We start from the raw sequence: 57,083 nt of genomic DNA on the forward strand, positions 1-57,083 counted from the left end.
AATCACCATGAGCAGCATGTCCGGCTTTGCCCCACTCTGGAATCGCAGTGCATACAGTGCCAGCAAGCACGCACTACATGGACTGTTTGATTGCCTCAGGGTCGAACTCAGGGATAAGAATGTCCATGTGATGCTGGTGTGTCCGGGTTTTACTGCAACAGATATTTATAAAAATGCGCTGCAGGCTGATGGCTCCGTAACCAATCATCCACTGGAAATGACAGGTAAAGCCACCACTCCCGCCGATGTTGCTGATGAAATTTATCTTGCAGCAAGAAAGCGAAAGCGGCTTCTGGTTATGTCCAACGTGGATTGGCGTGCTCGCCTGTTTGCCAAATGTCTGCCCGGGATTTTTGAACGTTACCTTGCTCACAAGGTAACGGGGGTATCAAAGTCAGTGCGCCAGTAAAAGAACCGACAACCAGAATACACTGACCAGCTGAGCCAAACGCACCCAGACATGTTCAGGCTTCACAGTGAACGGATTTCGGTGCTCCAGAAGATCCCACAGAGTAAAACCCAACGCTCCCAGCAGTGTTCCGGCGATAACGTCGGCCGTCCAGTGCTCTCCAAGGTAAACCCGGCTAAGGCCTGTAAACAACGCAGCAATTAAACCAAGACTCCACATCCACGGCTTGTATCGCTCAGGCAGATAGCGGGAAAAATACCAGGCCACCCAGATGATCAGGAAGGTGCCATAAGTGGCATGCCCACTGGGATAAGAAAAACTGGTGGAAATAGCCGTTTCAGGACGGACATTGGAGAACACGGTTTTAAGCAGCTGAACAGCAGCTTCTATACCAAACGACATTCCCACAAAAATCAGTGAAGCTTTAAATCCGCTATCCCGGAGCAACCAGTAAGCACCAAGCAGAGCCACCGGATACACCACATTAAAACATCCCACCAGAGTGAAAGCGGAAAAGGCTTTATCCAGCAATAGCGTATGACGCAACTGTATCCAGCTCTGAACAGTGTTGTTTAGCAGATCAGCCTGAGGCGAAAGGTTCCAGAGAGAAACCAGAGCAAACGCGCTGAACAGAACCAGTGTCAGTTTTACTATCCACGATGTCTGGCTGGCTGCACGCTCACGCAGGTAACGGAGCCCATAAGAAAAGACAACAGCTGCAAAACTTAACGCAGCCAGAATGAAGATAATCTCCAACGGCAGGTGATGCTGCCAATGCAGGGACGCTCCAACAAAATAACCTGGCAACAGATAAGCCGGTGCCCAAAAAGCAGCCGAAATAATATTCACCAGATAAAAATACCGGGCTGGCATTCCCATCATTCCGGCAACAACAGGAATGACCGGACGAATCGGCCCAACAAATCGTCCCAGAGCGATACTGACACCGCCATGACGATCAAAAAACTGCTCTCCCTTCTCCAGCCATTGAGGGTGATTGCGGAAGGGCCACCAGCCGCGAATACGTTCGTGGAAGACCTGACCAACCACAAAGCTGACCCCATCCCCCAGAACGGCTCCCGCAAATCCTGCTAACAACATTGTCCATACATCAAGCGCACCGCCACCAGCCAGAGATGCTGCGGTAAACAACATCACCACGCCGGGCAGGAGTAACCCAACAACTACAAGAGACTCTAAAAATGCGATAACCGCTATGATCAGTGCCATCCAGTCTTGGTGAGCCTGTAGCCACTGTGCCATAGTGTTTAGATCTGCCACGCCATTCCCCGATTCATTCTGTCCTGCTATTCTCCGTGGTCTGACAGCAAAATAATAAAAAAAATCCTGCTAAAAAAGGACAACTATGTCATCGGTTACCCAAGCCTCCGACGAATCCAACACCAGCACAGATACCTCTCGCATCAGCATCAGCGCCCTTTATACCGGGCACGTCTGGTATCGTAATGGACTTTCCCTGCCAGCTCTTTATTCTCGACTCGGACAAGCTGGTTACTGGCTTCTGAAACCGATTAACAGTTTTATCAAACTGCTGACTGGCGCTGATATTGAAACCTTCCTGCTGGAACGCCATAAGGTTATTGACCATAAAGTCGCTTCCTTGATTGAGCGCCACCCTGATCTGCAAATCGTTGAAATCGCCTGTGGCCTTTCTCCCCGTGGAGCAAGAATCATGTCTTCCGGCAATGCCGGATTGGGCTATGTCGAAGCAGACCTGCCTGATATGGCAGCCAAAAAGAAGAACCTGCTTCAACAACTTGGCCTTTTAAACAATAACCACGCCGTTCTAGCCTGCAATATTCTGAATGCAAAAGGCAGCGACAGTCTTGAACATCTTCTGGATAGCCTTGATAAAAACCGCCCGGTTCTGATTATTACCGAAGGTCTGGTGAATTACTTTGACCTACCCGTTATAAGCGGCGTATGGCAGCGCATGGCTGAACAGCTAAAACAATTCCCCGCCGGATACTATGTCACTGAAGTCTATCCCGATCTACACAATCACCCCCACTACAAATGGATGAAGCGCGCCAAAAAGGTTGTTGCTCTACTCACTCAGGGAGATTATCCGCTTCACTACGATAGTGATGAAAGTATGAAGAGTGGGTTTGAAGAGTGTGGTTTTCACAAGGCAGTGGTCAGCAACCCTTCCGATTACTACCAGCAATTGAATATGCCAAAGCTAAAAACAGCCAGCGCTGTTCGTATTGTCAAGTGTACAGCTTAATAGAGAAGGAACAAATTGGTGGAGGCAATCAAACAGCTTCCACCAACTCTTCTTCTGGCACCAGAAACTGAGGGATGGACTCCTGGCTGATAAAGTAGCTGTCATCAATCAGGTAATTGCGGAATGTCTCAGCCTTGTTCAAGTCCATGTGAATAAACTGACAACGAATCTCTTCGTTATTCTGCTCGAGCACATGAATAGGCAGTGAGAGATTAATGGATTCTACGTGCAGCTGGAGGTTTCGGGTTGGCAACGTTTCCAGACTACGTTTATCCAAAGATAAACGACCACCGAAATAATTAATATCTTCAATACGACAAGCCAACCCTTCACCAGATTCCGTCTTGATAACACAGGCACTGTTGCGGATTGGAACAAGACGTGGGCTGATACGGCGCTCAAGAGTCATAGCTCCAGCACGGTCATAAATTCGGTAATCATCACAGGTTTTCAGCACCTTACCCCGGGCAAAGGCGAGGAATAGTGCACAAGTTCCTTCCCGACGGGCAAATATGCTCATGTGATCAGCATCTTTAATCAGGGCAAATGTTGCCTGGGCACAGTTCAGTGCAAAGCTGGCATTTTCGTGCGGCATGGTGAAGTGATCGAGTTCACCAGTTGCTACTAATGTTGGACAGGACGGATATTCTTCAAAACCTTCGAAATCCAGCAGCCGTTGAGTATTTTGTAAGAACCGTTCACGCTCAGCCTCGCTGAGGCGCAAAACCTGACGCAATAACAGCTTGCGGTGAACACCGCCCATACCAGTACGATCGATGTGATAACCATTGATCATGGTTGATACTGCACCGTGGGCAAAGTCTTCCATGCGTCCGCTTTCACAAAGATGGAAAGACTCTTCCAGCATCAACCGCAGAGCTGGTCGTCCTTTAGCTGTGGTACCGCTTAATAGAAGACGATGAATACGCGACGGATGTTTGAGGGCAAACATGCTGGCAACCAGAGAGCCGTAAGAAACACCGATAAGGCTTATCTTGGGAACATCAACCTGATCCAGAAATATCTGTACAAGATCGGCTAAACCGGCAATATCAAGTTCCGGGGCAAGCTGAAGATTATTACCCTGTGATGGCAGGTCCACAAGAATAATAGGGAAATGCTCAAGCATGGCTGCAACTTCAAAACGGAAGCTGCGGAAATTCTGGAATGCTCCGGACAAAAACACGATAGGTGTTTTATTTCTGTTTTCCGGAAGTGAATAAGCCTGATATTCGATACGCCATTGTCCGGCTTGCACAACACTGGGAGTGTCGTCCAACTTCCGGGCGGAGAAGTCCAGATCGTATTCCATTATTATTATCCAGGTGCCAGACCACTTTTCTCTTTAATCGTTTTGAGTTCCTGCAGACAAAACGTTTATTTGTGTGGTTCTTTTTGTTTATTTGAAGGTCTAAAACTAACTTGAATTCGATGGTATACACTTTTCAAAAAAATGTATACCTGTCAATTTCAGCCTTCTTGGTCACATTATCAAAGATAATAATTGCCTGTTCAGGGCATACGATCATTGGCCAGAAAATACCAGCCGGCGGCAACTCGGTAAATCAACCAGAGCTGGTTCAGCAGCAAAACAAAGTAGCCCACCAATACCCAAAGCAGGATCACACCGATAATTCCCACGATGATGTTTACCCAAAAGGTTCGAATCTGCCAGTCGTAATGGGCAATCAAAAGCGGATCTATCGCCCGCCTGCGATTCATCCAGGCCACGATAATCGCAATCAGCATCGGGAAGGCGGTAAACACGCTCACAGCCATCAGGGCATAGCCTATATGAACAGGAGTGCGATCTGACTGAGGGCGATAGTCTGGATGCATAAAATGCCGGTAAATTTGCTGACGGGGTACGACAGTCTATATTTCTGCGGTTTGCAAACCAAGTCGGGATAGTCCAGATGTCCGAAAATCAGCCGGTTATTGTTATTCTGTGCGGAGGCCCTTCTACTGAAGCTGCGGTTTCCCGCCTGTCTGCCGGCCGAATCCAGGGGCTTATGGCCCGCCAATACGATCATCTTCACGTGCTGGAACTTGACTGCCATGTGGCAAAAGAGCTGGACAGACTCAAGCCTGACGTTGTTTTCCCTCTCCTTCACGGCCCTTTTGGCGAAGATGGAACCATTCAGGGCCTGCTGGATATTATGGGCATTCCCTATATAGGCTCAGGTGTAAAATCCAGCGCCGTGGCTATGGATAAATACTTCACCAAACAGCTATTAGCTCCTTTAGGAATCAATTTGGCCCGAAGCCGTCTTCTGCATAAAAGCTCTGGAATAGAGAAATCCGCCGACAAAACCATTCAATCCCTCGGTCTCCCGGTTGTGGTGAAACCCCGTTCGCAGGGTTCGACTATCGCTATTAACGCGGCCAGTAACCGGGACGAACTGGTTTCGGCATTGAAAGAGTCCTTCGAGGTTGAAGAGTACGCTCTGGTTGAAGAGTTTATTGATGGTCGGGAAATCACTGTTTCCGTCCTGGATCGGCCAACACCAGAAGCCCTGCCGGTTTTGGAGGTTCGCACAGCGGGAAATGGCTGGTTTGACTACGACCACAAGTATACCCCCGGGCTTAGCGAACACCTTCTTCCAGCCCCTATTCCCGAAGATCAGTACCGTTATTGCCAGGAGTGGGCTGTGAGGGTTCACAAAGAGTTGGGGTTACTTGATCTCAGCCGGGCTGATTTTATTGTTCCGGAACAGGGGGACCCGGTATTTCTGGAAACTAACTCTATGCCGGGTATGACTCCCACGAGCATGTTGCCTGACGCTGCTGAACACGCCGGACTGTCTATGCTGGATGTGGTTGATACCATGATCAACAACGCCCTAAGTCGCGGTCCACGAAGCTAAGTCTGGGTATTGTCAGCACATACCGCCAGCTCTAGAATCCGGTGTTTACCCGGAATATCTGCCCCATGACACCGGAACGTTTCCAGAAACTGTGTGAAACACTCGCCCACCGCCAGCCTGATCTCACAGTTCTGGCAGATGAGGTTCATAAACCCCACAACCTGGCTGCAATTATCCGGACCTGTGATGCCGTGGGAATTCCCAAAGTCCACTTGTGTAATCCGGATATTCGTAATCGCCAGCTGCGTGGGCGCTCCATGGGCAGCAGCCGTTGGGTTGATGTTGAGCAGCACGAGAACACTATCGCGGCCGGTGAAGCCCTGAAGGAAAAGGGTTTTAAAATTGTTGCGGCACACTTTTCCAATCACGCCCGCCCTTACCATGAACTGGATTACACCCAGCCCTGCGCACTGCTTTTGGGATCAGAAAAACGTGGCGTAAGCCAAGCCGCTGCCGAACTGGCAGACGAGCATGTTATTATCCCCATGCAGGGGATGGTTCAGTCATTCAACGTGTCTGTTGCCGCAGCCATTATTCTGATGGAAGCCCAGCGTCAGCGTCAGGAGGCGGGGCTTTATAACATCAGCCGTATACCTGCCAGCGAGTACACGACCACTCTGTTTCGGTGGGGATATCCGGAACTGGCACGTTACTGCGATGACAGGCAACTTGATTACCCCCAGCTGGATGATGAAGGCCAGCTGATAGAACCCGAAGTCTGGTATGCCCGGGTAAAATCATAAGCATGACACCGGGTAAAAAATAAATATCAAGGGGACACTTGAGCGAGGGGATGTATGAGTAAGGTATTGGATGAACTCTTAAGCCTTCTGCAGTTGGAGAAGATAGAAGAAACCATTTTCCGTGGTCAGAGTCAGGATCTCGGTTTTGGTAATGTATTTGGTGGGCAAGTTATTGGGCAGGCGTTGTCTGCTGCCAAACAAACTGTTGAGGAAGATCGTGGACTGCACTCTTTCCATTGTTATTTCCTTCGCCCTGGCAATGCTCATAAGCCGATAGTTTATGAAGTGGACAAGTCCCGGGATGGCAGAAGTTTTTCAACCCGACGAGTCGTTGCCATCCAAAACGGCAAACCTATTTTTAATGTGGCTCTCTCTTTCCAGGAGCAGGAAGAAGGTTTCGACCACCAGCACCCGGATATGCCGCAAGTCACTCCGCCGGAGGAGCTGGAATCCGAGCTGGACAGGGTCAAGAAGATTGCTCACCTGATCCCTGAACAGGTGCGGGACAAATTGACCTGCGAACGCCCTATCGAGCTTCGGGCGGTAAAAATCCCAGACTTCCTCAAGCCTGAACCTATGGAGCCTGTTCGTCATATCTGGTTACGGGCAAATGGCAAACTGCCGGATGACCTGCGTATCCATAAATACCTTCTGGCTTACGCTTCTGACTTTAGCTTTGTCACCACATCACTCAACCCTCATGGTGTAAATTTCTGGCAGCCCAATATGCAGGTTGCCAGCATTGATCACGCCATGTGGTTTCACCGTGATTTCCGAATGGATGAATGGCTGCTATACAGCATGGACAGCCCAACAGCCGGTGGTGCCAGAGGTCTGGCCCGTGGGCAGATATTTAACCAGAAAGGACAACTGGTCGCTTCTACCATGCAGGAAGGCTTGATCCGTAAGAAGTTTTAACAGACAGCTTTCATAGTGTTGATTAATGAGCCCGGCCTGACTCCGGGCTCTTTATTTTGCAAAGGAACAGATTTTGATAACACGGTTTGCAGCACTGGCCATGACTTTTGTTTTGGCAATTCTCACCTCCCGCGCTCAAGCCGTGGTAATGCTTCAGTACCACCATATTGACGACGCAACTCCGGCATCAACCAGCACATCGCCCGCGTTGTTCGCCGAACACTTGGATTGGCTTAAGCAGAACGAGTTTGCCGTTGCACCTTTAACAGAAATAACTGACAAACTGCGCAACCAAGAACCACTGCCAGACAAAACCGTTGTTATCACCTTTGATGATGCTTACAGCTCAATTTATAAAAACGCGCTCCCTCTTCTGAAGAAACACAACTTCCCATTCACAATCTTTGTGAATACCAAGGCTGTAGACGAGCGACAAAGTCGCACTATGACATGGGAACAGTTAAAAGAAATCGGTGATCAGGGTACAACTCTGGCCAACCACACCGTACACCACAATCATCTGGTAGAACGCCTGCCCAGTGAAACTCAAGATGACTGGGTCAAACGTATTGAGCAGGACCTTAGAACAGCAGAAAAGCGTATTAAGGAAGAAACAGGCCAACACCATAAATTGTTAGCCTGGCCATTTGGTGAAACAGCCCCAGCTCTGGAAAGGATGATTATCAAAAATGGTTATCTGGGTTTTGGGCAGCAATCTGGTGCTGTAAGCCTTTTGTCTAATCCAGCCAAACTTCCCCGTTACCCTATGGGTGCCGGTTATGGTGCTATGAAAAGTTTTCCTTTGAAAATACGCAGCCTGCCTCTGCCTGTTATAGATATCGAGCCTGATTCAGGAATGGCTCCTCAGGACGGCCAAACCGGTCCACTGACATTACACCTTCAATCTGGAGAATGGTCAGCCTCACAGGTTGCCTGTTACGCCCTGGGCAAAACACTGGATACTTCCTGGCAGAATAAAGAAAAAACAGAACTGGAAGTGCAAATGCCAGATCAGCTGCCTCTGGGGCGTTCCCGGGTTAACTGCACAGCACCAGGCCCGGATGGCCGCTGGTTCTGGTTTTCCAAAGACTGGGTACGCTTAACAAAAGATGGCCGGGCTCTGGATTAGGGTACCCGCCCCATCTGCGACCTTGGTCTGTCACCACAAGGTTGAATAGAGGTTCTGCCAAACCCTGCATAGAATCCTCCTGTCAGTGATAAACAGGCCCATGGATATGTGGCCAGTTACCCATTACATGGAGGATTAACTATGGCTACACCACTTCAAAAGCAGAGTTCAGTGTCTTCAGGTTACGGCAATATAAGCCCTGATAACTCAATCTCCTCAACTGAGGGAACGAAAGGCGTAAAAACAGCCCCTGTAAGCCGTCAGGTCTCAACGGATAGCTCTGTAAGCACAGCACCCAAGAAAACTATTGAGTCCAGAAAGTCTAATAAGCTCATGAATGCACTGTCCTACCTGAAGACAGGCTTTGTAGGTTTCTGCTGTGGTGCCGTTCCGGGCAGCGCAATAGGTGGCGCTATTGGAGCACTGGTAGGTGTTGGTTTTGGCCTGCTAAGCGGTGGCATAACTATGCCATTCTCAATCCTTATGTTCACAACTGCCTTCTCTATTGCTGGCGGTTCCTTAGGCGGTGGGACATCTGCTGCTACCAACGTTGCGTGGATGTACACCAACAACCTTCGCGAACAGCTTCGTGCAGGGCAAGGTTCATAATCACCTGTTCTCACACATTCCATAGATACAACCGGCCGTCAGGGCCGGTTGTTTTTTCTGGCAAAAACCCTTCGAAATAAACCTTTCCGACAAGATTTCCACTCATATATCCCCGCTTCTTGCCGCCCCTTTTATAGCGACTAGGTTTAGAACAAAGTCACAGCTCATCAGGTGTACCATGGACGAGAACACTGTCAAAAAACTTGCGCTGATTATTACTGCGAACTGCCTGCGCAATACGCCTGTCGAGAAAATGAATACAACCGGCGCTATGAGCCAGGAAGACCTGAAGAACCTGCAAAAAGCTATGTCTGACAGGATGTATACCTTCCTTCTTTACCTGTTGAGCAAACCCGCCCAGGAATACAGCGCACTGATGGAAGAGCTTTCCCGTCACTACCCAGCAGACTGGCCTCTTCCTGAGCTGGACAGTTCCTTCACCCAGATTGTTGGAAATTCATCCAGAGACGCGGCCCACGGTATTCGTCTTTAAGACTGCTATATTCTGTTTCGGCTTACGTGCAGGAGCAGATAATGAAACCAGCCAACCTCTTTACTGAGACTCCATTTAATCCGGATAAAGAATTTCTAGAACTTCTCGTTGAACGCCCTGAGTTTAAGCTTGAGCGTATTGTTTCCCACGGACACAGAACGCCTGAAGGCCAATGGTATGAGCAACCGGAAGATGAATGGGTTGTACTTCTCTCTGGGCATGCAACGCTGGCTTTGGAAGGAAACAGCGAAGATATAGATATGACTCCCGGCACCCACATTCTGATACCCGCCCATACCAAACACCGGGTGGAATGGACGGAAGAAGCCTGTGAAACTGTATGGCTGGCTCTCCATTTAAAGTCCACAACAGCATGAGGCTAACGCTCAAAGCCTTAATATTGACAGGGATGTTCATTATGTTTCAGGAAGAAACATTTGCCAGTGAGATACCCGAGCCGTTGCTGAAACTGGCTTCCCTACTAGCCATGCCTCCAACCCAGGACTGGGATGAGTATCGCCACAGCTTTATACAACACTGGGGCAGGAAGCCCGACGTAGAGCGTTGGCAGATGAAAGAGGTCGGCCTTTCCGAAACCAAGAAAAATCAGGTTCTCGCAGTTCTGGATGAACTCGACCTGATCTCCCCCTGGTTTCCTAAAAGAAAAACCTATGATTACGCCATCCTGCCAGGCTCAACAGCACCATCCATGAAGGCGCGTCTTGACTGGCTGGCAGAACAGTGGGATTCGGGTATACGTTTTTCTCAACTCGTGGTGTTGGCCGGGCAGAGGCCATTAACTCCGGAGATTGATCGTTTCCCTGAAGTAATGGCAGGGCTCCTGCCTCCAAAATCATCACTTCCCGAATCGTTCCATAAAGAGAATGCTCCCCTGCACGAAACCGAAGCCGTGCGACTTATTCTTTACTATTACCCCTATCCGGCAGGGATGGAAAAAGTACCAGTAAAGGTTATCGACTCCCCACGACAATGGCAGGGTGGGCACTGGGGGCGTTGCCATACCGCAACAACAGTTAAGGACTGGCTCGAATATTCTCCCCAACCGGGTCCCATGCTGGTTATCTCCAGCCAACCCTCTGCTCACTATCAGGACGCTGTGTTTCGAAGGGAAATGCCGAAGTCATTTACTATTGAAACCAGCACTGCAGGACTGTCTCCCGGATACTCAATGGCTGTGTTACTGGATGCAGTGGCAACCTGGTTGCGTTCCAGCAATGAGCCGCCAGCACCCAAGCATCTCTAATAGCCATATTTCCAACTCTCATCTACTTTAATTCGTATGCACAGACCAGAAGCCAACAATGGAAATAACCCGCTTACACACAAATGCTGAGGGCAATTCGGTTTTAGAACCCGTGCCGCTGCCCATGGCTCCGGAAGACGAGCAAGGGCACCTTTCTGCCATGTTTCCATCTACCGAAATCGTATTTTGTGAAACAGACAGCGATTTTACTCAGGACTGGCATAACGCTCCTCGCAGGCAACTGGTTATCGTTCTGTCTGGGTCTATGGAAATTGAACTGCATGACGGCAGTAAGACAGTCTTTGAAGCTGGCAAGGTTTTACTTGCGGAAGATTTGAATGGATCAGGGCATATTACCCGAGCAGCAGGGGGCACTCCCCTGCGAACTGCTATTATCCCTCTGACCTGATTGCCCCATGAACAATGCCCCTGCACATCATTGATCCAGATCAAGATTAACGATGTCCAGGTGTGCCAATCTGAGGGTGGTTCTTGTAAAACACTGTCACTGGGGAGGGGCAGACAATGATACCAGAAAAGCACGATCTCGCTGATGAGTTCCCTAATCTTAGCACCCGCCTGAATTCTCTCGATCAAACCAACCCTGAATTTCACTCCGCCTACGCTCGCTACGAAGCAATAGATCAGGAAATCATCCATTACGAAACTGAAGCTGGTTGCTCGGATGAGCATCTGGAAAATCTGAAGAAGCACCGCCTGAAGTTAAAAGATCAGCTTTATTACCAGCTCACTCATCCCTGATTTCATAACGATAACACTGCAGCAGCCAGCCGGACATTGATAGTCGTCCGGCTAGTTCAAGCGCCCTTCACGGGACAACAGCCAGATCATCATCGTCTCGCCAATCTCGGCTAATTCCTTGCGAGTTAACTGGAGGTTTTCCATTAATTCCGCTGGATGATCAAGACTGACAAAGTTTTTCTGAAAAACCCATTCGTCTGGATCGCTGCCTTCACGTTTCTCGACAGTATCCATAACCATTCCCAGCATTCCTCCGGGGCGCTCTTCCAGAGAAACAAGAATGCCGTGTTTGGCTTTTCGGGCTTGATCCTTTTTCTTACCGGCCATAGGGAGCGTTCCTTACGCAGGTACCGCTCCAGGTAAAGTTACTCTCCCCAACGCGGCATTAGCGTCTGTTCTATGCCCAGCTGATTCAGGATACGGGCAACAACAAAGTCCACCATATCACTGACACTTTCCGGCTGCTGGTAGAAGCCGGGGCTGGCTGGCAGGATGACTGCTCCCATGCGAGTCAGCTTGAGCATATTTTCCAGATGTATCTCTGAGAATGGCGACTCTCTGGGAACCAGAATCAATTGTCGCCGTTCCTTTAAAGCTACATCGGCAGCACGCTCGATGAGATTATTACTGGCTCCCGTAGCAATGGAAGAAACAACCCCCATACTCGCCGGGCAGACCACCATTCGGCTGGGTGCACCACTGCCAGAAGCTACGGGAGACATCCACTGCTCTGAGCCAAAAACCCGAATCTGCCCTTCCTGAGCCCGGTAACGATCGGTCAGAAAGCTTTCCATCAATTGCGGTCGGGCAGGCAGGGAGATATCGGTTTCCGTTGCGGAAACCAGCTGAGCGGCCTTGCTGATCATAAAAAACACATTTCTATCAGCGGCAATCAGGCATTCCAGCAGCCTCCAGGCGTACTGAGCCCCGGAAGCCCCGGTCATGGCAAGTGTTACTGTTTCTCTGTTCTCAGCTTTCATCTTGATCCTTCAAGGCAGCAATCAATTTCTTATGGATGCCGCCAAATCCGCCATTACTCATAATCACAATATGCTCATTATCCCTGCGAGTTTCTACAAGATGGGCAACAAGAGCATCAATATCAGATTGGGACTGTGCAGGAACCGAGCTGGTTTCTATTTCTTCATCTAGAGACCAATCCATATTGGGTGGTTCAAACCACACAACATCTGTAGCGGAAGCTGTAGCCGCTGCCAACTGGCCTTTATGAATCCCCATTTTCATTGTGTTGGATCGGGGTTCAATAATAGCCCTGATAATACCTTTCTCACCAACCTGAGCCCGAAGCCCTTCAAGAGTCGTCGTAATCGCCGTTGGGTGATGGGCAAAGTCATCATAAACCCGAACACCATCCTGGCACTCGGCTAACAGCTCCATACGTCGCTTAACGCCCTGAAACTGACCGAGGGCTTCACAGGCAACTTGCGGAGTCACTCCAACATGCCGGGCGGCAAGAATAGCTGCCAAGGCATTATTACAATTATGCTCACCAGTCAGGCTCCAGTTTACGACTCCAGCTTCATCCCCCTCGGAGAAAATGCGAAAAGCGCTGTAATCTGCATTTATGGCTTCAGCTCGAAATTCTTCTGAACCACCAAATCGGCAAATATCACTCCAGCAGCCCATCTCCAGCACTTCATCAAGGTTCTTATCATTAGCCGGAGCAATTACCTGCCCGGAGGATGGAACGATACGTACCATGTGATGAAACTGCTTCTTGATATCAGCCAGTGAGCCAAAGATATCGGCGTGATCAAATTCCAGATTATTCAGAATGGTTGTACGCGGGTGGTAATGAACAAACTTGGAGCGTTTATCAAAGAATGCGGTGTCGTACTCATCTGCCTCGATAACAAAGAAAGGGGTTTCTCCCAGACGGGCAGAGATACCAAAGTTGCCGGGAATCCCGCCAATCAAAAACCCCGGCACCATTCCTGCGTATTCCAGGATCCAGGCCAACATGCTGGAGGTTGTGGTTTTACCGTGAGTTCCTGCAGCAGCCAGAACCCAGCGTTCAGGCAAGATATAATCCGATAAAAACTGTGGGCCTGATGTGTAAGAAAGCCCTTTATCCAGCAAATATTCTACCGCAGGGTTTCCACGACTCATGGCATTACCAACCACCACAAGATCCGGAGCAGGATCAAGTTGCTCAGGGTCATAACCCACATGCAGTTCAATTCCCTGTTCTTCCAACTGGGTGCTCATGGGTGGATAAACATTCTGGTCAGAACCTGTCACCTTGTAACCTGCCTCACGGGCCAGCAAAGCCAGGCTGCCCATAAACGTGCCGCAGATTCCTAAAATATGGATATGTTTGCTGATACCTTTCACCCTGATTCCGTTGCGCTGCTCCGGCAATATATAAATGACCAGAACTCTAAAAATCCCATCATAGTGCCATCTGCAGGAAACATTGAGAACAGCGGGCCCTCATTAAATAGTCAAAAACTATCAACCAAAGAAATTTAACTCATTTAAACTACAAAACATATATCCATATACTTCTCTCATCGGGCAAACATCAGCCCACCACATTAGCCAGTTGAGGGAATATTATGAGCAAGCAACACACTATCAATATCGGAATTTCTGATCAGGCCCGTGAAGAAATCGCCCATGGACTAAGCCGCCTGCTTGCTGACAGTTACACACTCTACCTGCAAACCCATAACTTTCACTGGAATGTAACCGGCCCACAATTCCGTGAATTACACCTGATGTTTGAAGAGCATTACACCGAACTGGCAACAGCTGTTGATGAAATTGCAGAACGCATTCGGACACTAGGCTTCACAGCTCCTGGAACATACAAAGCTTTTGCCAAACTCAGCTCTATTGAAGAAGTGGAAAATATTCCCGAAGCCCGAAACATGGTAGAGATATTAACCAAAGCTCATGAACGGGTAGTCATTACCTGCCGGGAAGTTTTGAAAACCGCTCAGGATGCCGACGATGAATCCAGTGCTTCATTGATTTCAGATCGAATGGTTATTCACGAAAAGACTGCCTGGATGCTGCGCAGCATGTTGTAAAACAGAAGTTCTTGGAAGATTCATAACCCGGCTACACAGCCGGGTTTCTATTTTCTGTAATCTTTACTTTTCAGGCATGCCAAACCTCTCGGTTTCACGTATGATTGCGCCACCCGGCGACCTGTTAATAACAAAGTTTGGAAAGATAACTACAGGAAGTATTACGCCGGAAATAGCTGAACCTTCAGGAGTTTGCTCGGGATGACCGTCAAAAACGCTTTTTACGCCCAGTCTGGTGGTGTAACAGCCGTTATTAATGCCTCTGCTTGCGGTGTTCTTGAAACCGCCCGTCGCCACCCGGACAAAATTGGCAAAGTTTATGCCGGCCATAACGGTATTCTTGGTGCATTGCGTGAAGAGTTGATTGATACCAGTAAGGAATCTGGTGAAACCATTGCTGCCCTGCGTCATACGCCTGGTGGAGCTTTTGGTTCATGTCGTTTCAAAATGTCTAGCATTGAAGCGAATGAAGCCCAATATCGTCGCCTGATAGAAGTTTTCAAAGCCCATAACATTGGCTACTTCTTCTATAACGGCGGTGGTGATTCCATGGATACCGCCCACAAAGTTTCTCTTTACAGTAAAAAGATGGGTTATCCCATTACCTGTATTGGTGTTCCTAAAACAGTTGATAATGACCTGCCTGCCACCGATACCTGCCCAGGTTTTGGTTCCGTAGCCAAATACGTTGCCACTTCTGTTAAGGAAGCTTCCCGGGATATTGAATCCATGCATGAAACTTCCACCAAGGTTTTCATTATGGAAGTTATGGGTCGTCACGCAGGCTGGATTACCGCAGCTGCCGCACTGGCGATGGAAGAAGAGAATGATCCACCCCACATGCTGCTATTCCCAGAAGTAGATTTCTGCCGTGAAACCTTCCTGGCCAAAGTTGAACGCATTGTTGAACAGCATGGTTACTGTGTAATTGTTGCCTCTGAAGGTACTCATTACGCTGATGGCACATTCCTCTCCGCATCACGTACAACTGACGCCTTCGGCCACGTACAGCTGGGTGGCACCGCACCAATTCTGGCTCGTATGGTGAAAGACTCCCTAGGATACAAGTATCACTGGGCCGTTGTTGACTATCTGCAGCGTGCCGCCCGTCACCTGGCTTCTGCTGTTGATGTTGAACAGGCTTACGCTGTTGGCCGTGCTGCTGTTGAGTTTGCACTGGAAGGCAAGAATGGCGTGATGGCAACCATCGTGAGAGAAGATTCTGACAGTGATGCTTATGTGTGGAGCATTGGTGAGGCGCCACTGGAAATGGTTGCCAACGTTGAAATGAAGATTCCTGATCACTTTATCGCGACTGATGGCCTGCACATTACCGAAGAATGCCGTGAGTACCTGAAGCCTCTGATTCAGGGTGAGGACTTCCCTCCCTTTAAAAATGGAGTGCCTGTCTTCGCCAAGCTCAAGAAAGAGTTTGTTGAAACAAGACTTGAAAAGTTTGATATCTGATTATTCAGAATTAAATAAACTTTCAAATCAGGCTCGCATATGCGGGCCTGTTTTATTAGAGACATGGATATTTAGCACTTCTTGTCGACAAAACTTTGCCAGCGTTGTGTGTAGAGCTTACGCTGCTCATTGTCGAAATAAACTCTCTTGCCGTCATCATTTACGAAAAAAACTGATCTGGCATGTTTAGCCCGATCCAGCCGATACCGGGCAATTTCACACTGTTTTGCCAGACTCTTTTTCTCTTTGCGTTCATTTGCGGCAGCTTCTTTTTGTGCCGCCCGGTCACCATCATAAATTTTAAAGAGCTTCTGCTGTTCCTGATAAATATCTGCACCGTTGTAACTATTTTGTACATCAACCTCCACAGACTCAGTTTGTACTTTCTGTTCAGGCTTTCGATCGGAAAAGTGAACATTTCCCTCAGCATCGACCCAGCGATATACCTGAGCATAGGATAAAGCAGTTAACAGCAAAGGAATCAGAAACAGATATCTGGTAGACATAAAGAAATCCTTTTTATTTTATTACTTCTTTATACAAAAACGGCAACCATCCCAGTTGCCGTTTGATTCTACCTGATTAACCTGAGAGAAATCACTTATTCAGTTTGACCCAGTTTTTATTGCCTTTCTCAATAAAGCCAGGAATATCTTTTTCCCACTTATTTTGAACAGACTTGTCATAATTCAAATAAAGTCGGCCATCAACAATGCGCCAGTATTTAGGATCACCCTTTACCAGATCATTTTTAGCAGCAACAGCCCAGGCACAGTGTCCACCGTACTGAGGGGCGTAGACTTCCGGTGCCTTTTTAAAGGTCTCTAAGTTTTCTTTCGAAGAGAAAAGCCATTCAGCACCGTTCCATTCATAAGAGAACCGGCTCTTACCCTCCACGGGTTTACCTTCCTTAAAGTAAGCCACAGTGTCGTATCCACCAACGGCTTCATTGCTGAAAAAACTGGTATAAACCTTATCTGCACTCACGGCCTGTTGAGCCATAAATAAGCTGGCGAAAAGCAGAAAAGGTGTAAAAAAGCGCTTTAACATACTGAGTCTCCGTTAGTGTTCTCCAAGCTTTCACGGAAAGATACGACCAATCACGTGATCAGGATTCACAAACTACAGAATAGCTATTCATTTCGCTCAGAAGACGAAGAGTTTTTACACACCTCAAGATTTATCCAGATATCAGCCTGCCCGGCTATCTTCTCCCAACCCGGCTCAGAGTGGAGTTCATGGGCATGGCCGGTAAACAGTTGAAAGCTTGCATCAAACCGGCAGGCAATTTTGTGGCAGATTTCAGCGGGAGTGATGCGGTCATCCTGACCAACCATAACCAGCATGGGGCAGTCCGGCTGATTCTCTACCTTTGTACTTTTGTGGCCATCCAGAAACCAGAAAGCGATCTCCGCTGCTGCCCGCCCCGATTCAAACACCATTCCCTGATAATGAGCAGCACGAACCTCATCCGGCTGTTTATTAAAAAGCCCAAAGTTTGCTGCGCTGGGAGAAAGCTTCATGGGCTTACGCCAGAATCCCCACCGACTCAAAATACTGGCAAAGATTTTGACCACACTGTATCGCAGAGCGAGCATGCCTGCTGGTGCTGCCGGAGCCAGCAAAACCGCGCCTCTTGCCAGCCCTTTACCAGCCAGAAGCAAAGTTAGAAGGCCACCCATAGAATGACCTATCAGAATTGGTTTTTCTGGGAGTTGCTTTATAAAAGCAGCCAGATCATCAACATAATTACGGGTACTGGTGGAGCCTAAAGCCTCCAAATCCTGATTATCCGGCTGATGATGTCTTAGAGAAGGAGTGTGTACTTCATAACCCTTCTCGAGAAAAAACTGTCGATAATAAGTCCAGACTGAGGGGGTTCCCCACATACCGTGTATAAAAACAATCGGTGGACGTTTATTCATATCCGGGCGTTCTGGTTTGTTATTCTAGCTATTTGATAGCACAGGTTAGTGAACACACACAACGTCCATAACAGCCAGCTTAAATAATTACTCCGTCATTCCTTCCCAGAATGCCTTGGCCTTATCCGTCAAATCACTGCTCGAGTCAGCAGCACTTTCTGCAGCCCCTTTCACTGTTTCCGCTCCACTGGCAACGGAACAGGAAACACGCTTACCCAGACATTTGGCTTTACAGGTATTCAGCCCCTTGTCATCACCAATATTGGTGACCTGACACTGGGTTTCACACAGGTTCTGTTGCTGATCACAACTCAGAATTTCCCCCTGTGCCAGAAGCGGGCTCAGGGAAAGACAAAAGATAAACCCACGAAGCAGATTACTCATAACAATACTCGCCTCAATCACATTATGGGAATGATAGATAACAGAACTCAGATATCTTCGGCAAGGGCTACACTCTCCCACCATGTATTCAGAACCAGTCACCTCCCATGTCTACTGAACCTGATAGCTTTCTCACTCCGGCTTATGGTGGCCGCTGGGTATCCGATGAAATTCCCAAACATCAACTGCCAGAAGAGGGGCTGCCTGCAGAAGCTGCCTCACAACTGGTATACGACGAACTTAATCTTGATGGAAATCCAGCGCTGAATCTCGCAACGTTTGTGACAACCTGGATGGAACCTCATGCAGATAAGTTGATGCTGGCAGGCTGCAGTCGAAACCTTGTGGATGAAGATGAATATCCACAACTCAAAGTTATCGAAAATCGCTTGATAAGAATGCAGGCCAGTCTTTTCAATTGTCCGAAAGACTGTACCACCACAGGAGTCTGCACAATTGGCTCATCGGAAGCGATCATGCTGGCCCTGTTAGCCCATAAATGGAAGTGGAAGGAAACTCGTACCGCAACTAATCAACCGACAGATAAACCCAACGTTATTTTCGGGGCCGATGTTCACACCTGCTGGAAGAAGTTTGCCCGTTACTTTGATGTAGAAATGCGCGAAATCCCCATGGCTGAGAATCGCTTCACCATTGGGCCGGACGATGTAGAACCGTTGATTGATGAAAACACTATCGCTGTCGGGGTTGTCGTCGGCACAACGTTTACCGGACAAATAGACGACATAGCAGGAATAAATCATCTTTTAGCAAAGCATAAAAACAGAACCGGACAGGAGATCCCCATTCATGTAGACGCTGCCAGTGGTGGCTTTGTAGTACCTTTTATCCAACCGGATTTACAGTGGGATTTCCGCCTCCAGCAAGTCCGCTCCATCAATGTGTCTAACCACAAGTACGGGTTGGTTTATGCCGGGCTTGGCTCTGTTGTGTTCCGTGATATCAGCGCAATCCCGAACCAGCTGAAGTTTGATATCAACTATCTGGGAGGAACCATGCAGAACTACGGGTTAAATTTCTCCCGAAGCAGTTCAGTAGTTCTTGCCCAATATTACATGTTCCTCAGGCTGGGCATGCAGGGCTACCGGCGCATCATGCAGCAAGTTATGAACAACGCACATTTTCTGGAACAAGCCCTTTTAGAGACCGGCCATGTACGACTGCTGACCGACAGCAACTGCCTGCCCGTGGTTGTAGTTACCATGACCGATAGCCGCTACAGCCCCTATGACATATCGGACAACCTGAGAAAGTATGGATGGATTGTGCCAGCCTACTCTCTACCCGCAAAAGCTCAGAACACCCATGTTTTACGCATGGTCATCAAAGAAAACTTCAACAGAGATCTTGCGGAAAAACTATTACGGGATTTTCAATCAGCAATGAAATCCTGTGAGAAACAAAGCGACTCAGCTCAACCCCAATCATCAGGAACACACGGAGTTTGCTGACTACCAAGCAACACCAACTACACTCCCTTTCATCATTTCTTGATGGTGGGAGCGGGCAGTGCCCTTCACTCTTGATAACTCTCATGGTTCAGCAGTACAGGAACAGGAGCTGCCGGAAGATGAATCGACATATCAGCTTCCGGCAAACGGAATGGATTCCGACGCCATTCTTGAACTCTTTCACCAAGAGGTTGGTGAACTAAAAACAGTCCCACCAGAAAGAAATCTCGGTTCCCTGCTCACTCACGAAATGGATGAGTATGCAGACCAGCTAATACTGGAAGGCTGCAAACAAAACGTGGTTGATGGCAACAGCAACCCTTACCCCAGAATTATTGAGAGCCGCCTGATACAAATGCAGGCACACCTGTTTCACTGCCCGGAAACAGCAACACCTACAGGGGTATGCACCGCGGGTTCGTCGGAAGCTATTTTCCTTGCCTTGCAGATGCACCGGTGGCGGTGGCATGAAGCGCACACAATGGTTCCCAGTTTTGGCGCTAACCTGAATATTATCTGCGGAGCAGATGTGCACACCTGCTGGAAGAAATTTTCTGATTTCTTCAATGTAGAATTACGGGTTATTCCGATCACTGATACCTGTTTCACTATTGGCCCAGAGTCGGTAAAGCCACTGATTGATGCCAACACTTTAGCTGTTGGTGTGATCGCCGGAAAAACCTACACAGGCCATATAGACGACATTGAAGGCATTAATAACCTTCTAGTCGAACATAAAAACAAAACCGGGAAAGATATTCCCATCCATGTGGATGCCGCAGGCGGAGGTTTTGTACTGCCATTTACAGAGCCAGAGCTGAGATGGGATTTTCGCCTTGAACAGGTACACTCCATCAGTGTCTCCAATCACAAATACGGCTTTGTTTACCCCGGCCTCGGCGCTGTTATTTTCAGGGACATCAAAACAACAGCTGAAAAGCTTCAATTCAATATCAATTTCCTGAACAACACCATGCAGAACTACAGCTTTGCTTACTCACGTAACAGCGCAATGCTCTATGCCCAGTATTATATGTTTTTGCATCTTGGCTTTAGCGGTTACAAAAAAAACATACTGGAGATTATGGAAAGCAAGAATCATCTGGAAAGAAAACTGCTTGATACCGGCACTGTGAGGCTGATTTCAGACGATAGCCCAATGCCTTATATCGTTATCACATTCCTGGATTCGCGCTACAGCCCCTACTCCATATCTGATAGTCTGAGGGAGTGTGGGTGGATTGTTCCGGCTTACTCCCTGCCCCCGGATGCTGACCAGATTCATGTTCTGCGCATGGTCATCCGAAAAGGTTTTACCAAAACTCTTGCAGAGCAATTTTTCAAGGATTTTACCCTTGCTATGGAAGCCTGCATTGAGGGCCATCAGGCCAGCATCGACTCTTTCGTTCTACCGTCACAGTACAGCGATTGCTGAGCTAAGACATCGATTACGAGACGCCAAGTGGAATACAAAACAGTCACAATGCCCGCTACCCGTAATATTGCATTGGTAGCACACGACAACATGAAGCAACCTCTTCTCGACTGGGTTGCCAAACATCGTTCTCAAATAGAAAAGCACTCACTCTTTGCCACCGGCACTACCGGCAGCATGATCAGCAACCGTCTTCGGCTGGAAATCAATAAACTGATCAGCGGTCCATTAGGTGGGGATCAACAGATCGGTTCCATGATCGCGGAAGGTAAAATCGATACTTTGATTTTCTTTTGGGACCCATTAGAAGCACAGCCCCATGATCCGGACATCAAAGCCCTACTTCGTCTGGCAGCCGTCTGGAATATTCCCGTAGCCTGTAACCAGGCATCTGCCGACCTGCTGGTTACCTCTGCACTGTTCAACACATCCTTTGAACGTGTAGCACCTGATTATGCGTCTTACGCTGCAGGTCGCCCTAATTAAGCATTGATGGAGAGCCAGTTCTTCTGGCTCCGCTCTTTCACCCGCTTTTTATTCTTTTCTTGGGGAAGGTGCGTCAGCCTCTCTTGCAGAACGGTTACGAACCCGAAAAAGCAAACTTTGTCTTACCTCAGCTGATTTCATCAAGCTTGAGGATATTAAAATGCAAAGTAAGCGTTTAGTACTAGTACTAGTACTTTTTTTATTGGCTGTAGCCAGCCTTGCCTGGCCACATGAGCCGAATGTTTTAAAACCGCTGACGCTATCCGGACCTCCTTGTTTAGCCATTTTGGATGATAACTCTTATGAATGGGGCACTTTGCAGGAGAGTCAGTGTTATGGCGTGAACCATCAGTCGTCGTTTTTCCCCCTTGAACGACAGGATCTGTATAACCAGATTATCTGGATACACCGTGATGACGAAACAGGAAACAATATTCAGTGCCTGAAAGCACAAGGCTCTTTGGAGCATCTTCCGGAAACAGGAGTGTCAAACTGCCTTTGTTCCACTAAACAACCTGATGGCTTACATGGCCTTGGGGTTGAGCGGCTCCACAGAGATGGCAAGGGTGGGTGTGTTATGGGTGATAAATCCTTCCCTGAATACATGGTTGCCCAGTACCATGATTCATTTGCAGCCCCTCAGCCATTGTCCAATCGTAAAATGTTGGGATACCTCCTTGCAGGTTCTCTTTTGGCCGGTGTCTCACTGGAGTTCTATGTGGGGTGTGGCCCCATTCATTTGGTTTCCTCGATTGTCTTGATTTGTTATACCGTTAACACTATGGATGAAGATGACTTAATGGAGCTGTTTTAGTAGCGCTCCTCAGAATTTATAGCCCATTACTTCCTTGAGGTTTTCCTCTGACAGGAGGGAGCGCATGTCATCGGGGTAGGTTGCAATCTCGGCCAGGGCACTCTTGGAAATAATTTTGTGAATCTGCACTTCGGTACCGTGTACAAGGAAGTGGGTGATAATCTTATTTTCTCTGTTTGGCAATACCTCGGTAATTATACGAGGCAAAACGTGGCGACTTGGGCATATAGCCTTCGTTGATTTCCTGAATGTCGAAACCAGAGTCACGGAGAAACCGAGGAATATCCCTGTTTAGATGACAACCACCAGCAATGATATTCCAGGCGGGGTTCAAACGATCCTGCCACTTTCTTACAGCCTGATCAGGGGCAAGACCGTGTTCAGAGAACAGCAAAATACCATCAGGTTTTAATACCCTGCGCATCTGTTGAAGAGCGTTCTGCCAGCCTGGAATGGTGCAGAGGGTATAAGTCAGAACCACGGTATCAATGCTGTTGTCTTCCAGCGGTATCTGTTCCGCTTCCAGATCAAGCCACTGAAACTCCATCGGCGACTTTTCCAGAAGAGGACTGCTCTTTTTACGCATGCCTTCAGAAGGTTCCAGCGCAAACAGTCGCTCAACATTTTCAGTTTTATAAAAAGGAAGATTCAGCCCGGAGCCAAAGCCAATTTCCAGCACTCGTCCGGTAGCGAGGGGCACTACCTGATTACGCTGTTTACAAACCTGGGGTAACCCACAGGCGAAATTAATTAATTCGGGCAGAATATAACGGTCATAGAACCCCATAAGAGCTTACAGCGCCTCCCACACACCCAAGAGCAAGAACAGCCCTCAGAGTTTAACTTTCTTTTTGCTTTTTATAATTCTTATCTTTTTTGTACAAAACGCATACATCCCGCACACTGCGCCCACGCAAGAGGATATTTGGCAGGGCGACACCAATAGCTAAACACAAAAACAGGAAGGCCGTCATCAACCCATTACTGATAATGCTGATCAGAAGTGGCTGGTCGATTCCCCCAACACGGGTGAACTCCAGCACGCCCATCATCGTTCTGTAGGCATAAACTCCGGGAACCATAGGAATAACAGCGGGCAGTGAAAAAACAACAGTAGGTGCATGATAACGCCAAGCCAGCCACATGCCGCACAATCCCACTCCCATGGAGGCAACGAAGGTTCCTTCAATCACACTCCAGCCCAAAGCCATTAAAGAAAACTTCACCGTTACGCCAAAGGCACCTAAGAGAGCTGTAGGAAAAAGAGTTCTTACCGGAACACTGAAAAGCACCGCAAACGCAGAAGCTGTTACCGCCGCCAAGGCCGCTGGTTCCACAAATGAAGACATCCAGATCAACCAGTCGTTCATAGGGAAACCCCTGCGACCTGCATACCTACAAGCATGCCACTAGCAAGAGAGAATGCGATAGCTGCCCCCATCGCCGATCGCGCAATCCCCATACTCATGTAGCCATTAATCAGGTCCACAACCCCATTAATAAGCGGCACTCCGGGAATCAGGAACAGCACAGAAGCAGCGACTGCAAGGCCACTTGTTTCTCCCATATGAAAACGGGTCGCCATTCCCCCAATAAGGCTGGCTATTGCAGCGGAGGAGACAATAACGAGGAATGTATTGAATCGCCATTCCGTCATTTTCATACGCACAAGCAAGGCCACACTGGACGCAAGCACTGTGACAGAAACCACTGGCCAATCCGCGCCCATAATGCGGGAAAGCGCACCACAGCCGAAGCCAATCATTAACAGCGTTATCCAGCGAGGAAAGTGAGGCAGTTCGTTAATGTCTTTTAACTCTTTACGAATTTCCGCGACAGTCAGCCCTTCCTCTGCCACACGCCAGCTCAATTGACTGACCGCCGCAACTACAGAAAGCCGTACACCATGCACAGCAACGCGACCAAATAACGTAGTGGATTGCTCCGGCCCGTGGACAGTGAGGGTCAGGCCAGAAAAGGCAATAAATATATCGGGCTCATAGCCAAACGCAGCGGCAAACCTTTTCAGGTTGCGGATTGTTCGTTCGGTATGGGCACCAGATCGCAGCAACAGAACACCGATATCCACCAGCAATCTGGCAATATCTCTGGCCGACGCCGTAGGCATGACTCGTCTCCGGGTCTTATTTATCTATAAAACTTATTAGGGAAGTTCTGAGGAGAGGCTCAGAGCACACACAATATAGTCAATGTGCTCCAGACCTTTTGATATCTATCAAATTACTGTGGATCAGGAATGGTCACAGTGTTGTTCATATCTGCGATGTCGGCCTGCCAGCCATAACGTTCACGAATATGTTCAGCCAAACCTTCTGAAGATTCCGGGCTGCCATGATTGATCAAAACCTGTTTAGGCGGTTGGCGAATGCCGCCCAGCCACGAAAGGATATCTTCATAATCCCCGTGTGCAGAGAGATTTTCGATTCGATAAACTTTGGCTTTTACTGGCACGTCCCGGCCAAAGATGCGTATCGTTTCGGCTCCACTTACCAGCTTTTCGCCTCTCGTTCCTGGTGCCTGAAAGCCCATAAACACGATGCTATTTCGATGGTTTGAAGCCATTGCATTCAGGTGATGAACCACTCGCCCACCGCTGGCCATACCACTGGCGGAAATAATAATGGATGGGTAGTTACTGCGATTCAGTGCGATAGAATCTTCCACTGCACGAATATAACGGGTGTTGGCATCAATGCGCTCACAATCTTCCCGGGTCAGTTTGTGCTTCTCTGGATACTTGAAGAACAACTCCGTGGCACTAATAGCCATCGGGCTGTTGAGGTAAACCGGAATATTACCTGAAATACGACCACTGTCTTTCAACTGCTGAATCAAGTGCAGAACCAGCTGCACTCGCCCCACAGCAAAGGCGGGAATCAGAACCGTGCCCCCTTGTTGTGTGGTTTTATTGATGATCTGTTCAAGCTCAGGCAGTGGATCAACATCTGTATGCAGGCGATTACCATAGGTTGATTCCAGAACCAGCCAATCCGCTCTCGGCAAAGGTTCCGGTGGATACATGATCGGGTCATTCATACGCCCCAGATCACCACTGAATGCCAGAATATGCTTACCGTTAAACAGCTCCACAGTACTGGCTCCAAGAATATGACCAGCCCTGCGAAAACGCATAGTTAAACCACCAGGCAGCTCATGCTGCTTATCAAAGCTCTTTGGTTTAAACAGCTTTAAAGATTTACGGGCATCCGCTTCGGTATAAAGAGGTAGTGCGGGTTTGTGTTTTGAATAGCCTTTCTTGTTCGCGTAACGGGCATCTTCTTCCTGCAAGAATCCTGCATCAGGAAGCAAAACCTTACACAGATCATAGGTTCCTTCGCTGCAATAGACCGGACCTTCAAAACCCTGCCGAACCAATGCTGGCAGGTAACCACTGTGGTCTATATGAGCATGGGTAAGAACAATGGCATCAATCTTATTCGCGGGAACAGGGAACGGTTGCCAGTTACGCTCTCTCTCGTTCTTGATGCCCTGATACAACCCACAATCTATTAAAATTCGACGCCCATGGGACACAACTAACGACTTGGAGCCGGTCACAGTGCCAGCCGCCCCCAAAAACTGAAGTTGCATAAAATACCCCCAGCCAGTTCGAGTTACGCTTTCAGGATAACGCTGATTGATTCAATAGAAATTGACCTGAGGCCACATGCTACAGGAAAGTTGTTCCCGTTAGGATATTCTCAATGTGGCCGGCTTTCTGAGGTATTCACTTTACTGGCAGAGGTAACAGGTAGCTCAAAAGCCTCATGATCAATTCTGGTAATGCTTTCCGGCCTGCCCATTAACATACCCTGTGCCCGGTCATAACCAAGGCCTTTCAGAAACTCTAATTGCTCGGTTGATTCAACACCCTCTGCCACAACACGAATGCCCATATCATGAGCAAGATCGGTTATAGCTTTGAGAATACCTTCAACGCGAGCATCTTTGCCTATTTCACGGATATAAAGCTGATCCACTTTCACAACATCTACTGGTAACTTACGAAGGTAATTCAGGGCCGATAAACCGCTGCCAAAATTATCCAGCGCAACATGAACGCCCTGTTCTCTCAAAGCGTTTAAAGATGTGATCAACTTGCCCGGCACATCACCGACAATGCGTTCTGAAATTTCCAACTCCAGCTGTGCAGGAACCACACCTTGCTGGGTCATAACCTGCTCAACGATTTGCTGAACATCAGTATCCCTGCACTGGCTTAACGCAAGATTGACTGCGAAAAACACATCGTCTCTTGAGCCATCACTCCCTCTCCAGCTTTTAGCTTCCCGGCAAACATTATCCAGGGTCCAAAGCCCCAGCGGATTCATAAGCCGAAGAGATTCTACCGCTGGCAAGAACTCTTCCGGTACCAATAACTTGCCTTCATACTCCCAGCGCAACTGAGAGGCATACCCAGCAACGGCTCCAGTTTCGAGAGATATCATTGGCTGATACACAAGTCCGAAACTGCCATTCCGTACGGCATCTTTAAGAGCATGCTCCTGCTTCACCCGGCGCTGGCCTTCAGCCTGCATATCTGCGGTGAAGAAGCGATAACCTCTTCTGCCCGCTTTTTTGGCTACGTACATAGCGGTATCCGCGGCCTTAATCAGCTCATTGGCTTCCTTGCCGCAATCCGGCCATGTGGCTACCCCTACACTGGTGCTCGCATGAATTTCCCGGCCAGCAATTTGATGAGGTTTACAGATAGATTCCACAATCTTTTCTGCCACCATTTTCACATCATCAGCACGGGCGACATCGTCCAGCACAATGGCAAACTCATCACCACCAAGACGAGCAATCATATCGCCGTCTCTTACACACTCCCGCAAGCGCGCCGCCACACTGGTCAGCAGGTCATCACCCACATCATGCCCCAGTGTGTCGTTTATCTGTTTGAAATGATCCAGATCGAGGAACATAACAGCCGTCCCTCGTTCCCTGCGCTCACTACGAGCTAATGATGCTGTAAGAAATTCCATGAATAGCGTACGGTTGGCCAGCCCGGTAAGGTTGTCATACTTGGCCATTTTGGTCAGATGCTCTTCCAGCTGCACCCGCTCGGTTATATCCCGAAACACAAGAACTCCACCGGTTATATCTCCTTTCTTATCGTGCATCGGGGAAAGGTTGAACTCTACCGGCTTACTGTCTCCGGCCAGCCGCTTCATCCGGCTGGTCTGCCGGTAAACCGGCTCTGAAGCTGAATCTTTTTTCCAGTTTTGTATGAACTCTTCAACACCAGGATCGTAGAACCAGGGAAAAACCGCTTTATTTTTCAGGTCATCGTCATTCACATCCAGAAGCTCTCTGGCTGCTGGATTAGCAAACTCCACAGTCCCTTCCGGGCTTACTCCAATTATTCCCTCAGCGGCACTGTCTAATAAAAGCTGGTTTTTCTCACTCATCTCGCGCAGGTTGTCAGTCAAGGCTTCCATTTCCAGCCTTTGCTCTTCCAGCTGCAGGAAGACTTTGACCTTGCCCAGCAAGATATCCGGATTCACTGGCTTATAAAGATAATCCACCGCTCCGGATTCATAACCCATGGTGACATGGCGTTCTTCTTTACTGATGGCAGTTACAAAAATAATAGGAATCGCTGCCGTGGCTTTATTCGCTCTCATTAACTGTGCGGTTTCAAAGCCATCCATCACTGGCATCTGCACATCAAGCAGAATCACGGCAAACCGGTTTCGTAAAACCTGAGCCAAAGCCTCTTCGCCAGAGCTGGCTTTCACCACCTCAATGTTCAGAGGTTTTAACAGTTTTCCCATAGCCAGAAGGTTTTCCGGCATATCGTCCACAACCAGAACTTTTGGTAATACGTCCTTGTCACTCATTGGCTAATCCCAGTAATTTTGTTGCAAGGCAATCCAGTTCCATCGCATTGCCAAGATCACTTTTTCCTAATGCCGCCTTCGGCATAACAGAAACTTCTGCTGTTTCCGGATTCTGTACAAAAATCTGTCCACCAGCTTTCCTTATTGCTTCAGCCCCATTGGCCCCATCACGACTGGCCCCGGTAAGCACGACACCTATCGCTTGATCACCAAACGCATCTGCTGCTGTTTCAAAGAGCACATCAAGAGAAGGGCGTGAATAAATCACCGGTTCATCAAGGGACAGCTCAACCGTGCCATCCCGACTCAACAAAAGGTGATAATCCGGTGGAGCAACAATTACGGTACCAGGCTTTATCTGTTCTTTGTCGTCAGCGAAATGTGCGTCCAATGCGATCCGGCTGTCCAGCCAGTCTGCCATCTCGTTAGCAGCCCCCGGCTTGTGATGCTTCACCACAATAACGGGCAGTGAGAAAGAAGCTGGTAAATAGCCAAGCAATTCTGCAAGTGCTTTACTGCCTCCGGCTGAAGCGCCAATAACAACCACCTTCATTCTGCTGAGTCCTTTTTCAGGCGATAAACTTTCCACTCAGCTTCCAGTGGTTCGAAACAATCATAAACAGAAGCAAAACGCAGGGTTTCCCTTGGCCCAAGGCACATAGTCCCCCCAGGAACAAGACTGTCCCGAAACAGCGTTAATACTCTGTCTTGCAGTTCCCGGCTGAAATAGATCAGAACATTGCGACAAAGAATTAAATGCATTTCGCCGAACGACTGATCTGTCACCAGGTTATGGTTAGCAAAGGTAATATGTTTTTGCAGACGCCTATCCATGCGCAATGAATCGTATCTCTGCAGACAGTAGTCAGATAAAGAACCCGGCCCATCACTGTCTTCATAATTGCGCTGCCAGACTTTCATCAACGAAGATTTATAAATCCCCCTACGGGCAACATTTAAAGCCTCTTCGTTGTAATCCGTTGCATATATCTGGCACCTGTCTAACAGTTTTGCCTCTTCCAGCAAAACCGCCATAGACCAGGCTTCCTCCCCTGTCGCACAACCTGCATGCCATATACGAATAAAGGGAAATGTGGCCAGCCAAGGAATGATTGTGTCCCGAAGATATTTAAAAAACAGCGGGTCACGGAACATCTCAGTGACAGGGACAGACAAGCTGCGCAATAAGTCTGCAAAGGCCTGTTCATCATTGACTATTGTCTGTTGCAGACTCTGAACATCACTGATCCCAGACTCCAGGATATGACGCTGAATACGACGATTCAGTGAAGCGGGTGCATAACCACTGAAGTCGTAACCGTATTGATCAGCCATAGCCTGTAGAAGACTGTTGACGTCCTGCCCCGAAGTCGTCATGCCTATTCTCCGGCACCGCTCTGAAGCCAGACTTTGAGCATGCTCACCAGTTTGTCGATATCAACTGGCTTGGTGAGATAATCGGAAGCACCCGCCTGAATACATTTGTCTTTATCATCAGCCATGGCCTTGGCAGTCAGTGCAATAACCGGAAGGTTTTTAAACCGTTCCTGTTCACGAATCTTTCTAGTGGCTTCATAGCCGTCCATCACCGGCATCATGATATCCATCAGAACAATCTCAACATCCGGATTATTTTCCAGTTGCTCCAGTGCTAATTCGCCGTTATCCGCGATAGTGATATCCATTTCAAAACGCTGTAGCGCCTTGGAAAGAGCGAAGGTATTACGCAGGTCATCATCAACCAGCAGCAGCTTGCGACCTTTCAGCTGATCATCACCAGTCATAGGTTTGGCTGCTGGTTTTTTACGTTTTGCGACTGGCTTGGAAACACTGTTCAGGAACAGCGAAACTTCATCCTTTAACCGTTCCTGAGAAGAGGCTTCTCCCTTCACCACCATAGTATCGGATTCACCACCCAGCGCCGTGTAACGCTCACGATCAAGAGTTTCTGAAGTATTGATAATGACCGGCGGTAGGCTTTCTCCATACTCTTTATGTAATGATTCCAATAAAACATCACCGGTTTCATCTGGCAGGTCAAGTTCAAGAATAATACTGGTGAAACTGTTGTTCTTAATTTGTTCTCTGGCCTCTGCAGCTGTAACAACGGTGACGACCTCACACTTACCCGCCATAAACTTATTCACTTGTTTGGCAACATCTGGGTCTGGATCAACAACCAATACCTTTTCAAACTTGGCTGTTTTTTTCAGTTCTCCAAACATCTTTGTGAGTTGCTGAGTACTGACCGGTTTGACCAGATAGTCCACTGCTCCCATTGCTCTCAGCGCATCATCTTCATCACGCCCGGAGATAACGTGAACAGGAATATCTTCCGTCGCTTTCTGCTCTTTAAGGGCTTTGAGGACTTCTTTACCGTCCATATCTGGTAACCCCAAATCCAGTATCACCGCTCTGGGGTGATACTTTAGACTCAGTTCAATCGCTTCCTTGCCCGTTCCTGTCACCAGACAGGAAGCCCCATTCATTTTGGCCAGTCGATAAATCACCCATGCGAACTCAGAATCATCTTCAACCACCAGAACCGGGCGCTCACCATTGAGTTCATAGCGGTCATCATCTGCTTCCTGAGGTTCATCCTGAGCGTCTTCCTGTGTTGTATCCGAAACTGTGGGTTCTGGCGAAGCAGTCGCTTTTGGAGGTTCCGGTGCTTTGTAAGCCGCTTCAGAAGTGAATTCATGCACCTGAGACTCAGTCGCTGAAGATGCTTCGAGCTGAGCAGGCAATAAGAGACTGAAGGTTGCGCCTTTTCCTTCTTCACTGCTTATTCTCATCTCTCCGCCAAGCAGGCGGGACATTTCCCGGGCAATGGATAACCCCAACCCGGTACCACCATATTTTCTACTTGTAGAACCGTCGGCCTGCTGGAAGGCTTCAAAGATGGCGTTCTGTTTCTCTTTAGGAATACCAATACCTGAATCTTCAACCGCCAGACTGATCGCGCCATGTTCACACAGAGCTTCGGTGTTGAAATCTTTACCCGGTGGCAACTGCTCTATATGGAGTTTTATTCCACCCTCTTCCGTAAATTTGAAACCGTTGGAAAGAAGGTTTTTGAGAATCTGCATAACCCGCTGACTGTCTGTTTGCAGATTCACTTCGGTATTCATTTTTCTATGAATTTCAAAGAACAGATTTCTTTCTTTGGCCAGCGGTTTGAACTGGTTATCCATGGATTCAAGGATGGAGTTCAGAGATACAGACTCAATATGAACAGAGAGTTTACCGGCTTCAACTTTTGAGAGATCAAGGATATCGTTAATCAGGTTCAACAGATCGTGTCCAACCTTGTGGATAACCTGCGCTGATTCCTGCTCATCAGTATCCAGATTACCATCCACGTTATCAGCCAGCATTTTGGCCAGAATCAGCATACTGTTTAAAGGTGTGCGTAATTCATGGGACATGTTGGCCAAGAACTCTGATTTGTATTTACTGACCATCTCCATTTCTTGCGCACGCTGCTCAAGCGCTTTTCGGGACTCTTCTATCTCTTTATTCTTTGCTTCAATTTCTTCTTTTTGATGGAACAAAGATTCACTGGTCTCTTCCAGCTCCGCATTGGCACGTTGCAGCTCATCAGACTGCGATTTCAACTCTTCCTCTGATTCTTGAAGAATTTTGGTCTGGTGCTCTAGCTCTTCATTTGCAGTACGCAAATCTTCCTGCTGTTGCTGGAGGGATTCTGTTTGCTGAGTTGTTTTATGCAGCAGTTCCTCAACCCTTTCACGGGTTTGAGAAGAATTAATGGCAATTGCGATACTCTCCATCGCCGCATCTATAAACTCCTGGCTGCGTTCAGACAACTGCCCCTGCAAAGCAAACTCCAATACCGCCATTACCTTGCTTTCATAGATAACCGGGACTGCGTAAACCCGATCTGGCAGTTGACTGCCAAGTCCAGACTCAATAGAGAAATAGTCATCGGGAACGGTAATTGTCAGTGCCTGCCTCTCCAATGCAGCCTGACCGGGAATCCCCTCACCAAGGGCAAAATCATTTCCAGTACGCTTACGGGTTGTGAGTGCAAAACTTCCCATCATCTGCAGACGTCGCTCATCCGCAAGCAGATACATTGCTCCCATAGGGATATTGAGATAGCGACACAGGCAGGTAATAGTATTACGACAAAGATCTGATATTGCCTGCTCCCCACGAAGGGTCTCATTCAGTTTCGCTACACCTTCCTGATGCCAGCTTCGTTCTTCATTATCTGTACTGACCTTACGCAAACGCTCGGTCATCACCTGAAAACTTTTGGAAAGTTCACCTATTTCATTTTTTTGCTGAAGCACTTCTCCATCAACAAAGTTCCCCGAAGCAACCTCATTAACCCATTGGGTGATTTTACGAATAGGATTAACAATGCGCCGGGTGATAATTCCGGCAATAAGAAGAACTAAAAAACTGGTCACGCCAAGAACAAACAAGAGCTGATTACGGAAGGTTGTGGCGGGAGCCATAGCCATTTCATAATCCATCTCTGTAATCAAAAGCATATTTACTCCCGCAACAACCACGTTACGGGAAACGCCCATGACTTTAATATTTTCATTATTTCTGTACACAGAAATATGTGTATCTGTGTGACTGGCTGGATCCAGCTCTGCCTCTTCCAGCTCATGATCAATTGCACCGTACTCGTCATGCATTTCTTCATCGTGAACATGCACGTCTGCATCAAACCTGTCATCTCCATGACCTGGTATATATTCTCCATCTTCAGTGAAATGAGTTTTCCATTCATTTACTGGTTCCAGGTAGAGAGGCGCTTCCGGGAAATTTTTTCCTTCCGGGAAAAAGCGTATCCGCTTGTCTTCACCAACCACATAAGCTTTAACGTGGTTACTCATACCAATGCTTTGATTCAAGATGAAAGACACATCATCTCTGGCCCAAATCTGTGCGGCGATAAAACCGATGGTGTTTTCCCTGTCATCAACCAGAGGGAGTACAAAAAAGCTAACCTTTTCGTCGCCAGCCGGGGGGTAAATTTCCTGATCAGAGTAAAGACGATCATCCTGAGCAATGGCTTCACGCACTGCCTTAGAAAAAACAGTTTCACTCAGGGAGCCCGAAAAAATATTTTCACCGAAGTCACTGTATCGCCCTACTGAATAAACAATATTACCTTCAGCATCTCCGACAAGTACGTCGGAGTAATCGTAGAAACGCATCAAATCAATGAATTCAACGCTGTAGGTATCAACAAGCTGGTAATACCCTTCACTATCCAAAAATTCTTTGGCAGACAGGTTTTGTTCTGTTGTCTTCTCTTTAAAGTCAGTAAGGAAATCAACCGCCTTACCACTGCGGAAATGGATATTCACCACAATATCATCGAAATAATCGCTGATCTGGCGATTCAGCATGAGATTTACTGTGGACAATTCTTCATGACGACTATCCAGAATATTGGTTCGGGCATTGTTGTACTCAATCATTCCAACAATGGAGAGAGGAAGCAGTGAAAGCAGTAAGAACCAGCTGAACAAGGTTCTCGCAAGCCCGATACGAACGCTACCTGTGCTCTTTTTCTCTGAAGATGTATTTACAGACATAACCCGCACTACCCATCTATGAGTTTCAGGTCTTTCCTCTCATTCGCCAGAAAATTGACGGCAATAGTACAACTCATCTCTTGAGAGGAGAGATATCTGAAATTTCATCGGCCGTAATGGGGAGAACTGCACGGGAGGAGGGAAAAACAATAAAAGAATTCAGCTTTGTTCTAACTGACCCACAAGATAACACCCCCTTCTTTAATATCAGGGTAAGCTGCATCCTTATCCCGATACAGCTCCAGAACCGCCCGGGCACGCAAGTCAACAGATAAGCACCATGGCTTTAGCTTGATCTCTGGTTTTAAAACTCTGTCCCCCTTTCCAAACGTAAATTACGCTGACTGGTGTTTTCTTGAAAAAGTTATGTATTCCCATATATGAAAGATTCACGACACCATCAGTATCGACCGAGCCTCGTCCACTTCCCAGAATTCGGGACATCCAGCTTTTATTTCTAACGACGCTATATCTGGACACAACTTCACCATTGCGCATTATGACAATATGGAAAATGCAACACTCAAAGCTCTGATTATCGATCACGAACCCACTGCCAAAAAACTTCTGGCAGATTACATGCGCACTCATGGGTGGGAAGTCACAGAATTATCCAATGATTCCAATATTATCGATTATTTCAAAAACAAACCTGTTGATACTATCTTTCTCGATTTACATCTTCCAGGAATAGATGGGCAAACACTTTGCCAACAACTACGCACCATGAGCAGTTGTGGTGTTATTTTTACAACCTCCTGCGATGACCCTGTTGAACGCATTATCGATCTGGCGAATGGGGCTGACTCTTACTCCCCCCTTCCTTTGAGGGAAATTCTGGTATACGCAAAATCTGTCCGCCAGAATATGGGCAGCCCATCATACAAGTCAGTTCAACTACCAACCGTGCTTTGACAGCTGGCACTTCAGCCGAGATGACTTACTTATAAAAAATGAAAGTGGTGAAAATGTTAATCTCACTCGTAATGAAGCCCGCATTCTGGATTTTATGATTCAACACGCCCTTAAGCCGTGAAAGGCTTGGCAAAACACTGGGGCGAACTGACTGGCATCCTGAGGACAGAGGGATAGATGTTCTGGTCAGTAAACTACGCAACAAACTCAAAAGAATATCCGACAGTAATCAACTAATAAAAACTCAGCATGGTGTTAGTTATGTTTTTTCTCGAATAGTAAGTAGCTGATGTGCTCGACATTTCAGTATCAAGACATATGATAGAAACGGCAAAAAAGACCATCAAAATAAAACCACACAATTTTTATCCCACATAAAATACAAAGAGCAGAACAATAGAAAAACAATGATTAATATTATTGCAGACTCAATTGTGAATCTTGCAGCATGGACTGCTTGGAAGACTTACCCAGCCCCACAAAGTTACCATGAAGACTCTTTGCCGTATGTAGAGGATATTTTGAGTGATATAACAACCGGTTCAATTTTATTATGTAGTGGAACTGCCAAAACAAGCCGATTAATAGCAAGAGCTCATGGTACAGACTTCAGTCATACAGCGATGATAATAAACAAAGATGGAGTACTTTATATCTGGACGGCTGACTCTATCAATATTCTAAAAAATCATTCCAAAAAGCTATATAAGCAACGCTTCGCTGGCGCCCATCTGCTAAAGCTTGAGGATTATCTAGTAAATGTGGATAATTTCTACATATCACCAGACAAAAGTAAATATCGTTTTGCATTAGCAAAACTGGAAACAGAATCTGTTAACGAAGAAAAGCTTCACGCATTAGTAGATAAATACACAGCCACTCCATTCCCAGAAAAAATACCGCAACTTTACAACTGGCTATTAGGACAAATTGGCATAAATTCGGGAATGAAAACAGCCTTTTGCTCTCAACTATTAGCTCATACGTATTGCAGAATGGGATGGATAAAATCAGAGTTCCCTGCAAATCAATTTGGACCAGGTATTTTTGCAAAGACCAATAAGATCAAATTCTACTTGGACAACTCTGTCAAACTTCATAAACCACAATATTTTAGAGTAAAAGCACACACACCCATACGACACAAGACGCATGAAATCACACACAATGCTGACAATCAATCACTTGTTGCGTGAGAGCTACTGTATTATTCGACTTCAAGATCAAGCTACCCTTATAATCTCATGTAAACTGAAGTGGGCTATCCTCTGTAGTTTTTCCCACCATCAAAAAACAATACAAACTGATAGCTAACGATGACAAAAATCAAGAATGTCGCATGTTCCAAGTGCTCAGCCCTATCCCCGAAAATAACATCAAAGACACTGAATATAATAAATGTTATAGCGCCAAGGCTCATTCCAAGATTAAAGAAGTCTTTACTCAGGCTGAGCTTAAAAAGTTGAGTTTTCAACGAAACAATCAAACATAGAGATATCAGGATTTCCCAAATCCCAATTGTGCATAACAGAAAAACCACCCCACTTTCAGGGAGGTTGGCAAAAGAAAAGTACGTCCCGAATTGCTCTGTACGATCTTTGCCATACCATGTGAATACACCCAGATTCGTTCTGTTGAAGAATTTATCCAATCCATTCATCAGCCAGAACAGAGCCCAGTAGATGATAATCAGGTTTTTCATCGAAAGGATGCTGTTTACCGTTTTTATCATTTATTCAATGCCGGCCATTATTATCGGATAGTTTTTCTTTGACTTCTGAAATGATAGTTTCATTTTATAATATAAAGGAGGCAAAAGAGCATGCATACGTATCAGGGTAGCTGTCATTGCGGCAGCGTACGCTTTTCATTTCAGGCACCTGAAGCACTCACCAGCACCATTGAATGCAACTGTTCGATATGCCGCAGGAAGGGCGCAGTAATGACGCCTTTCACGATCGCAAAAAGTGATCTGAAAATTGATGCCGATGAAGGGTCATTAGGTGTTTACCGGTTCAGAACCAAAGTCGCCAAGCATTATTTCTGCAAGAATTGCGGTATCCATACCTACCATGAAACCTTCAGAATACCTGGCTTCTGCAGAGTGAACCTTAATTGTGTAGACGACCTTGATCTGTCAGCCCTGGAAAAGCAGCATTTTGATGGCGCAGCCCTATAGATTCATTATCCGAAAGTCGTAGTTGCTCTTCCGGCAGCTACAGCACCTTTTTTCGCAAGCTGAAGGCCTGTTTCTTCCGTACAACTAAAGTCGTATCGACTAATAGCTTACAGATGAAAAGGAACTTCCTCACTAGGGTTAAAGCATACAGACACAACCACTACGGAGAGTATGACTATGTATGCATTAGCCCAAAGAGCAGGAGCCACTTTCGTCCAAGGCGTTGTTAAAGGTGTAGTAAAGAAAGGGGTTCAAAAAACCACTGAAAACTTAATGCGTGGCAAAGCACAGTATCAAACTGATCTTATTCTCAATGGCAAACAGCCACGCAACCTACCTACAGCGGTGAAGAATGTAGAAATCACATTTGTAGCTCCACAGTCCAAATTTCCTGAGTTTTACTCTCCGATATTGGGCCCGAATAACTCTATAGCTAGCCGCCCTATAGCTAGCCGCCTGATAGCTGTCGCCTGATAGGTTCCAGAAATTAGCTAGCAAACAAACCAATAGCTCCTTTAGGGGCTATTGGTCATCTTATGTTAGGGCGCCGTGTACTTGTGGCAGTTTCCCGTATGATCATTAACCATCCCGGTGGCTTGCATGAAGTGCTTATTGGGCGTTGACCAATAAGCATCCTTGGCACTCTCTAAGGTGACTTTGGGTTCAGAAGAGGTAGTACCTTTCGCACTGCATAAGGCACTACTGGACGATGAGTGGCTAAAGTCCCTTTCTATGCGGCTTTTATGCTACACCGTCTTTCTCAGTAAAGGTTTGGTTGGTGTAATGACGGTGGCAATTTACCGTATGATCTTGCGTCAAGCCGCAGGCTTGCATAAATGCATAACAAATCGTGCTACCAACAAAATTGAACCCTTCTTTTTTCAGAGCTTTACTCATGCGATCCGATATGTCTGTAGACGCAGGCACTTCTGATGGAGAAGCAAAACTGTTATGAATTGTTTTGCCATCCACAAACGACCAGATAAACTCCGAAAAAGATCCATACTTTTCCTGAACCTTCAGAAACGCTTTTGCATTGCGAATCGCACTGTTCACCTTCAGCTTGTTACGAATAATGCCTGCATCCTGCAAAAGTTCTTCTACTTTCTCCGGCCCATATTCAGCCACTTTACGGGGGTCAAAATTGTCGAACACCGTTCTGTAGTGTTCACGCTTTCTTAACACTGTAATCCACGATAGTCCCGCCTGAGCGCCCTCCAAAACCAGGAATTCAAACAACATGTCATCATCCCTACAGGGAACTCCCCACTCGTGGTCATGGTAATCGCGGTAGAGGTCATCACCGTGACACCACCAACATCTTTTCTCATCTGTAATTTTTGTAAATTTACTCACAATACCTTTACCCGAAAACCACTTATCAACAGTAAGTTTTACTTATAATGCCACTACAAAAAGTGAAATCATAAAGCCAAAGACACCCCTGCAAAAAAATACTCTAAAAACAGCTATCTCCTTGATTTCCATCAATATATCACCCTTGAAGAATCCCCTTTACTCCGGATATAGTGACTAATACGTACGCAGAAGTCTGTTTGTTTTTTAACCGCCCCTGTCGGTTATATCTCGAGTAATCAAGCAGTATTCTGTATGCAAATGAGTAAGGATCGCTCACTTCAATAAAACAGAGTGGCAGTAGCGTGAAAGCAGAACTGCTACAGCTGTAGCCAAAAACATCTCACACCTGATTTTTCGGCAGTCACAGACTGTCCATGTGTGGTTATCAGAAATTAACTTATAAGGCGCAGGATGAGAACGAAGAAATTATTAGCCAGCCTTTCGCTGGTTGCAGCGGCAGTAAGTGCAGCAATTCCAACTCAGGCTGCAGAGGTGCCAGCAGGTGTAGAGTTGGCCGAAGTCCAACATCTTGTGCGCAATAACGGCTCAGAACCTGCGTCCCTGGATCCCCAGCGCATTGAAGGCAGCCCAGGTTCTCGTATATCCAAAGACCTGTTTGAAGGGCTGGTATCTCAAGACAGCGTAGGTAATACAATTCCTGCTGGAGCCGTCAGCTGGGAAATTGAAAACAACAACACACTCTTTACTTTTTCACTGCGCAAAGATGCACAATGGTCCGACGGCAAGCCTGTAACAGCTCATGATTATGTATTTGCCTTCCAGCGCGCTGTTGACCCAGCTACTGCGTCTCCCTACTCCTGGTATATGCAAATTCCGGGCATTCAAAATGCTGATGAAGTCATCGCTGGTGAAATGCCACCTACAGAGTTAGGAGTAAAAGCTCTCGATGACCACACATTTCAAGTTACTCTTGAAAAGCCAATTCCTTACTTTGTAAAGATGCTAGCTCATCAAACGACTTTTGCAGCTCCAAGGCATGCTATTGAGAAGTTCGGTGAAAGCTGGACACGACCAGGCAATATGGTCTCTAACGGTGCATATGAATTAAAAGAGTGGGTTGTAAACGAAAAAATCGTTCTTGAACGGAATGAGAACTACTGGAATAACGATAAGACCGTTATCGAACAGGTTACTTGGTTACCCATTCAGTCAGAGAATGCAGAATTAAATCGCTACAAAGCTGGCGAGTTGCATATCACAAACGGAAGCACAGCGATTCCTCTGGCCCACCTGCGTAAACTTCGGAAGGAAATCCCTGACGAAATTAAAGTCAGCCCACAAATTGGCACCTATTACTACGAATTTAACAATGAGAAAGCTCCTTTTGATGATGCCCGTGTAAGAAAAGCACTCTCGTACACGATCAATCGTCACATCATTGCAAATCAGGTTGTAGGTCAGGGAGAAAGGCCAACCTTTACTTTCTCTACTGACAATGTGGTTGCATTTGGAGACCCTAAAGAAGAGTGGTCAACACTTTCCCAAAAAGAACGCATAGCTCAAGCACAAGTGCTTCTCAAAGAGGCCGGTTACGATAAGAGCAACCCGTTAAACGTTACCCTGCTGTATAACACCAGCGACTTCCACAAAAACGTTGCTGTTGCAGTTTCCCAAATGTGGAAAACAGCTCTAGGGGTGAACGTTACTCTAGAGAATCAGGAATGGAAAAGTTTCTTAGAGAGCCGGCGCCATGGCAACTACCAGATTGCTCGAGCAGGCTGGATTGGTGACTACAATGAAGCTTCAACCATGCTCAGCCTTCTAACAACTGAGAACGGTAACAACCATTCAAAATTCAGCAATGCTGAGTATGACCAGTTGATTAACGATGCAATGTCTATTGCAACAGACGAAGAACGTAGTGAGTATTATAAAGATGCAGAGAAGATTCTAGCGTCTGAAATGCCCATTGCTCCTATCTTCCAGTATGTAACTGGTCGTCTGGTTAAATCATTTGTTGGAGGGTATCCCGTGGAAAACCCTGAAGACAATGTCTACGCTCGCGACCTATACATCATCAAGCACTAAAGGCTGGTGAACCTGGCAGCTGCAGCTTAAGGCTGCAGCTGCTTTAAGGACAGACAAAGTTCATGCTGAAATTCATAATCAAACGCTTTGCTATTGCAATACCAACCCTTCTGGTATTGATTACGATCTCCTTCTTTCTCATGCAGGCCGCCCCGGGTAGCCCGTTTACCGGCGAGCGAAATCTCCCTCCGGAAATTCTCAAAAACATCGAAGCCAAGTACAACCTCGACAAACCCGTCTGGCAGCAATACTTCCTCTATCTTGGCAATCTGGCCAAAGGCGACCTCGGCCCCTCTTTCAAATATCGTGATTATACGGTTAACGACCTTCTGGAGCAGAGCTTCCCTGTTTCCCTGAAAATAGGTTCTGTGGCGTTTCTGTTTACTGTGGTGATAGGAATATCCATAGGCACAATAGCGGCGCTTAAACAGAATACGATTCTTGATTACATCATCATGGCGCTGGCGATGACCGGGGTGGTGCTACCGTCATTTGTTATCGCCCCGCTCCTTGTTTTGATATTCGCCATTACCCTGCATTGGCTTCCGGCCGGCGGCTGGAATGGCGGCAGCTGGGAATATATGGTTCTGCCGGTAACAGCGATGGCCATTATGTATATGGCCTCCATTGCCCGTATCCAGCGCAGCAGCATGATCGAAGTGCTGAACAGTAACTACATCCGTACCGCCCGCGCCAAAGGCCTGCCCTGGAAGGTGATCATCACCCGTCACGCTCTGCGCCCTTCCATGCTGCCGGTTGTTTCTTACCTCGGCCCCGCGTTTGTCGGCATCATCACAGGTTCCGTAGTTGTTGAAACCGTGTTCGGCCTGCCAGGTATCGGACAACACTTTGTGAACGGCGCCCTGAACCGTGACTACTCACTGGTACTGGGTCTGACCATTATCATCGGTGCCCTGACCATTCTGTTTACTGCGATTGTCGACATCCTTTATGCGGTAATCGATCCCAAGATCCGTTATCAGTAAGGGAGCAACTTGATGACAACTTTAACCCCCGATGCGGATAAGAAAGCCGCAGTCAGCAAGTTTGCCGATTCTCTTGGCAAAGACGGCCTTGATCATTCCTTGGATGTTGAAGGGCGAAGCCTATGGGCCGATGCCCGGGCTCGTTTCCTGCGAAATAAAGCTGCCGTAACCAGCCTTGTCATCCTCGCCTGTGTGGGTGTTCTGGTTATCGTTGGCCCAATGCTTTCCCCCCACGAGTTTGATGCTATCGACTGGGGCTACATGGCCGCACCGCCCGATATGGAAAGCAGCCACTGGTTTGGTACCGATTCCCTCGGTCGTGACCTGTTTGTCCGCACCCTGATGGGGGGGCGCATCTCCTTTATGGTCGGCATTATGGGCGCGTTGGTTGCGGTACTGATAGGTACTTTGTATGGCGCAACTGCTGGTTATGCCGGTGGTCGTGTCGACAGCACCATGATGCGTATTCTGGAAATTCTCCAATCTTTCCCATTTATGTTTCTGGTTATTCTGCTGGTCACCATGTTTGGTCGCTCGATTATGCTGATCTTCCTCGCCATAGGTGCAGTGTCGTGGCTGGATATGGCTCGTATCGTGCGCGGGCAGACTATCAGCCTGAAGAGCCGTGAGTTTATCGAAGCAGCCCGGGTCTGCGGCACCAAACCACGATCTATTATCCTGCGTCATATCGTGCCCAATGTTCTGGGTATCGTAGTGGTTTACGCATCCCTGCTGGTTCCCAGCATGATTTTGTTTGAGTCCTTCCTGAGTTTCCTTGGTCTGGGTGTACAGGAGCCTATGACCAGTTGGGGCGCTCTGGTAAACGAAGGGGCTCAATCTATGGAAGTTGCCATTTGGCAACTGGCGTTCCCGGTCGCCTTCCTGGTTATCACCCTGTTCTGTTTCAACTACGTGGGTGATGGTTTGCGCGACGCACTTGACCCCAAAGACCGGTAACCCCTAAAGGAACGTGGAAGCCTGATTTATGAGTTTATTAGAAGTCAAAGATCTGCAGGTACACTTCTCCACCCCTGATGGTGACGTGACCGCAGTAAACAATCTGAACTTTTCACTGGAAGCCGGACAAACCCTGGGGATTGTTGGCGAATCCGGTTCCGGTAAGAGCCAGACAGCCTTCTCCATCATGGGTCTGCTGGCAAAAAACGGTCGCACTGGCGGTGAAGCCCTGTTCGAAGGTCAGCAGGTACTGAACCTGCCAGAGCGGGAACTGAACAAAATCCGCGCCGAAAAGATCTCCATGATCTTTCAGGACCCAATGACCTCCCTCAACCCTTACATGAAAGTCGGCACCCAGCTGATGGAAGTGCTGATGCTGCACAAGGGTATGAGTAAGGCTGAAGCCTTTGAAGAATCCGTGCGGATGCTGGACGCGGTAAAAATGCCAGAATCCCGCAAGCGTATGGATATGTACCCCCACGAGTTCTCCGGTGGTATGCGTCAGCGGGTTATGATTGCCATGGCTCTGCTATGCCGTCCCAAGCTGCTGATTGCCGACGAACCAACAACTGCGCTGGACGTAACTGTTCAGGCGCAGATTATGGACCTGTTGAACGACCTAAAACGGGACTTCAACACTGCCATCATCATGATCACCCATGACCTTGGGGTGGTGGCAGGCATCTGTGACAAAGTGCTGGTGATGTACGCCGGCCAGACTATGGAATACGGCACCACTGATGAGATCTTCTACAAGCCAACTCATCCGTACACCATTGGTCTGCTGGAATCTATTCCAACCCTGAAGACCGAAGGTGCGATTCTGCCAACCATTCCTGGCAACCCGCCCAACCTGCTGAGCCTGCCGAAAGGCTGCCCATTCCAGGATCGCTGTTCTCATGTTATGGAGAGCTGTCGTCAACAGATGCCAGAACTGACTCACTTTGGCAACGGCCGCCAGCGCTCCTGCCTGTGGCAGCCTGAAAACCTGACAGGAGAAGCTTAATGAGTAATCAAACACCTCTCCTGCAGGTTCGTGACGTTTGCGTTCACTTCCCGATTCCTGCGGCTCGAGACTGGCCGTGGCAGCCAATCCCAAAAGTAAAAGCCGTTGATGGTGTCAGTTTTGACCTGATGCCTGGCGAGACCCTCGGTGTTGTAGGTGAATCTGGCTGTGGTAAATCCACTCTGGCCCGAGCCCTGATCGGTCTGGTAAAAGCCACCTCCGGTGACATCATGTGGGACGGCAAGAATCTGGCCGGGCTGGATGACGCAGGCTTTCACGACGTACGTCGTGATATGCAGATGATCTTCCAGGATCCACTGGCCTCTCTGAACCCTCGGATGACTATCGGCGATATTATCGCTGAACCTCTGCGCAACTATGAGCCGAACCTCAGCCCCGATGAGGTTAAGAGCCGAGTTCGCCAGATCATGGACCGTGTAGGCCTGCTACCTAACGTAATCAACCGTTATCCTCACGAGTTCTCTGGCGGCCAGTGCCAGCGTGTGGGGATCGCCCGTGCTTTGATTCTCAAGCCCAAGCTGGTTATCTGTGATGAACCGGTGAGTGCTCTGGATGTATCCATTCAGGCTCAGGTAGTGAACCTGCTGAAAGAACTTCAGGATGAGATGGGTTTGGCATTGGTGTTTATCGCCCACGACTTGTCGGTGGTGAAACACATCAGTGATCGTGTATTGGTGATGTACCTTGGTAACGAGGCTGAACTGGCGACAGCAGAGTCCCTCTACGCGAACCCAACTCATCCTTATACTCAGGCTCTGCTTTCCGCTGTTCCTGTGCCCGATCCTGAGCTGGAGCGAACCAAAACCATTCAGCTGCTTGAAGGTGATTTACCATCGCCTATTAACCCGCCTTCTGGCTGTGTGTTCCGTACCCGCTGCCCGAAGGTTCAGGACAGCTGCGCTGAAATCAAGCCAGCCCTGAAAGGCGAAGAGAATCACAAGGTATCCTGCCCTGTTGTGATGCCCTGATCTCTGAATAACTCCTGCGACTCTCAATCTGATGTCGCAGGAACTTCTCTTTTCTTGTCAACCTTCCCAATGCATACGAATAGTCAGCAGCAAGTAAATTTCCGAGACTGCAGTTTCTACGGATTGTCCGGATCAACTTGTGTTGATAATTTGCACATGATTTTTACCGTACTCTGTTCTATTGATCTATGAATCTGGTAAAACACTGGATTCACAACTAGACCTGTCAGTACAAAGTTCACCCAAGCCCCCGGGCAGTTATCAGCGTTGATACGGACCATGAGCAAAGAAAACATTCTCGTTATTAACTGCGGCAGCTCCTCCCTGAAGTTTGCCGTGATTAACCCTAACTCCGGCGAAGAGTTCATCAACGGTATTGCTGAGCGCCTGGGTTCCCCAGAAGCTTTCATCCGCTGGAAGTTCGAAGGAAACAAAGAGCGTGAAGAACTGAATGGCGGCGCACATGACGCAGCTATCGCCGCTCTGTTGTCCATGCTGGCAGACAAAGGCCTGAAGGACGACATCGCAGCAGTTGGTCACCGTGTTGTTCACGGCGGCGAGACTTTCAAAGAGTCCTGCCTGGTAAACGAAGAAGTGATGCAGGCTATCGAGAACTGCTCTCACCTGGCGCCTCTGCACAACCCAGCCAACCTGATTGGTATTAAGGCTGCTGAGAAGCACTTCCCAGGCCTGCCAATGTCTGTGGTATTTGATACTTCGTTCCACCAGACCATGCCTGCTGAAGCGTACACCTACGCTGTACCTTACGAGTTCTACCGTGACCACGGCCTGCGTAAGTACGGCTTCCACGGCACCAGCTACCGTTTCGTAGCCAAGGCTGCCTGTGAAGCTCTGGGTCTGGCTATCGACAACAGCAAGCTGATCATCGCTCACCTGGGTAACGGTGCTTCCGCTGCAGCCGTTCTGAACGGTGAAGGCGTTGACACCACTATGGGCCTGACTCCTCTGGAAGGTCTGGTTATGGGTACCCGTTCCGGTAACGTTGACCCTAACGTCTTCTCCTTCCTGAACAAGACTTACGGCTACTCTCTGGACGAGATCACCGACATCCTGAACAAGAAGTCTGGTCTGCTGGGTATTTCCGAGCTGTCCAACGACTGCCGCGCTATCGAAGAAGCCTGCGCTGAAGGCAACAAGCAAGCTCAACTGGCAATGGACGTATTCTGCTACGTTCTGGCCAAGCAGCTGGCTGGCCTGGCTGTTGCCACTGGCGGTGTTGATGCTCTGGCCTTTACTGGCGGTATCGGCGAAAACTCCGACCTGATCCGTGGCAAGGTTCTGAAAGCTCTGTCCTTCCTGGGCTTCGATCTGGACGACCAGAAGAACCTGGACTGCCGCTTCGGTAACGAAGGCGTGATCACCACAGACTCTTCCAAGGCAACTGCTATCGTTGTTGCTACCAACGAAGAGCTGATGATCGCTAAGGACACTGCTGCCCTGATCTAAACAATTGTTGTTTAGTCACAGCATCCGAAAGCCACGACTAAATTCTTAGTCGTGGCTTTTTTGTGCCTTTTTCTATTGCTTTTCAACTCTTTTTTATAAAAAAACAATTACAAACAAAATCCTTTTAAAACAAAGACTTCTTAACAAAACAGAAATAAAACCGCTTTATTCTTTAAAAAAATTCAATCCTGTAATTTGCTCTTTTTACAGAAAAGCAGAATACTCTAAGTTCATTTTGATCAGGAAAAGCAGAAAGTGAATACAGGTACCGTTAAGTGGTTCAATGCAGATAAGGGCTACGGTTTTATTACTCCAGATGATGGCGGCAAGGATCTTTTCGTACATCACTCTGAAATTAAAGTTGATGGTTACGCGACTCTGAATGAAGGTCAGAAGGTTGAGTACACTATTGGCCAGGGTCAAAAAGGCCCATGTGCAACCAACGTAGTTCCACTCTAATAACTGTCCCTCTCTGATTTACTGCTGTCACGGAACCTGGTGGAAGATGTATTTACGCTTCTACCAGATTTCTTTTTCTTGATTAATATTTACAGCCAAAATTTCATTTTTTCTTCTCTCCTTCTTGCCTAATATTCAAAGCTTTTCCTTAATACCTTCAGGGTGTGTTCACGATTAAATATCAATAGACATAGTTGAAAAATGAGAAAGGTCTGATGGCATCTCCTGCACAAAACAAAGCAGGCGATGCCTTTAAATTATGAGATCGCTTAAGCTGCTTTTCTAACAGGCAGAATATTTTCAGAAGCTTCTTCGTCAGACATCACTACATCACTCTTACGGCCAATCAGAGTGAGACAAAGAACAGAAAGTATTCCACAACCAGCCATCAGAGCTGCCATAGGAACAGCTGTTCCGTTGTGAAGAATACCGGCCAGTCCTGCCGTGATTCCGCCGATACCAAATCGCAGAACACCAGCGGCAGCATTCGCGGTTCCGGCAATTCTTGGGAAGTGTTCCAGTGCCAAAGCATTGGAGTTTGGTCCGGTAAAGCCCATGCAGGAAATGAAAACCACCACCGGAGCAACAATACCCACTAAACCACCGAAACCTGTCCAGGCATTAAACAGCAGAACCATTCCGGCCACACAGGAGGTATAGCAACCAAAGCGCAGTAGGTTTCTTAATCGGAAAACGCCCATCAAGCGCATATTAATAATATTGCAGAGCCCCATGCCCAGAATATTCATTCCGAATAAAAAGCCATACTGATCCGCCGGAACACCAAACATTTCTATATAAACAAAAGGCGAACCACTGACGAATGCGAACATGCCGCCAAAGAAGAATCCATGAGCAAGTATGTAACTCATTGCCTGCCGATGGGTTAAAACCTCTTTGTAAGCAGCAATTAACTGCTGGGGGCTCATCTGAATACGGCGAGATTCAGGGAGAGATTCCTTGAGCTTGAATAAAGCCAGAATAAAAGCGAAAACACCCGCTCCCGCCAGAAACAGGAACAGACTTGGCCAGCCAGCAAAACGCAGAATCTGCCCACCAAGAATTGGAGCGGCAAGAGGAGCAACTGTCATCACCAACAATACAGAGGATAAAACCTTTGCACATTCTTCCCGAGGGAAGAGATCCCGAACCATCGCAGGAATACACACCATAACCGCCGCACCGGCCAGAGCCTGAATAGAACGGATGATAATCAACTCGGTGGCACTGCCTGCCATAGAAGAGAAGATGTTAGTGATCACATAAGCCACTGTTCCTGCAAGAATAACCTTCAGTCTTCCATAGCGGTCTGAGAGTGGTCCCAAAATTACCTGACCAAGAGCAAACCCAATGGTATATGCGCTCAGTGTTAGCTGAATACGTCCCAGGGGCTCTCCCATAGAACGAGCTATTTCCGGCATCGCTGGAAGATACAAATCAATGGCCAGAGGACCAAGACACGTTAGAGTGCCCAAAATCAGCACCAGCAAGCGCCGGCTCTGAACGGTTTCAGTATTTTGCATAGGGTGATGTACAGTATCTGACCACTACCGTCCGTAGTAATGTGAAAAAATTAATGTCACTCGATCATGACAGCTATCGCTTCCGACAGGTATAAGATGATTCACCAACAAAGCCGCCCTTAACAGGGCAAAGACCGTAAAATCATCCAACGGAAACCAAATGACTCTAACGGCAATAAATGGAGTTTCTTTAAATTGAGCCTAAAGCCTGAACAAGCACATGCCGACATACCCTCTCAGCCCAATAACGGATATGAGAGCAACGATATGTCACTTGATGAAGCTCCTGAGCATGTAAAGCTGGCTGTGGATATGATTCGTCAGATGGAAAATCTGAACTTTCCGAATGAAACAGTTCTGGAAGCCTGCCTGCTGGTGATACAGGACACCCTGAATAAATTGGAGTCCAATGATCGTCTGTTCTGGAAAAACCGTCTGAGCAATATTCTCAGTGCTCCCGGTTCCAAAAAAAGTTTTCGTCAGGAAGCCTGATTTCTCAGGCTTCCATATTTTGGACGTATGAAATTAGATACGATCCAGCCTTATGGTTAAATGAGCAAATTCAACGCCCATATCCATGAGCCTTGCGGAGTCAGTAGATTTCCAGTTGCAATCAAGCATTTCCGTACGAAATTCTTTTCCCCAAAGCTCTTGCACCTTATCAGCAGATAAACTCCAGGGTGGGCCAAGCACCACACTTTGGTCGTACTGCAACCCAAGAATCAGGCCATGCTTCAGCTCTGGGGCAAGAGTTTTGAGCTTGCTGACATATTTTTCCTGCAACTCTGGAGGAAGTGCGACTAAAGACCCTCGGTCGTAAAGTACAGTGGCCTCCGTAAGTTCATCAGGAAGAGAAAACATATCACCCTCCCAGATATCGATACCCGGCCCTCGCCAGAGATTATGGCCATACTGAGTTGTTTTCTTGTATTCCAGCCCCCGTTCACGGAAAAAGTCTTCAATAGCTAACTCTGAGAGTTCCAGCCCGACCACCCGATAACCTCGGCGAATCAACCACTCCATATCCCGTGTTTTTCCACACAGAGGAACCAGTACAGTCGTCCCGGCTGGAACACCAAACATTGGGAAATGACGAATCAGATAAGGATTCCAGGAAGGCCGGTGCCAGCCGGAAAAGCCATTTTGCCAGCAGTCTTCCCAATCATTGTTCTCAACTACTGGTTTTTTGGGGCTAAACGGTCTTACCATCTGCGGCCTCCCATCTGTTTTTTCTTTTTATCTTACAGATCTTTTACCGGAAAATTCATTACAGCTAAAGGCTCTGGCATTACCCAGGTAGCATCATCAGGCTGGGCAGATTCTAGACGTTCAATGTATGCATCAATATCTGCGAACATAACGGGCTTGTGAGGGCCTTCCGGATTATTGCCGAAGAAGTCTTCCCAGTGCCCCAGCACGCTGACTCTTGGTTGCATAATTTCAACCAAGGCTTCTGGATAATCATCCACTTCCTGAGAAGCACCAACAGTCTGAAGAGACAAATCCACCCTTTTTCCGTCGTTCAAAACGGGAGGTATTCCCATACTGGCATTACAGGCGGCATCCTGAAAGTGAACCCGGTAGACCGGACGACCATCATCATTCAGGAAATCCACCAGCCAGGCATAAGTCTGACCTTCCAGCCAGGCGTGAGCATCCCAGGGCAAAGCGGAAAGATCTTCGTTGTACGTTCCCTGCAGGAATTTTATCCCCATAAAGTGCGGGGAGTGTTCCGACTTAATAGCCATCACCCTTACTTTATTTTCTTCATCATAAAACCATTCGCCAGGGTGAGCTCCCGCCGTTGCAGCCTTACCATTCACTATTTCAATACGGTCTGCAGAAACTTCCGAAATGATTGTGTGCTTCATGGTTTTGGAACCATAAATACGGGCATTTTTCGCCTGATTATTCATCACATAGGGAACATCCAGCAGATGATCATAGTGGGCATGACCTATCAGCATCATGGAGGCATCTGAAGCATCAGGCATCAGCTTGTCTATGCGTTCTTCGTCAGGAGCAATGGGTTGATAAGGTGCCGGTGGAAAACCAAGAAACCCAGGATTAGAAAACGATGGACCGGTTAAAACGGAGACATCCTGATAACGCATCAAAAAACCGCCCACACCAAGAAACTGCACACTGACTTCTTCAGGGCCAGAAGAAACAGCTTCTTCACCAACAATTCTTTTCGTGAGTGGCAGATGATCGCTATTTGTCGCACACCCGGTTAAAAGTGCCACCATCACCACTGTCATTATTGTTGTTATTTTCACCACTACCTCTTGTTTTTAACAGCCAACCTTCGGAAAGGCGAAATAATATGAAGATCGGAAGAGCAATATAATGACCGTTGTTTTCAACGTTAGAGATGTAGAGCAACTGTTGTATGGAATGGAGTCCCGAAATTTTCAACGTTGGAACGGTCAGCCTTATTCTCGCACTGTCTTTTACTGGTGCCATTATTCAGGGAACCATGGGATTTGGTTTTGCCATTGTTACGGCGCCTTTCCTCTATTCCATCAGCCCTGATTTTATCCCTGCCCCTCTGATCATAACGTATATCCCCCTTGGGATATTCCTGGCATGTAAAGAGCGCTCTGCCATAAGCAGAACAATTACCCCTGCGCTGATTATCGGGCGTATCCCTGGCACACTCCTGGGAGCAGCTTTACTTGGAGTTGCGACCAAGCAACATCTCAGCATGATGCTTGGCGTTCTAGTGATCAGCAGCGTTTTTATCAGTGTGACTAAAATATCGGTGAAAGCGAATCGCACAAACCTGTTACTGGCCGGATTTGCATCTGGTGTGACAGCAACAGCAGCCTCCATTGGTGGCCCACCGATGGCACTGGTACTTCAAAATGAGAAAGGTTCATCTGTTCGAGCCAACCTTTCCTGTGTAGGTGTCGTCTGTAGCTTAATATCCCTAGGTGCTCTCTTTTTCTATGGACGCTTCACACTGCACCATCTCTGGCTTGCTGCACTTCTTATGCCCGGCTTACTCTGTGGGCTTGGCGTATCACACTACATAGTCAAAATCATACACCCTGGTGCGTTGCGCCCCTTGGTTCTTCTCCTGTGTTTTGTCAGTGGCTCAATGGCTATTTTCAACGGCCTGTAGGGCTTCCGGGATGGGAAGAATATAACGCTTCAGGATCAGCGCGATTTCTTCCCGAGTAAATGGCTTACCAAGATAATCATCCATTCCCGACATCAGACACTGCGTTCTAACAGTTTCTGAAACATGGGCTGTCAGAGCGATAATAGGGATCAGTTCTCGTCCTTCTCCAGACTCAATTGCCTTCATCTCAGCGGCAACCTCGAAGCCACTGAGGCCTGGCATAGCGCAATCAAGAAAAACAAGGTCAAAGTGTTCATGCCGATAAAGCTCTACAGCTTTAATGCCATCTTCTGCACGAACAGGTTCAACACCTAGGTCAGAAAGATAAGCGGAAACAACAAGCCAGTTCGTATCGTTATCTTCTGCGACCAAAACCTTATTGCCGTAAAAACGGTAGTCGGCAATGTTAAAGTTGAAATCATCCTCATCTGGTACGGCATTCACTGGCATCAGTGAAACCTGGAACCAAAATCGACTGCCCTCGCCCGGCGTACTTTCGAAATCAATACTTCCTCCCATCAGTTCAACTAACTGACGGGAAATGGTTAGCCCCAGGCCAGAGCCGCCAAACTTACGACTGATGTCATCTGCTCCCTGAGTAAACGAGTTAAACAGCACACCACGAAGTTCAGGACTGATTCCTATGCCGGTGTCTTCTACTTCAACCCGCAGCCTGATGAAGTCATCGTCAACCCAGTCTTTACGAATACGAAAATGAATATGACCTTGCTCAGTAAATTTGCAGGCATTTCCCAAAAGGTTCACGATAATCTGCCGAAACCGTGTTGGGTCGCCAATCACCTGATCCGGAAGGTCTGAATCCAGTTCAAAATGAAGGCGTAACCCCTTCCTCTCGGCTTCTACCTGGAACATATCAACAACACGATCCAGTAAATCCGGTAATGAAAAAGGAATATGTTCCAGACTGATATGTCCAGAATCTATACGAGCATGATCAAGTACATCATTAATCATGGTCAGCAGTGACCCACCAGCCTCTGAAACAGTTCCCACATAACGGGCCTGCTGCTGATCCAGAGAAGTGCGTTTTAAAAGATCCGTAATTCCAAGAATGCCATTGAGCGGCGTGCGAATTTCATGACTGATACGGGCCAGTATTTCCCCTTTAGCCTGGTTCTCTGCCCGCTCAGTGAGAGCCTTCATCTCTCCCTCTTCCTGCCCTCTTCGCAACAGATAAACCCTGAATCCCAAACCGGCCAGAAGCACGAAGTATTCCGTAACAAATGCCATTTTCAGGCTGTAAACAGAATTTACATAGTTATGCGTCAGGCCAAGATTGGAGACCGCAACAAATATGCAGATGGTAAAGCAGAGAGACCAGCCAATTGAGAACACAATTGCAGGCCTATCCCCCTGTAAGGCCCGAAACAGGCTCTGCATAAAGATTCCCAGAATCATGAAAGAGATAGGAATCACTGCCATAAAAGAGCTGACGTAGTAGGGGAAAAAGGAGGCTACAGGGATAAGCGCCAGCATATAACCGATAAAGACCCGGTTAATAATATCGATTCTGGGAAGAAATTCTCTTAAACGCAGATAACGCCGGGCAAAAAGGGTTAAAAATGCAGCGTCTATACATTCAAAATAGACGACCGAAAACTCCTGAAAATCAAGCCATGGTGACCACAACGGGAAACCGGAACCGTCGAGTGACATGACGGTCAGGGTGCCAGCCACAACGTGTATTAAAAAGAAGATATACAGATCTTCACGAAAGACCAGCGACATCATCAGCGAGACAAAAATTACCGCCAGGCACAAACCATAGAAAACACCATCTGAGAAAAAGCCCTGTTCGGTATTTTCTGCCAGGGCTGTATCCCCGATAACCCCAAGAAGAATCTGCATGGTGCTTGTGCTGTTCACCTTCAGATACCAGGCTTTCTCTTCCAGAGGCTCCATATTCAAAGGGAAAGTCAGTAATCGGCTTTGAACGGGCCATTCATTCCAAGGAACACGATCTCCTCCCTTTAAAACCTCCCAACCTCCGGAACCATCAGGAGAATACAAGGTCATAGAATCGATGCGCGAAAACCCGGATTTAAGGAACAGGCGGATTTTTTCACTGTCCCGGTTACGCAGTTTTATGCGCAACCAGACAGTTTCATCGGTATAGGCGAGATTTATCTGTTCAACCTGAACTTTCGAGAACGCGGTTGTGTAATCTCCAGAAACCTCATCTATACCAAGAGTGCTGTCATTGGTTCGAAAAATATCGAGACTCGTGCCAAGGGTTTCATAGGGCTGGTTATCTCCAACCTCAAAAACAGAAGAAAAGCTCAGGGGGGATAGTATGAAACCCAGTACCAGTAATAAGACGGAGAGACTTCCGGGCACTCGATCCAAAACAGTTTTCATTTTATTTTTATCAGGCTTTTTCTATTGGCCCTATTGTGGGCAATCCTTAAACCTTGGGCAATACCTTATAGGCAGCCTGGCAGTCAACTTTCAGCCGCGCCTGAAAGCTGTCTTTTCATTCGTCTCGCATGTAATCTGTGCCACGAAACGAATCTGGACAACGACCTCCAGTTTATTATGAATTCAGAACCAACATCTCTTGCACTGCTGAGTAGTTTTGCTGGCTTTGGCTACATGGCCTTGATCGCCATGTTTGTGCTGGTAATTATAATGAAGCGTCGCCCGGTTGGTGTGTCTCTATCTTGGTTGCTGCTTCTTTTTGTTCTTCCGGTTGCCGGTATTGTTCTTTTCCTCATGTTCGGCACCCGTCGTCTTGGTAGCAAACGCCTGCGTCGGGCTGAAAGTTATGCGCCAACCTACAACGAATGGTTCAATCACCTGAAACAGGTACTTTTTCCTGAGCCTCGGGACACCCGGGAAAAACCAAGACATAACCGGGTCTATAACCTCACAGAACACACAACCCGAATTCCGGCCCTGCCTGGTAACAGCCTGTCCCTGTACCATGAAACCGATACCCTTTTTCAGGCCCTGATTCATGATATTCAGCAGGCCAAGGAAACCATTCATCTGGAGTTTTACATCTGTGAGGCCGGTGGACAAATTGATGATGTTCTTAGTGCTTTGGAAGACGCTGCCCACCGTGGAGTCTCCTGCAAAATCCTTCTGGATGCCGTAGGCAGCAGTCAGTTCCTCCGTAGCGAAGAAGTCCTTCGTCTGAAAGCTGCAGGCATCAGAATCCGTTCATCTCTTCATGTTGGTCCACTGCGTATGCTGCTGGAACGGATCGATCTTCGTAACCATCGTAAGATGATGATTATTGATGACGACATTGCCTGGACAGGAAGCTTTAATCTGGCAGATCCAGCATTGTTTAAACAGGATGCCGGTGTCGGGCAGTGGATTGATGCAATGGTGCGCATCCAGGGCCCTGCCGCTCATGCGACAGGAGCCATATTTCTTTATGACTGGGCTATGGAAACGGGAGAAGATCTGCAGATCTGTCGGCAGCCTTTTCAGTACCAGCCTTCTGCGATATCAACGCCACAGGCGCCAGACAATAAGGCGCCAGTGCATGTTGTTCCCTCCGGCCCGGGTATAGACAGAAAGCTGATTCATCAGGTGCTTCTGGCTGCAGCCTACGAAAGTCAGAAAGAACTGATTATTACCACTCCTTACTTTGTTCCTGACGAAGCTTTGGTAACAGCCCTGTGTTCAGCTGCGATCAGAGGAGTGAAAGTGATTCTGGTTGTACCTGAAAAGAACGATTCAAGAATGGTTCATTTCGCCAGCCGTTCTTACTATGACGACTTGCTAAATGCCGGCATTCATATCATGCATTTCACTGCAGGACTACTGCATACCAAGTGTGTTCTTGTTGACCGGGAAACCGTTCTCTTTGGTACCGTGAACCTTGATATGCGCAGTGTTTGGCTAAATTTTGAACTGACATTAATTATCTACGATCAGAGCTTTGGCCAGCATATTGCCACACTGATGGAGGACTATATCAGTCGTTCTCACTCTGTAGATGAAAAAGACTGGAAAAAGCGACCTTTCACCACCAGGATGGCTGAAAACATTGCCCAGCTGTTTAGTCCGCTGCTTTGATCATAAAATCTGGCATTAAACAATGATTTTTACACTGACTCATGCCTAGTTTTAGACTGAATCAATCTCTCATTCTGATCCCGTGATATATTCCAGACACACTTATAAGTGACACTGAAATTTGTTCACCTCTGCTTATATACCGATGCCAGTTGCACCTTCTAAGAGGTGCAATGCGATGCTGCGGGGGTGAGTTTATTGTGCAAAGCACAATCAGATCTGGAAACCCATGAGCGAAACATTCAGCGCTGAAAAACTCACCAGTTCTCGAGAGTGGAAAAAATCCCATATCCAGGATAACCGGGTCTTTGCAGCAGGTATCATGTGCTATTTGATAATCACCCTGCTGTGTTTCACTATTTCAGCCTTTTACTACTTTCTTGGTGATATGACACTGGTTATTCCACTGGCTATTTCTGGTGGAATATCCCTGCTCGGCAGTGCGCATTTTGTGTTCACCCGCAGGCACCAACCATCATCAATGATTATCGCCCTGACACTTACCGGGCTTTCTATCTATTTCATGATTATCAGCCAGCACCAGCTGGGAACACTTCTGTGGATGCTACTCCTCTCACCCATAGTGATGTACACGATGGGAGCCAGTGCTGGTTTAGGGGTTATGTTTGTTGTTTTTTCCATTGCCTGCATTATTTTTCTAAATCCGAACTATCCCTACGCACAAACCTATAAGTTCGTTTCCCGGTTGCGGTATCTCATCGTATTCGGCAGTTCTATAGCCTTTTCTGCCTGCATGGAATACATGTGGAACCGCACCAATAAAGAACTGTGCAAATTGGCTAAAGACTTGGAAATTCAGGCTGGCAGCGACCATTTGACAGGATTGTCCAATCGGCGCCGAATGATACAGAGCATGACTCGGGAACGTTCACGGGGAATCCGCGCAGAACAACCCTACTCAATCATCATTGCAGATATTGATAATTTCAAAAAACTCAATGACAACCATGGCCATGCAGCTGGTGATGCAGCCATTATTGAAGCAGCACGAATCTTTGAGTCCCACATTCGCAGAGAAGACCATCTTGCCCGCTGGGGAGGAGAAGAATTCCTGATCATGCTGGGCAATACCCACTGTGAAGAAGCCTACGCCGTAGCTGAACGGATAAGAACGACTTTACAGGATGCAAAGTTCAAGGTGGGCAAACATAAGCTCAGCATTACTGCCAGCTTTGGCGTTCATACCACAGACTTCACTACCAGTCTGGAGCAGGACATTAATACCGCGGATGAGTTTTTATATATGGCGAAGAGCGCCGGTAAAAACAAGACTGTTGTTTCTGATGTCGACATGCACAAGAAAACAACAGTACCCCAACTGACTGTTGTACCTAATTGCAAAGAAGCCTGAACTATTGTCTTGAGTACCAGAATACCAGGGGAAGAATCGGGCAAAGAACCATTAGGCCGATTCTGATAAGTTCAGGCCACTGATCCATCGCATTGATTTTCCAACTCCAGGACAACATCAAGAGTGCTGGAACTCCGATCAGGAACAAGCAAGACACGATAAACGCAACAGCCCACCGTCCTTTACGCCCCATGTTTCCCACCCCTGTTGATCCCTTATCAATTACAGCTTAGGCGCTCCAGCAGACAAAACATTATTGACGCTAAAACAGTTACCAAAATAGTTGCCAGCCAGTGCGCTGGTATCCAAAGAGCAAGCAGAGTCAGCGGTAGAATTGGAATACAGGCGCTCAGATTCCAACCTCGCCAGTACCAGTACTGCCCATCGGACTTATACAGATTGTGAACATTTAATTGTTTCCTGTGCAGGAAACACCACCCAAGCAGCACACCAGAAACCGGCCCAAAGACAGCTCCTGCCACAGATAAAATATCCACATAACGGTGAACGACATCCGGGAAAAGCGCCAGCAATGTGGCCATGATAATAATCAAGCCGGTTGCCCTGAAGCGCCCCAACACTTCAAAACTATTAGCCAGAGAGAAGCCACCGGTATAAAGATTAATCACGTTAATCGTCCAAGCATCCAGAACTGTAACCAGAACTATAAGAGCGGTCAGAATAACTCCGGGTTGCAACTGCACCAGCATATCAA

59 protein-coding genes and 1 pseudogene (2 of these 60 only partly in view) are annotated in these 57,083 nt (G+C 47.5%); 34 read left to right on the forward strand and 26 right to left on the reverse strand.

Annotated features, from left to right (window positions below; all coding sequences use genetic code 11):
- On the forward strand, positions 1-409 hold the 3' portion of the coding sequence (locus ACY2RR_RS03170; RefSeq protein WP_490106690.1) for an SDR family oxidoreductase. Its footprint begins 407 nt before the window's first position; 409 of the gene's 816 nt are visible here — the last part of the coding sequence; the start codon falls outside the window, past its left edge; its stop codon occupies positions 407-409.
- On the opposite strand, the gene ACY2RR_RS03175 is transcribed toward ACY2RR_RS03170, so the two are convergent.
- Positions 395-1,690: a VTT domain-containing protein gene (locus ACY2RR_RS03175; protein WP_490106691.1), complete on the reverse strand. Its 1,296-nt coding sequence runs from the start codon at positions 1,688-1,690 to the stop codon at positions 395-397. The two genes, ACY2RR_RS03170 and ACY2RR_RS03175, sit on opposite strands and share 15 nt — an antisense overlap.
- Positions 1,691-1,775: 85 nt before the next feature.
- On the opposite strand from ACY2RR_RS03175, the gene ACY2RR_RS03180 reads away from it, so the two are divergent.
- Positions 1,776-2,657, forward strand: coding sequence for a class I SAM-dependent methyltransferase (locus ACY2RR_RS03180; protein ID WP_490106692.1), 882 nt, complete (start codon positions 1,776-1,778; stop codon positions 2,655-2,657).
- Positions 2,658-2,685: 28 nt separating this feature from the next.
- On the opposite strand, the gene ACY2RR_RS03185 is transcribed toward ACY2RR_RS03180, so the two are convergent.
- Positions 2,686-3,969, reverse strand: coding sequence for an alpha/beta fold hydrolase (locus tag ACY2RR_RS03185; RefSeq protein ID WP_490106693.1), 1,284 nt, complete (start codon positions 3,967-3,969; stop codon positions 2,686-2,688).
- A 200-nt stretch (positions 3,970-4,169) separates the two neighbouring features.
- Positions 4,170-4,496 carry a DUF4870 family protein gene (locus ACY2RR_RS03190; RefSeq protein ID WP_490106694.1) on the reverse strand — a complete coding sequence of 109 codons (327 nt, stop codon included), beginning with the start codon at positions 4,494-4,496 and terminating at the stop codon, positions 4,170-4,172.
- 77 nt (positions 4,497-4,573) lie between these two features.
- On the opposite strand from ACY2RR_RS03190, the gene ACY2RR_RS03195 reads away from it, so the two are divergent.
- The 10 genes from ACY2RR_RS03195 (at position 4,574) to ACY2RR_RS03240 (ending at position 11,442) form a co-directional block, all read left to right on the forward strand.
- The gene (locus ACY2RR_RS03195; protein ID WP_490106695.1) at positions 4,574-5,524 is read left to right on the forward strand and encodes a D-alanine--D-alanine ligase family protein; all 951 of its coding nucleotides are present in this window, start codon (positions 4,574-4,576) and stop codon (positions 5,522-5,524) included.
- Positions 5,525-5,589: 65 nt separating this feature from the next.
- On the forward strand, positions 5,590-6,267 hold the full coding sequence (gene trmH, locus ACY2RR_RS03200; protein WP_490106696.1) for a tRNA (guanosine(18)-2'-O)-methyltransferase TrmH: 678 nt from the start codon (positions 5,590-5,592) through the stop codon (positions 6,265-6,267).
- A gap of 54 nt (positions 6,268-6,321) precedes the next feature.
- Complete coding sequence (gene tesB / locus ACY2RR_RS03205) at positions 6,322-7,185, forward strand: acyl-CoA thioesterase II (protein WP_490106697.1); 864 nt, start codon at positions 6,322-6,324, stop codon at positions 7,183-7,185.
- A 73-nt stretch (positions 7,186-7,258) separates the two neighbouring features.
- Complete coding sequence (locus tag ACY2RR_RS03210; protein WP_490106698.1) at positions 7,259-8,314, forward strand: polysaccharide deacetylase family protein; 1,056 nt, start codon at positions 7,259-7,261, stop codon at positions 8,312-8,314.
- A gap of 141 nt (positions 8,315-8,455) precedes the next feature.
- On the forward strand, positions 8,456-8,923 hold the full coding sequence (locus tag ACY2RR_RS03215; protein ID WP_490106699.1) for a hypothetical protein: 468 nt from the start codon (positions 8,456-8,458) through the stop codon (positions 8,921-8,923).
- Between the two features lie 178 nt (positions 8,924-9,101).
- On the forward strand, positions 9,102-9,416 hold the full coding sequence (locus ACY2RR_RS03220) for a hypothetical protein (RefSeq protein ID WP_490106700.1): 315 nt from the start codon (positions 9,102-9,104) through the stop codon (positions 9,414-9,416).
- Positions 9,417-9,457: 41 nt separating this feature from the next.
- Complete coding sequence (locus ACY2RR_RS03225; protein WP_490106701.1) at positions 9,458-9,793, forward strand: cupin domain-containing protein; 336 nt, start codon at positions 9,458-9,460, stop codon at positions 9,791-9,793.
- Positions 9,794-9,834: 41 nt separating this feature from the next.
- Entirely contained in the window at positions 9,835-10,680 is an 846-nt protein-coding gene (locus ACY2RR_RS03230) for a hypothetical protein (RefSeq protein WP_490106702.1), read from the forward strand.
- Positions 10,681-10,738: 58 nt separating this feature from the next.
- Positions 10,739-11,089 carry a cupin domain-containing protein gene (locus ACY2RR_RS03235; protein ID WP_490106703.1) on the forward strand — a complete coding sequence of 117 codons (351 nt, stop codon included), beginning with the start codon at positions 10,739-10,741 and terminating at the stop codon, positions 11,087-11,089.
- A 116-nt stretch (positions 11,090-11,205) separates the two neighbouring features.
- Positions 11,206-11,442, forward strand: coding sequence for an HP1242/YdcH family protein (locus ACY2RR_RS03240; RefSeq protein ID WP_490106704.1), 237 nt, complete (start codon positions 11,206-11,208; stop codon positions 11,440-11,442).
- A gap of 51 nt (positions 11,443-11,493) precedes the next feature.
- On the opposite strand, the gene ACY2RR_RS03245 is transcribed toward ACY2RR_RS03240, so the two are convergent.
- Genes ACY2RR_RS03245 through mpl form a run of 3 tightly spaced genes read right to left on the reverse strand, consistent with a single transcriptional unit; the run spans position 11,494 to position 13,797 of the window.
- A complete protein-coding gene (locus ACY2RR_RS03245; protein WP_490106705.1) occupies positions 11,494-11,769 on the reverse strand; it encodes a hypothetical protein in 276 nt (91 codons plus the stop codon).
- Between the two features lie 38 nt (positions 11,770-11,807).
- Positions 11,808-12,422, reverse strand: coding sequence for a flavin prenyltransferase UbiX (locus ACY2RR_RS03250; RefSeq protein ID WP_490106706.1), 615 nt, complete (start codon positions 12,420-12,422; stop codon positions 11,808-11,810).
- Positions 12,412-13,797, reverse strand: a complete 1,386-nt coding sequence (gene mpl, locus ACY2RR_RS03255; protein ID WP_490106707.1) for a UDP-N-acetylmuramate:L-alanyl-gamma-D-glutamyl-meso-diaminopimelate ligase — start codon at positions 13,795-13,797, stop codon at positions 12,412-12,414. Before mpl ends, ACY2RR_RS03250 begins: the two co-directional genes overlap by 11 nt.
- Positions 13,798-14,021: 224 nt before the next feature.
- On the opposite strand from mpl, the gene ACY2RR_RS03260 reads away from it, so the two are divergent.
- Together ACY2RR_RS03260 and ACY2RR_RS03265 are read left to right on the forward strand one after the other, a co-directional pair.
- Positions 14,022-14,498, forward strand: coding sequence for a Dps family protein (locus ACY2RR_RS03260; RefSeq protein ID WP_490106708.1), 477 nt, complete (start codon positions 14,022-14,024; stop codon positions 14,496-14,498).
- A 201-nt stretch (positions 14,499-14,699) separates the two neighbouring features.
- On the forward strand, positions 14,700-15,965 hold the full coding sequence (locus tag ACY2RR_RS03265; protein WP_490106709.1) for a 6-phosphofructokinase: 1,266 nt from the start codon (positions 14,700-14,702) through the stop codon (positions 15,963-15,965).
- A 71-nt stretch (positions 15,966-16,036) separates the two neighbouring features.
- Here the strand turns inward: ACY2RR_RS03265 and ACY2RR_RS03270 are convergent, their stop codons facing one another.
- The 4 genes from ACY2RR_RS03270 to ACY2RR_RS03285 form a co-directional block, all read right to left on the reverse strand.
- Complete coding sequence (locus tag ACY2RR_RS03270) at positions 16,037-16,471, reverse strand: DUF4124 domain-containing protein (RefSeq protein ID WP_490106710.1); 435 nt, start codon at positions 16,469-16,471, stop codon at positions 16,037-16,039.
- Positions 16,472-16,562: 91 nt separating this feature from the next.
- Positions 16,563-17,015, reverse strand: a complete 453-nt coding sequence (locus ACY2RR_RS03275; RefSeq protein WP_490106711.1) for a YHS domain-containing (seleno)protein — start codon at positions 17,013-17,015, stop codon at positions 16,563-16,565.
- 83 nt (positions 17,016-17,098) lie between these two features.
- On the reverse strand, positions 17,099-17,890 hold the full coding sequence (locus ACY2RR_RS03280; protein WP_490106712.1) for an alpha/beta hydrolase: 792 nt from the start codon (positions 17,888-17,890) through the stop codon (positions 17,099-17,101).
- 87 nt (positions 17,891-17,977) lie between these two features.
- The gene (locus ACY2RR_RS03285; protein WP_490106713.1) at positions 17,978-18,274 is read right to left on the reverse strand and encodes a hypothetical protein; all 297 of its coding nucleotides are present in this window, start codon (positions 18,272-18,274) and stop codon (positions 17,978-17,980) included.
- Between the two features lie 107 nt (positions 18,275-18,381).
- Between ACY2RR_RS03285 and gad (ACY2RR_RS03290) the strand changes: the two genes are divergently transcribed.
- From gad (ACY2RR_RS03290) to ACY2RR_RS03305, 4 genes are all read left to right on the forward strand, one after another.
- Positions 18,382-19,746, forward strand: a complete 1,365-nt coding sequence (gene gad, locus ACY2RR_RS03290; protein WP_490106714.1) for a glutamate decarboxylase — start codon at positions 18,382-18,384, stop codon at positions 19,744-19,746.
- A 58-nt stretch (positions 19,747-19,804) separates the two neighbouring features.
- On the forward strand, positions 19,805-21,181 hold the full coding sequence (gene gad / locus ACY2RR_RS03295; protein WP_490106715.1) for a glutamate decarboxylase: 1,377 nt from the start codon (positions 19,805-19,807) through the stop codon (positions 21,179-21,181).
- A 48-nt stretch (positions 21,182-21,229) separates the two neighbouring features.
- A complete protein-coding gene (locus ACY2RR_RS03300) occupies positions 21,230-21,667 on the forward strand; it encodes a methylglyoxal synthase (protein ID WP_490106716.1) in 438 nt (145 codons plus the stop codon).
- A 160-nt stretch (positions 21,668-21,827) separates the two neighbouring features.
- On the forward strand, positions 21,828-22,481 hold the full coding sequence (locus ACY2RR_RS03305) for a hypothetical protein (protein WP_490106717.1): 654 nt from the start codon (positions 21,828-21,830) through the stop codon (positions 22,479-22,481).
- Between the two features lie 163 nt (positions 22,482-22,644).
- Here the strand turns inward: ACY2RR_RS03305 and ACY2RR_RS03310 are convergent, their stop codons facing one another.
- From ACY2RR_RS03310 to ACY2RR_RS03350, 9 genes are all read right to left on the reverse strand, one after another.
- Entirely contained in the window at positions 22,645-23,268 is a 624-nt protein-coding gene (locus ACY2RR_RS03310) for a class I SAM-dependent methyltransferase (protein ID WP_490106718.1), read from the reverse strand.
- Positions 23,269-23,320: 52 nt separating this feature from the next.
- On the reverse strand, positions 23,321-23,851 hold the full coding sequence (locus tag ACY2RR_RS03315) for a threonine/serine exporter family protein (protein WP_490106719.1): 531 nt from the start codon (positions 23,849-23,851) through the stop codon (positions 23,321-23,323).
- Positions 23,848-24,609 (reverse strand): threonine/serine exporter family protein, encoded by a 762-nt coding sequence (locus tag ACY2RR_RS03320; protein ID WP_490106720.1) that lies wholly within the window; start codon positions 24,607-24,609, stop codon positions 23,848-23,850. Before ACY2RR_RS03320 ends, ACY2RR_RS03315 begins: the two co-directional genes overlap by 4 nt.
- Positions 24,610-24,722: 113 nt before the next feature.
- Complete coding sequence (locus ACY2RR_RS03325; protein WP_490106721.1) at positions 24,723-26,093, reverse strand: MBL fold metallo-hydrolase RNA specificity domain-containing protein; 1,371 nt, start codon at positions 26,091-26,093, stop codon at positions 24,723-24,725.
- A 110-nt stretch (positions 26,094-26,203) separates the two neighbouring features.
- Entirely contained in the window at positions 26,204-28,348 is a 2,145-nt protein-coding gene (locus ACY2RR_RS03330; RefSeq protein WP_490106722.1) for a GGDEF/EAL domain-containing response regulator, read from the reverse strand.
- Positions 28,341-28,901: a chemotaxis protein CheB gene (locus ACY2RR_RS03335; RefSeq protein WP_490106723.1), complete on the reverse strand. Its 561-nt coding sequence runs from the start codon at positions 28,899-28,901 to the stop codon at positions 28,341-28,343. Before ACY2RR_RS03335 ends, ACY2RR_RS03330 begins: the two co-directional genes overlap by 8 nt.
- The gene (locus ACY2RR_RS03340; RefSeq protein ID WP_490106724.1) at positions 28,898-29,725 is read right to left on the reverse strand and encodes a CheR family methyltransferase; all 828 of its coding nucleotides are present in this window, start codon (positions 29,723-29,725) and stop codon (positions 28,898-28,900) included. Before ACY2RR_RS03340 ends, ACY2RR_RS03335 begins: the two co-directional genes overlap by 4 nt.
- A gap of 2 nt (positions 29,726-29,727) precedes the next feature.
- Complete coding sequence (locus tag ACY2RR_RS03345) at positions 29,728-33,930, reverse strand: response regulator (RefSeq protein WP_490106725.1); 4,203 nt, start codon at positions 33,928-33,930, stop codon at positions 29,728-29,730.
- A gap of 264 nt (positions 33,931-34,194) precedes the next feature.
- Positions 34,195-34,410, reverse strand: coding sequence for a hypothetical protein (locus tag ACY2RR_RS03350; RefSeq protein ID WP_490106726.1), 216 nt, complete (start codon positions 34,408-34,410; stop codon positions 34,195-34,197).
- Between the two features lie 27 nt (positions 34,411-34,437).
- On the opposite strand from ACY2RR_RS03350, the gene ACY2RR_RS03355 reads away from it, so the two are divergent.
- The 3 genes and pseudogenes from ACY2RR_RS03355 (at position 34,438) to ACY2RR_RS03365 (ending at position 36,041) form a co-directional block, all read left to right on the forward strand.
- Positions 34,438-34,845 (forward strand): response regulator, encoded by a 408-nt coding sequence (locus ACY2RR_RS03355; protein ID WP_490106727.1) that lies wholly within the window; start codon positions 34,438-34,440, stop codon positions 34,843-34,845.
- A gap of 116 nt (positions 34,846-34,961) precedes the next feature.
- Positions 34,962-35,135, forward strand: a pseudogene (locus ACY2RR_RS03360) (winged helix-turn-helix domain-containing protein); the annotation flags it as partial.
- 117 nt (positions 35,136-35,252) lie between these two features.
- On the forward strand, positions 35,253-36,041 hold the full coding sequence (locus tag ACY2RR_RS03365; RefSeq protein WP_490106728.1) for a hypothetical protein: 789 nt from the start codon (positions 35,253-35,255) through the stop codon (positions 36,039-36,041).
- Between the two features lie 65 nt (positions 36,042-36,106).
- Here ACY2RR_RS03365 and ACY2RR_RS03370 read toward each other — a convergent pair whose 3' ends face one another.
- The gene (locus ACY2RR_RS03370; RefSeq protein ID WP_490106729.1) at positions 36,107-36,547 is read right to left on the reverse strand and encodes a hypothetical protein; all 441 of its coding nucleotides are present in this window, start codon (positions 36,545-36,547) and stop codon (positions 36,107-36,109) included.
- 120 nt (positions 36,548-36,667) lie between these two features.
- On the opposite strand from ACY2RR_RS03370, the gene ACY2RR_RS03375 reads away from it, so the two are divergent.
- Together ACY2RR_RS03375 and ACY2RR_RS03380 are read left to right on the forward strand one after the other, a co-directional pair.
- Positions 36,668-37,024: a GFA family protein gene (locus tag ACY2RR_RS03375; protein WP_490106730.1), complete on the forward strand. Its 357-nt coding sequence runs from the start codon at positions 36,668-36,670 to the stop codon at positions 37,022-37,024.
- 177 nt (positions 37,025-37,201) lie between these two features.
- Complete coding sequence (locus ACY2RR_RS03380; RefSeq protein WP_490106731.1) at positions 37,202-37,498, forward strand: hypothetical protein; 297 nt, start codon at positions 37,202-37,204, stop codon at positions 37,496-37,498.
- A gap of 267 nt (positions 37,499-37,765) precedes the next feature.
- Here the strand turns inward: ACY2RR_RS03380 and ACY2RR_RS03385 are convergent, their stop codons facing one another.
- The gene (locus ACY2RR_RS03385) at positions 37,766-38,380 is read right to left on the reverse strand and encodes a DNA-3-methyladenine glycosylase I (protein WP_490106732.1); all 615 of its coding nucleotides are present in this window, start codon (positions 38,378-38,380) and stop codon (positions 37,766-37,768) included.
- A 414-nt stretch (positions 38,381-38,794) separates the two neighbouring features.
- Between ACY2RR_RS03385 and ACY2RR_RS03390 the strand changes: the two genes are divergently transcribed.
- From ACY2RR_RS03390 to ACY2RR_RS03420, 7 genes are all read left to right on the forward strand, one after another.
- Complete coding sequence (locus ACY2RR_RS03390; RefSeq protein ID WP_490106733.1) at positions 38,795-40,432, forward strand: ABC transporter substrate-binding protein; 1,638 nt, start codon at positions 38,795-38,797, stop codon at positions 40,430-40,432.
- A 62-nt stretch (positions 40,433-40,494) separates the two neighbouring features.
- Positions 40,495-41,418, forward strand: a complete 924-nt coding sequence (oppB, locus tag ACY2RR_RS03395; protein ID WP_490106734.1) for an oligopeptide ABC transporter permease OppB — start codon at positions 40,495-40,497, stop codon at positions 41,416-41,418.
- A 12-nt stretch (positions 41,419-41,430) separates the two neighbouring features.
- Entirely contained in the window at positions 41,431-42,375 is a 945-nt protein-coding gene (gene oppC / locus ACY2RR_RS03400) for an oligopeptide ABC transporter permease OppC (RefSeq protein ID WP_490106735.1), read from the forward strand.
- A gap of 28 nt (positions 42,376-42,403) precedes the next feature.
- Positions 42,404-43,381: an ABC transporter ATP-binding protein gene (locus ACY2RR_RS03405; RefSeq protein ID WP_490106736.1), complete on the forward strand. Its 978-nt coding sequence runs from the start codon at positions 42,404-42,406 to the stop codon at positions 43,379-43,381.
- Positions 43,381-44,370: a murein tripeptide/oligopeptide ABC transporter ATP binding protein OppF gene (oppF, locus tag ACY2RR_RS03410; RefSeq protein WP_490106737.1), complete on the forward strand. Its 990-nt coding sequence runs from the start codon at positions 43,381-43,383 to the stop codon at positions 44,368-44,370. The genes ACY2RR_RS03405 and oppF overlap by 1 nt, the downstream gene beginning before the upstream one ends.
- 279 nt (positions 44,371-44,649) lie before the next feature.
- A complete protein-coding gene (locus ACY2RR_RS03415; protein WP_490106738.1) occupies positions 44,650-45,837 on the forward strand; it encodes an acetate kinase in 1,188 nt (395 codons plus the stop codon).
- 255 nt (positions 45,838-46,092) lie between these two features.
- On the forward strand, positions 46,093-46,296 hold the full coding sequence (locus tag ACY2RR_RS03420; protein WP_490106739.1) for a cold-shock protein: 204 nt from the start codon (positions 46,093-46,095) through the stop codon (positions 46,294-46,296).
- Between the two features lie 269 nt (positions 46,297-46,565).
- Here ACY2RR_RS03420 and ACY2RR_RS03425 read toward each other — a convergent pair whose 3' ends face one another.
- Positions 46,566-47,819 (reverse strand): Bcr/CflA family multidrug efflux MFS transporter, encoded by a 1,254-nt coding sequence (locus ACY2RR_RS03425; protein WP_490106740.1) that lies wholly within the window; start codon positions 47,817-47,819, stop codon positions 46,566-46,568.
- Positions 47,820-48,086: 267 nt separating this feature from the next.
- Between ACY2RR_RS03425 and ACY2RR_RS03430 the strand changes: the two genes are divergently transcribed.
- Positions 48,087-48,311 (forward strand): DUF2496 domain-containing protein, encoded by a 225-nt coding sequence (locus tag ACY2RR_RS03430; RefSeq protein ID WP_490106741.1) that lies wholly within the window; start codon positions 48,087-48,089, stop codon positions 48,309-48,311.
- 33 nt (positions 48,312-48,344) lie between these two features.
- Here the strand turns inward: ACY2RR_RS03430 and ACY2RR_RS03435 are convergent, their stop codons facing one another.
- Both ACY2RR_RS03435 and ACY2RR_RS03440 read right to left on the reverse strand, forming a co-directional pair.
- The gene (locus ACY2RR_RS03435; RefSeq protein WP_490106742.1) at positions 48,345-49,028 is read right to left on the reverse strand and encodes a class I SAM-dependent methyltransferase; all 684 of its coding nucleotides are present in this window, start codon (positions 49,026-49,028) and stop codon (positions 48,345-48,347) included.
- A gap of 32 nt (positions 49,029-49,060) precedes the next feature.
- Positions 49,061-50,098, reverse strand: coding sequence for an MBL fold metallo-hydrolase (locus tag ACY2RR_RS03440; RefSeq protein ID WP_490106743.1), 1,038 nt, complete (start codon positions 50,096-50,098; stop codon positions 49,061-49,063).
- Positions 50,099-50,211: 113 nt separating this feature from the next.
- Here ACY2RR_RS03440 and ACY2RR_RS03445 point away from each other — a divergent pair, with 113 nt between their 5' ends.
- Positions 50,212-50,946, forward strand: coding sequence for a sulfite exporter TauE/SafE family protein (locus ACY2RR_RS03445; protein ID WP_490106744.1), 735 nt, complete (start codon positions 50,212-50,214; stop codon positions 50,944-50,946).
- On the opposite strand, the gene ACY2RR_RS03450 is transcribed toward ACY2RR_RS03445, so the two are convergent.
- Positions 50,920-53,325, reverse strand: coding sequence for a hybrid sensor histidine kinase/response regulator (locus ACY2RR_RS03450; RefSeq protein WP_490106745.1), 2,406 nt, complete (start codon positions 53,323-53,325; stop codon positions 50,920-50,922). The genes ACY2RR_RS03445 and ACY2RR_RS03450 overlap by 27 nt on opposite strands.
- A 177-nt stretch (positions 53,326-53,502) precedes the next feature.
- Here ACY2RR_RS03450 and cls point away from each other — a divergent pair, with 177 nt between their 5' ends.
- Positions 53,503-54,996: a cardiolipin synthase gene (gene cls, locus ACY2RR_RS03455; RefSeq protein WP_490106746.1), complete on the forward strand. Its 1,494-nt coding sequence runs from the start codon at positions 53,503-53,505 to the stop codon at positions 54,994-54,996.
- A 229-nt stretch (positions 54,997-55,225) separates the two neighbouring features.
- Entirely contained in the window at positions 55,226-56,368 is a 1,143-nt protein-coding gene (locus ACY2RR_RS03460) for a GGDEF domain-containing protein (protein ID WP_490106747.1), read from the forward strand.
- 218 nt (positions 56,369-56,586) lie between these two features.
- Here the strand turns inward: ACY2RR_RS03460 and ACY2RR_RS03465 are convergent, their stop codons facing one another.
- A protein-coding gene (locus tag ACY2RR_RS03465) for a purine-cytosine permease family protein (RefSeq protein ID WP_490106748.1) crosses the window boundary here: on the reverse strand, positions 56,587-57,083 show its end. The gene runs 844 nt beyond the window's last position; the window shows 497 of its 1,341 coding nt (coding positions 845-1,341); the start codon falls outside the window, past its right edge; its stop codon occupies positions 56,587-56,589.

The sequence above is a fragment of the Parendozoicomonas sp. 2304DJ65-17 genome (genome assembly GCF_058148445.1).

Bases quoted from the DNA above. Each gene is read 5' to 3' on its own strand.
- ACY2RR_RS03435 (WP_490106742.1), bottom strand. From the start codon at position 49,028: ATGGTAAGACCGTTTAGCCCCAAAAAACCAGTAGTTGAGAACAATGAT.
- ACY2RR_RS03270 (WP_490106710.1), bottom strand. From the start codon at position 16,471: ATGTCTACCAGATATCTGTTTCTGATTCCTTTGCTGTTAACTGCTTTA.
- ACY2RR_RS03320 (WP_490106720.1), bottom strand. From the start codon at position 24,609: ATGCCTACGGCGTCGGCCAGAGATATTGCCAGATTGCTGGTGGATATC.
- ACY2RR_RS03265 (WP_490106709.1), top strand. From the start codon at position 14,700: ATGACCGTCAAAAACGCTTTTTACGCCCAGTCTGGTGGTGTAACAGCC.
- ACY2RR_RS03240 (WP_490106704.1), top strand. From the start codon at position 11,206: ATGATACCAGAAAAGCACGATCTCGCTGATGAGTTCCCTAATCTTAGC.
- ACY2RR_RS03450 (WP_490106745.1), bottom strand. From the start codon at position 53,325: ATGAAAACTGTTTTGGATCGAGTGCCCGGAAGTCTCTCCGTCTTATTA.
- cls (WP_490106746.1), top strand. From the start codon at position 53,503: ATGAATTCAGAACCAACATCTCTTGCACTGCTGAGTAGTTTTGCTGGC.
- ACY2RR_RS03195 (WP_490106695.1), top strand. From the start codon at position 4,574: ATGTCCGAAAATCAGCCGGTTATTGTTATTCTGTGCGGAGGCCCTTCT.
- ACY2RR_RS03445 (WP_490106744.1), top strand. From the start codon at position 50,212: ATGGAATGGAGTCCCGAAATTTTCAACGTTGGAACGGTCAGCCTTATT.
- ACY2RR_RS03365 (WP_490106728.1), top strand. From the start codon at position 35,253: ATGATTAATATTATTGCAGACTCAATTGTGAATCTTGCAGCATGGACT.
- ACY2RR_RS03260 (WP_490106708.1), top strand. From the start codon at position 14,022: ATGAGCAAGCAACACACTATCAATATCGGAATTTCTGATCAGGCCCGT.
- ACY2RR_RS03250 (WP_490106706.1), bottom strand. From the start codon at position 12,422: ATGAAAGCTGAGAACAGAGAAACAGTAACACTTGCCATGACCGGGGCT.
- ACY2RR_RS03430 (WP_490106741.1), top strand. From the start codon at position 48,087: ATGTCACTTGATGAAGCTCCTGAGCATGTAAAGCTGGCTGTGGATATG.
- ACY2RR_RS03390 (WP_490106733.1), top strand. From the start codon at position 38,795: ATGAGAACGAAGAAATTATTAGCCAGCCTTTCGCTGGTTGCAGCGGCA.
- ACY2RR_RS03415 (WP_490106738.1), top strand. From the start codon at position 44,650: ATGAGCAAAGAAAACATTCTCGTTATTAACTGCGGCAGCTCCTCCCTG.
- oppF (WP_490106737.1), top strand. From the start codon at position 43,381: ATGAGTAATCAAACACCTCTCCTGCAGGTTCGTGACGTTTGCGTTCAC.
- oppB (WP_490106734.1), top strand. From the start codon at position 40,495: ATGCTGAAATTCATAATCAAACGCTTTGCTATTGCAATACCAACCCTT.
- ACY2RR_RS03370 (WP_490106729.1), bottom strand. From the start codon at position 36,547: ATGAAAAACCTGATTATCATCTACTGGGCTCTGTTCTGGCTGATGAAT.
- oppC (WP_490106735.1), top strand. From the start codon at position 41,431: ATGACAACTTTAACCCCCGATGCGGATAAGAAAGCCGCAGTCAGCAAG.
- ACY2RR_RS03405 (WP_490106736.1), top strand. From the start codon at position 42,404: ATGAGTTTATTAGAAGTCAAAGATCTGCAGGTACACTTCTCCACCCCT.
- ACY2RR_RS03310 (WP_490106718.1), bottom strand. From the start codon at position 23,268: ATGGGGTTCTATGACCGTTATATTCTGCCCGAATTAATTAATTTCGCC.
- ACY2RR_RS03380 (WP_490106731.1), top strand. From the start codon at position 37,202: ATGTATGCATTAGCCCAAAGAGCAGGAGCCACTTTCGTCCAAGGCGTT.
- ACY2RR_RS03425 (WP_490106740.1), bottom strand. From the start codon at position 47,819: ATGCAAAATACTGAAACCGTTCAGAGCCGGCGCTTGCTGGTGCTGATT.
- ACY2RR_RS03280 (WP_490106712.1), bottom strand. From the start codon at position 17,890: ATGAATAAACGTCCACCGATTGTTTTTATACACGGTATGTGGGGAACC.
- ACY2RR_RS03375 (WP_490106730.1), top strand. From the start codon at position 36,668: ATGCATACGTATCAGGGTAGCTGTCATTGCGGCAGCGTACGCTTTTCA.
- gad (WP_490106714.1), top strand. From the start codon at position 18,382: ATGTCTACTGAACCTGATAGCTTTCTCACTCCGGCTTATGGTGGCCGC.
- trmH (WP_490106696.1), top strand. From the start codon at position 5,590: ATGACACCGGAACGTTTCCAGAAACTGTGTGAAACACTCGCCCACCGC.
- ACY2RR_RS03230 (WP_490106702.1), top strand. From the start codon at position 9,835: ATGTTTCAGGAAGAAACATTTGCCAGTGAGATACCCGAGCCGTTGCTG.
- ACY2RR_RS03225 (WP_490106701.1), top strand. From the start codon at position 9,458: ATGAAACCAGCCAACCTCTTTACTGAGACTCCATTTAATCCGGATAAA.
- tesB (WP_490106697.1), top strand. From the start codon at position 6,322: ATGAGTAAGGTATTGGATGAACTCTTAAGCCTTCTGCAGTTGGAGAAG.
- ACY2RR_RS03340 (WP_490106724.1), bottom strand. From the start codon at position 29,725: ATGACGACTTCGGGGCAGGACGTCAACAGTCTTCTACAGGCTATGGCT.
- ACY2RR_RS03245 (WP_490106705.1), bottom strand. From the start codon at position 11,769: ATGGCCGGTAAGAAAAAGGATCAAGCCCGAAAAGCCAAACACGGCATT.
- ACY2RR_RS03345 (WP_490106725.1), bottom strand. From the start codon at position 33,930: ATGTCTGTAAATACATCTTCAGAGAAAAAGAGCACAGGTAGCGTTCGT.
- ACY2RR_RS03315 (WP_490106719.1), bottom strand. From the start codon at position 23,851: ATGAACGACTGGTTGATCTGGATGTCTTCATTTGTGGAACCAGCGGCC.
- ACY2RR_RS03335 (WP_490106723.1), bottom strand. From the start codon at position 28,901: ATGAAGGTGGTTGTTATTGGCGCTTCAGCCGGAGGCAGTAAAGCACTT.
- ACY2RR_RS03180 (WP_490106692.1), top strand. From the start codon at position 1,776: ATGTCATCGGTTACCCAAGCCTCCGACGAATCCAACACCAGCACAGAT.
- ACY2RR_RS03355 (WP_490106727.1), top strand. From the start codon at position 34,438: ATGGAAAATGCAACACTCAAAGCTCTGATTATCGATCACGAACCCACT.
- ACY2RR_RS03300 (WP_490106716.1), top strand. From the start codon at position 21,230: ATGCCCGCTACCCGTAATATTGCATTGGTAGCACACGACAACATGAAG.
- ACY2RR_RS03185 (WP_490106693.1), bottom strand. From the start codon at position 3,969: ATGGAATACGATCTGGACTTCTCCGCCCGGAAGTTGGACGACACTCCC.
- ACY2RR_RS03285 (WP_490106713.1), bottom strand. From the start codon at position 18,274: ATGAGTAATCTGCTTCGTGGGTTTATCTTTTGTCTTTCCCTGAGCCCG.
- ACY2RR_RS03305 (WP_490106717.1), top strand. From the start codon at position 21,828: ATGCAAAGTAAGCGTTTAGTACTAGTACTAGTACTTTTTTTATTGGCT.
- ACY2RR_RS03325 (WP_490106721.1), bottom strand. From the start codon at position 26,093: ATGCAACTTCAGTTTTTGGGGGCGGCTGGCACTGTGACCGGCTCCAAG.
- ACY2RR_RS03235 (WP_490106703.1), top strand. From the start codon at position 10,739: ATGGAAATAACCCGCTTACACACAAATGCTGAGGGCAATTCGGTTTTA.
- ACY2RR_RS03220 (WP_490106700.1), top strand. From the start codon at position 9,102: ATGGACGAGAACACTGTCAAAAAACTTGCGCTGATTATTACTGCGAAC.
- ACY2RR_RS03330 (WP_490106722.1), bottom strand. From the start codon at position 28,348: ATGAGTGACAAGGACGTATTACCAAAAGTTCTGGTTGTGGACGATATG.
- ACY2RR_RS03215 (WP_490106699.1), top strand. From the start codon at position 8,456: ATGGCTACACCACTTCAAAAGCAGAGTTCAGTGTCTTCAGGTTACGGC.
- ACY2RR_RS03190 (WP_490106694.1), bottom strand. From the start codon at position 4,496: ATGCATCCAGACTATCGCCCTCAGTCAGATCGCACTCCTGTTCATATA.
- ACY2RR_RS03460 (WP_490106747.1), top strand. From the start codon at position 55,226: ATGAGCGAAACATTCAGCGCTGAAAAACTCACCAGTTCTCGAGAGTGG.
- ACY2RR_RS03275 (WP_490106711.1), bottom strand. From the start codon at position 17,015: ATGTTAAAGCGCTTTTTTACACCTTTTCTGCTTTTCGCCAGCTTATTT.